General features: G+C 69.0%; 56 protein-coding genes (2 of these 56 only partly in view). 24 read left to right on the top strand and 32 right to left on the bottom strand.

All coding sequences use genetic code 11. The features are described 5' to 3' along the window. From ACTRO_RS46645 to ACTRO_RS01700, 3 genes are all read right to left on the bottom strand, one after another. On the bottom strand, positions 1-519 hold the 5' portion of the coding sequence (locus ACTRO_RS46645; protein WP_157435644.1) for an SMI1/KNR4 family protein. Its footprint begins 36 nt before the window's first position; the window shows 519 of its 555 coding nt (coding positions 1-519); the start codon lies at positions 517-519; its stop codon lies beyond the left edge, outside the window. Between the two features lie 1747 nt (positions 520-2266). Continuing rightward, positions 2267-2494 (bottom strand): hypothetical protein, encoded by a 228-nt coding sequence (locus ACTRO_RS48510; protein WP_211244044.1) that lies wholly within the window; start codon positions 2492-2494, stop codon positions 2267-2269. Then, entirely contained in the window at positions 2470-3789 is a 1320-nt protein-coding gene (locus ACTRO_RS01700) for a glycosyltransferase family 39 protein (protein ID WP_211244043.1), read from the bottom strand. The genes ACTRO_RS48510 and ACTRO_RS01700 overlap by 25 nt, the downstream gene beginning before the upstream one ends. Before the next feature lie 132 nt (positions 3790-3921). Between ACTRO_RS01700 and ACTRO_RS01695 the strand changes: the two genes are divergently transcribed. The 3 genes from ACTRO_RS01695 to ACTRO_RS48505 are packed head-to-tail and all read left to right on the top strand — an operon-like array spanning position 3922 to position 9949. After that, positions 3922-4692: a WXG100-like domain-containing protein gene (locus ACTRO_RS01695; RefSeq protein WP_051450138.1), complete on the top strand. Its 771-nt coding sequence runs from the start codon at positions 3922-3924 to the stop codon at positions 4690-4692. Between the two features lie 5 nt (positions 4693-4697). Further along, positions 4698-8798: an RHS repeat-associated core domain-containing protein gene (locus ACTRO_RS01690; RefSeq protein WP_051450137.1), complete on the top strand. Its 4101-nt coding sequence runs from the start codon at positions 4698-4700 to the stop codon at positions 8796-8798. 11 nt (positions 8799-8809) lie between these two features. Next, positions 8810-9949 (top strand): hypothetical protein, encoded by a 1140-nt coding sequence (locus ACTRO_RS48505; protein WP_211244042.1) that lies wholly within the window; start codon positions 8810-8812, stop codon positions 9947-9949. A gap of 229 nt (positions 9950-10178) precedes the next feature. Here ACTRO_RS48505 and ACTRO_RS01675 read toward each other — a convergent pair whose 3' ends face one another. After that, on the bottom strand, positions 10179-10808 hold the full coding sequence (locus ACTRO_RS01675; protein WP_034260695.1) for a TetR/AcrR family transcriptional regulator: 630 nt from the start codon (positions 10806-10808) through the stop codon (positions 10179-10181). Between the two features lie 157 nt (positions 10809-10965). On the opposite strand from ACTRO_RS01675, the gene ACTRO_RS01670 reads away from it, so the two are divergent. After that, complete coding sequence (locus tag ACTRO_RS01670) at positions 10966-13320, top strand: FUSC family protein (RefSeq protein ID WP_034260693.1); 2355 nt, start codon at positions 10966-10968, stop codon at positions 13318-13320. A gap of 32 nt (positions 13321-13352) precedes the next feature. Here the strand turns inward: ACTRO_RS01670 and ACTRO_RS01665 are convergent, their stop codons facing one another. Then, a complete protein-coding gene (locus tag ACTRO_RS01665) occupies positions 13353-14033 on the bottom strand; it encodes a TetR/AcrR family transcriptional regulator (RefSeq protein WP_034260691.1) in 681 nt (226 codons plus the stop codon). Between the two features lie 201 nt (positions 14034-14234). Between ACTRO_RS01665 and ACTRO_RS01660 the strand changes: the two genes are divergently transcribed. From ACTRO_RS01660 to ACTRO_RS01650, 3 genes are read left to right on the top strand one after another with little or no spacing between them, the layout of a single operon-like run. Next, complete coding sequence (locus tag ACTRO_RS01660) at positions 14235-15833, top strand: carboxyl transferase domain-containing protein (RefSeq protein WP_034272551.1); 1599 nt, start codon at positions 14235-14237, stop codon at positions 15831-15833. A gap of 30 nt (positions 15834-15863) precedes the next feature. Beyond that, a complete protein-coding gene (locus ACTRO_RS01655; RefSeq protein WP_034260689.1) occupies positions 15864-16082 on the top strand; it encodes an acyl-CoA carboxylase subunit epsilon in 219 nt (72 codons plus the stop codon). A 44-nt stretch (positions 16083-16126) separates the two neighbouring features. After that, positions 16127-17893, top strand: coding sequence for an ATP-binding protein (locus tag ACTRO_RS01650; RefSeq protein WP_034272548.1), 1767 nt, complete (start codon positions 16127-16129; stop codon positions 17891-17893). Positions 17894-17966: 73 nt separating this feature from the next. Here ACTRO_RS01650 and ACTRO_RS01645 read toward each other — a convergent pair whose 3' ends face one another. The 6 genes from ACTRO_RS01645 to ACTRO_RS01620 form a co-directional block, all read right to left on the bottom strand. Further along, positions 17967-18512 (bottom strand): hypothetical protein, encoded by a 546-nt coding sequence (locus ACTRO_RS01645; RefSeq protein ID WP_034260687.1) that lies wholly within the window; start codon positions 18510-18512, stop codon positions 17967-17969. Positions 18513-18579: 67 nt separating this feature from the next. Further along, entirely contained in the window at positions 18580-19296 is a 717-nt protein-coding gene (locus ACTRO_RS01640; protein ID WP_034260686.1) for an ABC transporter ATP-binding protein, read from the bottom strand. Further along, entirely contained in the window at positions 19296-20051 is a 756-nt protein-coding gene (locus tag ACTRO_RS01635) for an ABC transporter ATP-binding protein (RefSeq protein WP_084315880.1), read from the bottom strand. Before ACTRO_RS01635 ends, ACTRO_RS01640 begins: the two co-directional genes overlap by 1 nt. Beyond that, positions 20041-21039, bottom strand: a complete 999-nt coding sequence (locus ACTRO_RS01630; protein WP_169739790.1) for a branched-chain amino acid ABC transporter permease — start codon at positions 21037-21039, stop codon at positions 20041-20043. Before ACTRO_RS01630 ends, ACTRO_RS01635 begins: the two co-directional genes overlap by 11 nt. A 29-nt stretch (positions 21040-21068) precedes the next feature. Next, positions 21069-21935: a branched-chain amino acid ABC transporter permease gene (locus tag ACTRO_RS01625; protein ID WP_034260682.1), complete on the bottom strand. Its 867-nt coding sequence runs from the start codon at positions 21933-21935 to the stop codon at positions 21069-21071. 73 nt (positions 21936-22008) lie between these two features. Continuing rightward, on the bottom strand, positions 22009-23274 hold the full coding sequence (locus ACTRO_RS01620) for an ABC transporter substrate-binding protein (protein WP_034260680.1): 1266 nt from the start codon (positions 23272-23274) through the stop codon (positions 22009-22011). Between the two features lie 234 nt (positions 23275-23508). On the opposite strand from ACTRO_RS01620, the gene ACTRO_RS01615 reads away from it, so the two are divergent. Then, complete coding sequence (locus tag ACTRO_RS01615; RefSeq protein WP_034260678.1) at positions 23509-23805, top strand: hypothetical protein; 297 nt, start codon at positions 23509-23511, stop codon at positions 23803-23805. Positions 23806-23966: 161 nt separating this feature from the next. On the opposite strand, the gene ACTRO_RS01610 is transcribed toward ACTRO_RS01615, so the two are convergent. Next, on the bottom strand, positions 23967-24485 hold the full coding sequence (locus tag ACTRO_RS01610; RefSeq protein WP_157435641.1) for a hypothetical protein: 519 nt from the start codon (positions 24483-24485) through the stop codon (positions 23967-23969). A 200-nt stretch (positions 24486-24685) separates the two neighbouring features. Here ACTRO_RS01610 and ACTRO_RS46640 point away from each other — a divergent pair, with 200 nt between their 5' ends. Beyond that, positions 24686-25369 carry a hypothetical protein gene (locus ACTRO_RS46640; protein WP_157435640.1) on the top strand — a complete coding sequence of 228 codons (684 nt, stop codon included), beginning with the start codon at positions 24686-24688 and terminating at the stop codon, positions 25367-25369. 7 nt (positions 25370-25376) lie between these two features. Here ACTRO_RS46640 and ACTRO_RS01595 read toward each other — a convergent pair whose 3' ends face one another. Beyond that, positions 25377-26186: an inositol monophosphatase family protein gene (locus ACTRO_RS01595; protein ID WP_034272542.1), complete on the bottom strand. Its 810-nt coding sequence runs from the start codon at positions 26184-26186 to the stop codon at positions 25377-25379. A gap of 113 nt (positions 26187-26299) precedes the next feature. Here ACTRO_RS01595 and ACTRO_RS01590 point away from each other — a divergent pair, with 113 nt between their 5' ends. Beyond that, positions 26300-27217, top strand: coding sequence for a LysR family transcriptional regulator (locus ACTRO_RS01590; protein WP_034260670.1), 918 nt, complete (start codon positions 26300-26302; stop codon positions 27215-27217). A 27-nt stretch (positions 27218-27244) separates the two neighbouring features. On the opposite strand, the gene ACTRO_RS50185 is transcribed toward ACTRO_RS01590, so the two are convergent. From ACTRO_RS50185 to ACTRO_RS01575, 3 genes are all read right to left on the bottom strand, one after another. Next, on the bottom strand, positions 27245-27583 hold the full coding sequence (locus ACTRO_RS50185; protein WP_034260668.1) for a UBP-type zinc finger domain-containing protein: 339 nt from the start codon (positions 27581-27583) through the stop codon (positions 27245-27247). Between the two features lie 53 nt (positions 27584-27636). Continuing rightward, positions 27637-28116: a VOC family protein gene (locus tag ACTRO_RS01580; RefSeq protein ID WP_034260666.1), complete on the bottom strand. Its 480-nt coding sequence runs from the start codon at positions 28114-28116 to the stop codon at positions 27637-27639. Positions 28117-28233: 117 nt separating this feature from the next. Next, on the bottom strand, positions 28234-28800 hold the full coding sequence (locus tag ACTRO_RS01575; RefSeq protein WP_034260664.1) for a hypothetical protein: 567 nt from the start codon (positions 28798-28800) through the stop codon (positions 28234-28236). Between the two features lie 352 nt (positions 28801-29152). Here ACTRO_RS01575 and ACTRO_RS01570 point away from each other — a divergent pair, with 352 nt between their 5' ends. Then, complete coding sequence (locus tag ACTRO_RS01570) at positions 29153-32206, top strand: beta-L-arabinofuranosidase domain-containing protein (RefSeq protein ID WP_034272539.1); 3054 nt, start codon at positions 29153-29155, stop codon at positions 32204-32206. A gap of 60 nt (positions 32207-32266) precedes the next feature. Here the strand turns inward: ACTRO_RS01570 and ACTRO_RS01565 are convergent, their stop codons facing one another. Both ACTRO_RS01565 and ACTRO_RS01560 read right to left on the bottom strand, forming a co-directional pair. Next, on the bottom strand, positions 32267-32998 hold the full coding sequence (locus ACTRO_RS01565; RefSeq protein ID WP_051450133.1) for a G1 family glutamic endopeptidase: 732 nt from the start codon (positions 32996-32998) through the stop codon (positions 32267-32269). Positions 32999-33149: 151 nt separating this feature from the next. After that, the gene (locus tag ACTRO_RS01560) at positions 33150-34112 is read right to left on the bottom strand and encodes a helix-turn-helix transcriptional regulator (protein WP_034260661.1); all 963 of its coding nucleotides are present in this window, start codon (positions 34110-34112) and stop codon (positions 33150-33152) included. Between the two features lie 240 nt (positions 34113-34352). Here ACTRO_RS01560 and ACTRO_RS01555 point away from each other — a divergent pair, with 240 nt between their 5' ends. Further along, the gene (locus tag ACTRO_RS01555; RefSeq protein ID WP_034260659.1) at positions 34353-35087 is read left to right on the top strand and encodes an alpha/beta fold hydrolase; all 735 of its coding nucleotides are present in this window, start codon (positions 34353-34355) and stop codon (positions 35085-35087) included. 38 nt (positions 35088-35125) lie between these two features. Here ACTRO_RS01555 and ACTRO_RS01550 read toward each other — a convergent pair whose 3' ends face one another. Together ACTRO_RS01550 and ACTRO_RS01545 are read right to left on the bottom strand one after the other, a co-directional pair. Then, positions 35126-36037 carry a helix-turn-helix domain-containing protein gene (locus ACTRO_RS01550; protein ID WP_169739789.1) on the bottom strand — a complete coding sequence of 304 codons (912 nt, stop codon included), beginning with the start codon at positions 36035-36037 and terminating at the stop codon, positions 35126-35128. A 198-nt stretch (positions 36038-36235) separates the two neighbouring features. Then, entirely contained in the window at positions 36236-36799 is a 564-nt protein-coding gene (locus ACTRO_RS01545; RefSeq protein WP_034260658.1) for a dihydrofolate reductase family protein, read from the bottom strand. Positions 36800-37147: 348 nt separating this feature from the next. Here ACTRO_RS01545 and ACTRO_RS01540 point away from each other — a divergent pair, with 348 nt between their 5' ends. The 3 genes from ACTRO_RS01540 to ACTRO_RS01530 all read left to right on the top strand — a co-directional run bounded on the left by ACTRO_RS01540 (position 37148) and on the right by ACTRO_RS01530 (position 40213). After that, positions 37148-38812 (top strand): FAD-binding oxidoreductase, encoded by a 1665-nt coding sequence (locus ACTRO_RS01540; RefSeq protein WP_051450131.1) that lies wholly within the window; start codon positions 37148-37150, stop codon positions 38810-38812. A gap of 79 nt (positions 38813-38891) precedes the next feature. After that, entirely contained in the window at positions 38892-39539 is a 648-nt protein-coding gene (locus ACTRO_RS01535; RefSeq protein ID WP_034260656.1) for a VOC family protein, read from the top strand. Between the two features lie 38 nt (positions 39540-39577). Then, positions 39578-40213, top strand: coding sequence for a hypothetical protein (locus tag ACTRO_RS01530; protein ID WP_157435638.1), 636 nt, complete (start codon positions 39578-39580; stop codon positions 40211-40213). Here ACTRO_RS01530 and ACTRO_RS01525 read toward each other — a convergent pair. Further along, positions 40210-41118 (bottom strand): NAD-dependent epimerase/dehydratase family protein, encoded by a 909-nt coding sequence (locus tag ACTRO_RS01525; RefSeq protein WP_034260651.1) that lies wholly within the window; start codon positions 41116-41118, stop codon positions 40210-40212. The two genes, ACTRO_RS01530 and ACTRO_RS01525, sit on opposite strands and share 4 nt — an antisense overlap. Positions 41119-41253: 135 nt before the next feature. Here ACTRO_RS01525 and ACTRO_RS01520 point away from each other — a divergent pair, with 135 nt between their 5' ends. Beyond that, on the top strand, positions 41254-42114 hold the full coding sequence (locus ACTRO_RS01520) for a helix-turn-helix transcriptional regulator (protein ID WP_157435637.1): 861 nt from the start codon (positions 41254-41256) through the stop codon (positions 42112-42114). Positions 42115-42211: 97 nt separating this feature from the next. Next, positions 42212-42916 (top strand): hypothetical protein, encoded by a 705-nt coding sequence (locus ACTRO_RS42535; RefSeq protein WP_051450130.1) that lies wholly within the window; start codon positions 42212-42214, stop codon positions 42914-42916. Between the two features lie 63 nt (positions 42917-42979). On the opposite strand, the gene ACTRO_RS01510 is transcribed toward ACTRO_RS42535, so the two are convergent. The 8 genes from ACTRO_RS01510 to ACTRO_RS01475 form a co-directional block, all read right to left on the bottom strand. Further along, a complete protein-coding gene (locus ACTRO_RS01510) occupies positions 42980-43411 on the bottom strand; it encodes a VOC family protein (RefSeq protein ID WP_034260647.1) in 432 nt (143 codons plus the stop codon). An 80-nt stretch (positions 43412-43491) separates the two neighbouring features. Beyond that, positions 43492-44487 (bottom strand): serine hydrolase domain-containing protein, encoded by a 996-nt coding sequence (locus ACTRO_RS01505; RefSeq protein ID WP_034260645.1) that lies wholly within the window; start codon positions 44485-44487, stop codon positions 43492-43494. Further along, a complete protein-coding gene (locus ACTRO_RS01500) occupies positions 44474-45043 on the bottom strand; it encodes a GNAT family N-acetyltransferase (RefSeq protein WP_051450129.1) in 570 nt (189 codons plus the stop codon). Before ACTRO_RS01500 ends, ACTRO_RS01505 begins: the two co-directional genes overlap by 14 nt. Before the next feature lie 74 nt (positions 45044-45117). After that, positions 45118-45327 (bottom strand): hypothetical protein, encoded by a 210-nt coding sequence (locus tag ACTRO_RS01495; RefSeq protein WP_034260643.1) that lies wholly within the window; start codon positions 45325-45327, stop codon positions 45118-45120. Between the two features lie 98 nt (positions 45328-45425). After that, positions 45426-45749, bottom strand: a complete 324-nt coding sequence (locus ACTRO_RS01490) for a hypothetical protein (protein ID WP_034260641.1) — start codon at positions 45747-45749, stop codon at positions 45426-45428. Positions 45750-45753: 4 nt separating this feature from the next. Next, positions 45754-46932 (bottom strand): glycosyltransferase, encoded by a 1179-nt coding sequence (locus tag ACTRO_RS01485; RefSeq protein WP_084316975.1) that lies wholly within the window; start codon positions 46930-46932, stop codon positions 45754-45756. Positions 46933-47238: 306 nt separating this feature from the next. After that, positions 47239-47574: an RNA polymerase-binding protein RbpA gene (locus ACTRO_RS01480; protein WP_034260639.1), complete on the bottom strand. Its 336-nt coding sequence runs from the start codon at positions 47572-47574 to the stop codon at positions 47239-47241. Between the two features lie 224 nt (positions 47575-47798). Continuing rightward, a complete protein-coding gene (locus tag ACTRO_RS01475) occupies positions 47799-48344 on the bottom strand; it encodes a dihydrofolate reductase family protein (RefSeq protein ID WP_034260638.1) in 546 nt (181 codons plus the stop codon). A 442-nt stretch (positions 48345-48786) separates the two neighbouring features. Here ACTRO_RS01475 and ACTRO_RS01470 point away from each other — a divergent pair, with 442 nt between their 5' ends. The 3 genes from ACTRO_RS01470 to ACTRO_RS48495 all read left to right on the top strand — a co-directional run bounded on the left by ACTRO_RS01470 (position 48787) and on the right by ACTRO_RS48495 (position 50215). After that, positions 48787-49302: a hypothetical protein gene (locus ACTRO_RS01470; protein WP_157435636.1), complete on the top strand. Its 516-nt coding sequence runs from the start codon at positions 48787-48789 to the stop codon at positions 49300-49302. Between the two features lie 327 nt (positions 49303-49629). Beyond that, positions 49630-49767 carry a hypothetical protein gene (locus tag ACTRO_RS48500; RefSeq protein ID WP_211244038.1) on the top strand — a complete coding sequence of 46 codons (138 nt, stop codon included), beginning with the start codon at positions 49630-49632 and terminating at the stop codon, positions 49765-49767. Positions 49768-49891: 124 nt separating this feature from the next. Beyond that, on the top strand, positions 49892-50215 hold the full coding sequence (locus ACTRO_RS48495; RefSeq protein WP_211244037.1) for a hypothetical protein: 324 nt from the start codon (positions 49892-49894) through the stop codon (positions 50213-50215). 25 nt (positions 50216-50240) lie between these two features. On the opposite strand, the gene ACTRO_RS01460 is transcribed toward ACTRO_RS48495, so the two are convergent. The 3 genes from ACTRO_RS01460 to ACTRO_RS01450 all read right to left on the bottom strand — a co-directional run bounded on the left by ACTRO_RS01460 (position 50241) and on the right by ACTRO_RS01450 (position 53118). After that, positions 50241-51275, bottom strand: a complete 1035-nt coding sequence (locus tag ACTRO_RS01460; protein WP_034260634.1) for an NAD-dependent epimerase/dehydratase family protein — start codon at positions 51273-51275, stop codon at positions 50241-50243. Positions 51276-51418: 143 nt separating this feature from the next. Continuing rightward, on the bottom strand, positions 51419-52483 hold the full coding sequence (locus ACTRO_RS01455; protein ID WP_169739788.1) for a DUF4253 domain-containing protein: 1065 nt from the start codon (positions 52481-52483) through the stop codon (positions 51419-51421). A 335-nt stretch (positions 52484-52818) separates the two neighbouring features. Further along, a complete protein-coding gene (locus ACTRO_RS01450; protein WP_034260630.1) occupies positions 52819-53118 on the bottom strand; it encodes a hypothetical protein in 300 nt (99 codons plus the stop codon). Positions 53119-53185: 67 nt separating this feature from the next. Here ACTRO_RS01450 and ACTRO_RS01445 point away from each other — a divergent pair, with 67 nt between their 5' ends. The 4 genes from ACTRO_RS01445 to ACTRO_RS01435 all read left to right on the top strand — a co-directional run. Further along, positions 53186-53464 (top strand): hypothetical protein, encoded by a 279-nt coding sequence (locus ACTRO_RS01445; protein ID WP_157435635.1) that lies wholly within the window; start codon positions 53186-53188, stop codon positions 53462-53464. 142 nt (positions 53465-53606) lie between these two features. Beyond that, positions 53607-54107: a MerR family transcriptional regulator gene (locus ACTRO_RS01440; RefSeq protein ID WP_245594650.1), complete on the top strand. Its 501-nt coding sequence runs from the start codon at positions 53607-53609 to the stop codon at positions 54105-54107. A 51-nt stretch (positions 54108-54158) separates the two neighbouring features. Beyond that, on the top strand, positions 54159-54326 hold the full coding sequence (locus tag ACTRO_RS48490; RefSeq protein WP_211244035.1) for a hypothetical protein: 168 nt from the start codon (positions 54159-54161) through the stop codon (positions 54324-54326). 133 nt (positions 54327-54459) lie between these two features. Continuing rightward, positions 54460-55003, top strand: partial view of an NAD(P)H-binding protein gene (locus ACTRO_RS01435; RefSeq protein ID WP_034260626.1) — the 5' portion only. 152 nt of this gene lie beyond the right edge of the window; the window shows 544 of its 696 coding nt (coding positions 1-544); the start codon lies at positions 54460-54462; its stop codon lies beyond the right edge, outside the window.

Genomic DNA, 55003 nt, shown 5'->3' with positions numbered 1-55003 from the left:
GTTGACGATCTGTTCGTTGACGAACCGCACCGGGCGACCCGGCGCCGAGCCGATCATGGACATCGCCTGGTCGTCGACGGGGGCCGTCAGGACCTGGAGTAGGAGCTCGGTCATGCCGGGCGGACGTGTGATCCACTCGGTCATCCCGCGGTCCCAGATCACGATCGGCCATGCGTCGGGATCGGCCACGTCAACAAGCCAGAATGCGTCATCCCCGGCGATGCTCGTGCCCCATCGGATAAGGCCAGGCCGTGCGGGATATGCGGGATAGGGCGGCGTGCCACTGCCTCCCCGACTGTGCTCGCGAAGCCACGCGAGTCCACCAGCCAGGCCCTCGGTCGCAGCGGCCACCGCGGCCCGATCCGGGCCCGCTGGCGCGAAGACATGCAGCGAGTCATTGAACGACCCCACGCCATAGTGCCTGAGGAACCGCTTGTAATCGCGGGGAAAGCCGACACCCCACGCGGCCTCCACGCTCGGCCAGTCGATCAACTCATCACGCCCGAACTCCGGAGACACGAGTCGAAGTAGCTCGTCAAAAGCGCCGCCCTGCATTCTGCCGCCCTCCCAGCGCCAGCTGACCAGCGCGCATCAAGCCTTTCAAGCCACTCACAGATCTGTGCCTGACATCCTCGGCCGCGAGCGCGTTCAGCGCAATAAGATCACCGCCGGAACCACATCAGCGGGCCCCTCAGTGGTTGTGGCGCCCGTGCATCCGCTGGGAGTCCGTGCCGTATCCGCGGAGCCATCGTCAGCTTCGGCTGCGCCGTGAAGACCTCATTCTGATTCCAGTCCTTACTGCGAGCTGATGATCGGCTAAGTGCTCGTGGGGTGTGGTGGCCTGTCGGGTCGGGGTGGTCGTCGTGGTGGGCGCGGCCGCTTCGCGTCGCCTGGTTCGTCTGTCCACGCCCACCCTTTGCGTTGACGGGGCGGGCTGCAGTTTCAAGACGAAAATCGCCGCTGGCAGGCCCTTCCTCGGAGAGATGCCGGGGCCTGTGGGGTGCTGGCGTTGGCGGGGCGGGCTGGGGTTCGGGGTGGTCGGGTACCGGGGGTGGGTTCTCTCCTCGGCCGGTCCCCGGAGGCAATCAGGAACCTGCCGGGAGGTCAAGCGGCGGAGATTTGCGCTCATGCTAGATCTTGCATCGCGCCGCTTGACCTCCCGGCAGAACCCTGACCGGGCTTCGCCTGCCCGACCGAGGAGAGAACCCACCCCCTGAGGGATCGGTGCGAGCTGCGCTCGGGCCGAGTCCCGACCGTGGCCCGGCCGCGCCCGATCCGGAAGAATCCTGCATCACCGTTCTGGGCCGCTGCCTTCTCCTCTACTCCTTCAACGCCGGGGAGCTCGCCCGAGTGCCCGGAAATCTATAGAATTTTTGCTTATCGAGTGAAAGCCTGATTCACAGCTTTTGTCGGTAGTGGCGGCTAGCATGGAAGAGTACGAGGGTCGGAGCTTGTGACGGGAGGGTGGTGGACGGGATGGCTGGGCAGATGACGTCAGGGGTGTGGCCGAAAGCGGTGCAGGATTTCCCCTCGACGTGCGACCGAGCCACACGACCCGAGCACCGACGCCTTCACACGGATCAAGGTTCCGGATGCCCGGATCAGACCGATGCAGGATCCTTCCGCATTGAACGTGGCCGGCCCGCGGGATTCTGCAGCGAGGTACGGGACCGGGGTCGACAGCATGACGGCGATGCACGATCCAGCATCAAGCGCGACCCGAGCACCGACCCCATCGCACGGATCAAGCATCGGGATGATCGGATCAGGTGATGCAGAATCCTTCCGCATCGAACGCGACCGGGCCACCGGCCGGGACCCGGCCCGAGCGCAGCTCGCACCGATCCCCCAGGGGGTGGGTTCTCTCCTCGGTCGGGCAGGCGAAGCCCGATCAGGGACCTGCCGGGAGGTCAAGCGGCGCCATGCATGATTCATCAGCGCAAACCACCGCCGCTTGACCTCCCGGCAGGTCCCTGATTGCCTCCGGGGACCGACCGAGGAGAGAACCCACACCCGACACCCGACCACCCCGAACCCCAACCCGCCCCACCAACGCCAGCACCCACACGACCCCGGCAATCTCTCCGAGGGAAGGCCTGCCAGCGGCGCTTTTCGATCTTGAAACCCCAGCCCGCCCCGCCAACGCAACGGGTGGGTGGGTGGTCAGACGAACCGGGCGACGCGAAGCGGCCGCCCGCACTCCGACGACCACCCGACTCGACACACCACCACGCCCCACCAACACCCAGCCGATCACCAATTCGCGCTAGTAGTAGTGCCGCAGCGTCGGCCACAGCACCGACCAGGGCTTGGCCGGGGCCGCGCAGAGCCAGATCTGCGTTGCCGCCTCCTCGTTGTCGAGCCCGTAGCCGTTGTCTTGGTGCGCGAGGACGGTGCAGCCGGTGAAGTCGTCGAGAAGGTAGGTGTTCGCAGGGTCCGTCTTCTCGCGGATGAGGACGACCGGGCCGGTCATCGCGTCGGACGGGGGCCCCACGAGTAGTACGACATGTGCCCAGAGTACGGCTGGGGCAGACCGTAGCGGTCGCCGTAGAACTCGACGGCGCCGGCTTCCCCGTAGTTCTCAGCCAGGATCACGGCCTTGGCTCGCTCCCCCGGCGGTATCTGCTGCCACACCTGCGCGACCGTCGCAGTGAGGTTCGGCCACCCGACTTGCTCGCCCTGCTCCTTGTTCAGCGCGAGGATCGGACCGTTGAGCGCGCTCGCGGGCACGATCGGCAGCCCCGCGAGCAGCGAGATCACCGCGCCGATGGCGAATGCCGCGTACACGGCGGTGCGCGTTGCCGCACCCGCCCGCTGCACCGTCCGCAGCGTGGCCGGCGCACCCGCGGCCACGAACACGAGCAGCATCGGGATTGGATAGTAGGGCTTTCCGCCTGAGGCCAGCAGTTCTACGCACAGCATCAGATAGGCCAGCGGGAACGCACGCGCCCAGCGCACGTCCGGGTCCCGCCACAGGCGCAGACCGCCGGCGATCATCGTGGGGACCAGCACAGGCGAGATGTACAGGAGCTGATCGGGGACGAACTGGACGCGGTTGCTCGCGCCGTCCTTGGCGCTGATCCCGCCGGCCACAGTCAGCAGCGGCCAGCCGTTGCGCGCCTGCCACACCAGCATGGGCAGCGCCATCACGACCGCGAGCCCCACGCCGAGTACCGGCCACCAGCCCGCCAGCATGCGCCGCGGCCCCACCGCGAGCACTGCGGCCACGAGCGCGACCGCCAGCAGGGGCACCAGCCACTTGTTGTACATGCCGAGCGCGAACACGGCGCCGATCGCGATCCACCAGCGTCTCTCGCCGGTGCGCAGCATGCGCAGCACCAGCCACGCCAGGACCAGCCAGGCCACCAGGTCGAGCGTGGGGGTGGCGAACATGTGCGTCACCCCGAGGATGAACCCTGACAACGCGGTGCAGGCCCCGGTGAACGTCTGCGCCGCACCGTTCCCGCCCAGTTCACGAGCGATCAGCGCCGCGACGAGCACGGCTACCGCACCGCACACGGTGGCGGCCACCCGCAGCCCGGCAGGGCTCTGACCGAACACGGCTGTCGAGGCCCGCGCGATCAGCGGCGTCAACGGGGGCTGATCCACATAGCCCCACGCGAGCCGCTTCCCGGCGGCCAGAAAGTACAGTTCGTCGCGATGGAACCCGTAGCGGCCCGACAAGGCGCTCAGCACCGCCGCCTGCACGAGAACCACCACGGCCACCGGCTTCGCCGCGAACCGCTCGAGCACCGGCCTGCCCGGCTCCGGTAGATCCTGCGCCGTCATCACACACCCTCCCCCAGCGGCCGTTCCCCCCGGCCGCGCAGTAAATCAGTTCACGGTGATGTCGCCTCTAGCCATACGCTCCGCTACGCTCGGAAACAGACTACATACTTACCTGCATCGGGGGCGGGGTAGATGTCGATCGTGCTTCCGTCGGAGTTGGCCTGGGTGCTCAACATGCTCGGGTTCAACTGGCCGAACATCGACGAGGACCAGATGCGGGACGGGGCGTCCAAGCTGCGGACGCTGGCCGGGGAGCTCAACGACAAGCACGGCGGGACGGCCTCGCAGATCTCGTCGATGCTGGAGAACAACTCCTCGGAGGCGATGCGGGAGTTCGGGGTGTTCTGGAAGATGCTCTCGGGCAAGCACCTGCCCGACGTGATCAAGGGGCTCGACCTGCTGGCCGAGGCGCTCGAGGTGGGCGCGGACGTGATCGTCGGGATGAAGACGGCCTGCATCGTGCAGATCGGCGTGCTGGCCGCGGAACTGCTGGCCGACCAGGCCGCGGCGGCGGTGACCTTCGGGGCGGCGGAGGCGGCGATCCCGGAAGAGGTCGCGGCCACCGACGGGATCCTGGACGAGATCGTGCAGCAGGCCAAGAACCAGGTCGTGGGATACGTCGAGCAGGTGCTGCTCGGGCCGCTGTTCGACGCGGCCAAGGGCGCGGCCGAGAACATCGCGACCCAGCTGGTCGGGGACGCCATGGGGGTCCAGTCCGGATTCTCGCTCTCCGCGGTCGGCTCGGCCGCGACGTCGGGGGCGGAGACCGGGCTTCAGGGCATCAAGAACATGGCCACCGACCCCGGCGGGGCGCTCAACCAGGCCTTCAGCATGCCGCCGATGGGCCAGGGCGGGCACGGGAGCGGCTCGGACGAGGGCGGCACGTCCGGCGGGGAGGAGTAGCACCCATGTCAGAGGGCGATATCAGCGCCAGCCCCGACGATATCCGCGCGGTGGTGCCCGGGTTGATGGATCTCGCGCAGACCCTGCAGCAAGCCGGGAGCACGCTCAAGGAGATCAGCAGCTCGGTCAAGGCGTCGATGTCCGGCGACTCCTCCGGCGCGACCAAGGCGATCAGCGAAGGGGCCGAAGACGTCACCGGCGCGGTGGGCGACGGCCTGTCGGAAGGCGCCCGGGTGATGGAGGGCGCCGGCAATCGACTGCACAACTACGCCGGCAGCCTCGACGCCACCGAAGCGGACATCGCCGATCACTTCAACGGCATCCACGCGGGGTCGGAGGACGACTTCGGCCACGGCGGCTCCGGCGGCTCCGGCGGGGGCCGCGAACGGCCTGGCGGCGACGACGATCCAGGGCTGGATCCGGAGAAGAACAAGGAGGCCACGCCCACCTCGCTGTGCACCAAGGCCGGCGAGCCGGTCGACGTGGTCTCCGGTCAGCTCATCATGCCGGTGATCGATCTGGAGTTGGATGCGCTGTTGCCGCTCCGGCTCTACCGCGTGTACTGCTCCCAATACCGCGACGGGAGCTGGTTCGGCACGTCGTACTCCTCGACGCTCGACCAGCACGTCGCGTTGACGGGCGACGGCCTGAGGTACTGCGACGAGGACGGCGCGGTCCTCTCCTACCCGGTCCCGATGACGTCCGGGGAGGCCGTGTTGCCCGATGCGGGCGCACAGTGGCCGCTGGTGTGGGATCGGAGGGCCGAGGAGATCCTGATCCGGGACCCGGACGCGGGGCTGGTCCGGCGGTTCCCGACGGTCGGCGCGGGCTCCGTCTTCCCGATCGGCTCCATATCGGACCGCAACGGCCACACCGTCACCTATCAGCGCTCGGCTTCAGGGGCGCCGAGCGCCGTCGCGCACTCCTGCGGCTACCGCGTCGTCATCGACCTGGTCGAGACGCCGGCTGGCACCCGAGTGGGCGCCCTCCGAGTCCCTGCGGACGACATCGCAGCGGCCGCGCGCGGTGAAACGATCGCCGTCAGCATCTTCGAGTACGACGACGCCGGCCGGCTGGTCGGTCTGCGCGACGAATCCGGCCGGCCGCAGGTCTTCGAGTACGACGATCACGACCGTCTGATCGCCTGGACCGATCGGCTCGGCTTCCGGTACGGCTACGTGTACGACGAACAAGGGCGCGTCACTGCCGGGCTGGGCGATGGCGGTGTGCTCGACTCGATGTTCGAGTACGACGAGGCCGCGCGGCGCACGACCGTCACCGACTCGCTCGGCCAACCCATGGAGTACCACTACGACGCCCACTACCGCGTCGTTCGCACCGTGGACGCCATCGGCGGCACCACCACCTGCGAGTTCGACGCGCGGGGCCGGATGACGGCGAATACCGACGAGATCGGGCGCACCACCCGCACGCAGTACGACGAGCACGGGCAGCCGCTCGTCGTTGCCCGGCCGGACGGCAGCATCCTGAGCTTCAGCTATACCGCGCAGCGTCAGGTGGAGAAGATCACCGACCGCGGCCTGACCGCCTGCCGCTTCGAGTACGACGAGCGCGGGAACATCGTGGCGATCACCGACCTCTTCGGCTTCGTGGAGCGGCGCACCTACAACGAGGAAGGCCGGCTCACTTCGGTCACCGACCCGGCCGGGCACACGCGCGCCTATATCTGCAATTCGGCAGGACTCGTCACCGCCGTCACGGACCAACTCGGGCGCACCAGCCACACCGCGTACGACGCCTACGGCCGGATCGTGGCGATCACCGACGTGCAGGGCGTCACCGAGTTCTACCGGCTGTCGCTGGACGGCAACCTGCTCGAGTGGGTCCACGGCGACGGTTCGCGCGAAACCTTCGGGTACGACGCGGAGGGCAATCTCGTCGAGCACGTGGACCCGATCGGCGCTTCCACCCGCTTCACGATCGGGCCGTTCGCCACGATGACCGAGCGGGTCAATCCCGACGGCGACGTCCACCGCTTCCGCTACGACACCGAGTTGCAGCTGATCGCGCACTCGCACGGCGATCTCGAATGGACCTACCGGTATGACACGGCCGGTCACCTGATCGGCGAGACGGACTACAACGGCCGCTCGCTGACGTACCGACGTGACCAGGCCGATCAGCTCCTGGAGATCGACGATGGGCGCGGGCACGTCACCGGATTCGGCTACGGCCTGCTCGGCGAACTGATCCGGCGTCAGGACGCCGACGGCGCAGCGACCGAGTTCGAGTACGACGATCTCGGCCGAGCGATCCGGGTGCGGTCGGCGTGGGCGCCTGGATCCACGCTGGGTGCCCTATCGAGCAGCACCATCGAGTACGGATACGACCGGGCCGGGCGCCTGGTGCGCGAGACCGTGGACGGATTCACCACCGGCCGAGGCTACGACGAGCTGGGCCGTCGCGTCACCCGCACGCTGCCCAGCGGCATCATCTCAACGGTCGGGTTCGACCAGCTCGAACAGCCCGCCGAGGTGTCCGTCGGCGACCACCGGATCCGCTTCGGGTACGACGTCCTGGGCAGGGAGGTCACCCGCTTCCTCGACGCGGGCGCCGTGCTCAGCCAGAGCTGGGACGCCTCGGGGCGGCTGAACCGGCAGCGGCTTTGGTCGGAGCGCTCCGGCGGCCCGGCGACCCCCATGCAGGAGCGCACGTTCCACTATCGCGCCGACAACATGCCAGAGGCCGTCGACGATCTCCTGCGCGGCCGCCGCGAGTTCGAGTTGAGCCCGGCCGGCCGGGTCCTGACCGTGCGTGCGGCGCAAGACGGGGCGCCGCAGGAGGAGCACTACAGCTACGACGCCTTGGGCAACATCCTCTCCGCCCGCGACTCCCGACTGGCCGCGACCGATGCCGATCCGGCAGGCGAGCGCGTGCACGAGGGCACACTGCTGACCCGTGCGGGCCGCAACACGTATACGTATGACGAACACGACCGGCTCGTTTCCCGCACGCTGCGCACGCTCTCGGGCACGCGGCTGGAGTGGCACTACACCTGGAACGACCAGGACCAGTTGACGCGTGTGGACACTCCAAGACGCGGCAGCTGGTCGTACGGCTACGACCCGTACGGCCGACGCGTCGTCAAACAACGGGTAGGTGCCGGCAACGAGGACCACGCCGACGAGGTCGTCGAGCACTACCGGTTCATCTGGGACGACGACCGGATCGCCGAGCAGATCCACACCGACGCCTCAGGCCAGGTCCGCAGCACCACCTGGGACTACCTCCCCGGAAGCTTCGAACCGGTATCCCAGACCGAACGGATCTGGCACGGCGAGGCCGGACAGAGCGAGTACGACGAACTGTTCTTCGGCATCGTCACCGACCAGGTCGGTGCCCTGGCCGAGCTCGTGACGCCCGACGGGCGGATCGCCTGGGCCGCGAGGACCACGCTGTGGGGCCGACGTGTCGCGCCCGCGGTCGCCCCGCACGGCTACAGCCCGCTCGGCATGCCGGGCCAGTACCACGACGAGGAGAGCGGCCTCGCCTACAACCTGTTCCGATACTACGATCCGGCGACTGGACGCTTCCTGAGCGCCGACCCGCTCGGCCAGGCGGCCGGCGCCAACCCGCACGGCTATGTACCCAACCCGATGGCGTGGCTCGACCCCTACGGCCTCATCGGCACGCGGCCCAAGACCCGCGTGCCGGTCGGGGAAGGCGGCTACTACAAGGGTCTGCAGCCCGCCAACTTCCCCCCGACCCATCCGCGTACGAGCACCGACTACGAGATCAACCACGTCCCCCCGCAAGCCGCGTACAAGGGAATCCTGGATCTCGGGTCCGGCAAGCGCGTGCCGTACGGCCCGGCCATCCGCATGGAGTACGACGACCACCGCAAACTCAAGAGCACCGACCCCAGCCTGGCCGGCGACGCGTACCGGGCCAAGCTGCGCAGCCTGGTCCAGCAGGGCAAGTTCGACGAGGCGATGAAGATGGACCTCGACGACATCCGCGCGAAGTACCCTGGCAAATACGACGCGGCCATCGACGAGATGATCAAATCGATGAAGACGAACACGAAGTTGACGGACGCGCTGAAGGCCAAGAACTGGAAGATCCGTTACTGCAAGCTCAAGTAGAGATGCCGGGGATGAACAGCGTGAGCATGGAGATCGAGCTCGACCCGCCGCACGGCGCCACCGGATACCCCCTCGGCATGCCGGCCGGGGAACTGGTGCCGGACGCGGTCGCACGCGGTCGAGTGGTGATCTCGGGGCCGGGGCTCGCCGGCGTGCTCGAGCACATGAAGGTGGATCTGACGGTCTATCTGGAACGCTCCTCCTTCGCCACGGTCTTCGCGCTCGAGGACGGGCGGACGCTCACCTGGCTGGACATCCACGCGCCGCGGCCCCTGCCGGGCGCGGATGCTGACGCGGAGTCAGCCGAGCCAGAGGAACTGCGGGTGACCTGGCGCGGAATCGACGTGTTCCGGACCCCGGCCTTGGAGCTGCTCCGGCAGATCGAGGCCCAGGGCTATGCTGTGGACCGGTCCGACGAGCCGGAGCGCTACACCGTTGCGGCCCTGCCGTTGCGCTTCACCCGCACCTCCGGCCGAGACCAGGTCCCGCGCGACCGCGACGGCGAGCCGCTCTACATGCAGGCGGTGCTGCTGGCCGGGGCAGGGTACTTCGATGAACTGCCGGACATCGACTTCGACGCGCTCGAGCCCAAGCCGCTCGAGTACAGCTTCGTGATCAACCCGGGAGACGGAGCGGAGGACTTCCCCCTCGGGGCCGGGATCGACGAGCTGATCGCCGCCGCGACGCCGCTCGGCCACGTGCGTATCGACGACCCCGGGCAGCGGCGCCCGGACCTGTACACGAAGGTGTTCCTGACGCGCCAGAGCTTCAGCACGATCCTCGCCTGCGAGGACGGGGAGACGCTCACCGCCGCGGAGTTCTGGATCCCCGAGGAGCGCGGCGGAGACCGGATCACCGTCGAACTGCTGGGCGTCGACGTCTTCCGCACGCCCGCTGTGGAGGTGCTCGACCGGCTCACCGGCCTCGGCCACCGACTCGATGACACGGACCCCGACTACCCGCGCTTCCCTGGGCTGGGCATCGGCTTCACGCGTACCCGCGGCCATGCGGTACCCATGGCCGCCGACGGCCGCACCGCGTACATGCAGGCGATCCTCACCGCGCCCGCGGACTACTACGACGCCCCGCTCCCCGCCTCCGATCTCGAAGGCGGGGAGCCCTGGTGCTCCCGCCTGACCCGCCCGGCGTAGGACGCCCCGGCCGCTTCGCATGCTCGGAGTATTCCTGTGTGCCCGGCGGCTGGAGATCGACCCGGCGACCAAGACGCTGCCGCCGAGCCGGTGCTCTCGGCATGGCGGTATCACCGAATCCATCCGTGTCACAGAACTGAATCAGAACCCAGTTCGACGCGGCCGGGAAACCGTATACAGAGCCGATTAACGGTGGTACCGGAAGCACCAGTCGGCGGGACGAGCGCGGTCAGACGTGCAGGTTGAAGCCAGAGGCAGCGATGGCGAACGACTCGTCGAGGATGTCGAGCAGCTCGTCGCCGGAGTCCTCGGGGTTCCAGCGCGCCAGGGCGGCCTGGGCGACTGCGTGGGCGGCGCTGGCGACGACGCGGGGGTAGAGGTCGTCGGGCTGCCGGCCGGTGCGGCGGGCGATGCCTTCGGCCATCAGGTCGCGGGTGCGGCGCGTGCTGGCGAAGGCGACCTGGACGAGCTGGGGGTGGCGGCGCACCAGCTGCTGGCGCTCGCGCCAGGTGGGGTGGCCCAGCGAGTTCACGATGCCCGCGCGTACGGCCTGGTGGATCACCTCGAGCGGGTGCTCCCCCTCGGGGCGGGCGGCGATGCGCTCCGGCAGCGAACGGCCGGAGCCCTCCTCGTCCCGGTCCAGGACGGCGTCGTCCTTGGAGTCGAAGTAGTTGAAGAACGTGCGCCGGGAGACGTTGGCCGCCTCGCAGATGTCGCTGATCGTCACCGCGTCCGGGCCGCGCTCCACGTAAAGGCGCAGGGCAGCGCGGTGCAGGGCGTCCCGGGTCTCCTGCTTCTTGCGCTCCCGGATGCCGCCGGGGGCCGCCGGGTGCGCGGGCGCCGCGTTCTCGCTGCTCATGGGCTGAATGCTACACCGAGGGCATCTTTTCACCAAGGCAATTTTGCACTGATGCAAAAAATCTTCTACCCTGGAGGTACGCGAGGCGTGGGGGCGCCGAGCGGCGCGGCTCCGCCCCGGCTCACGCGCAGCGGACGATCGACGGGAGAACAGCAGCGTGGTGTCGAAATTGCTGAGCAGTGGCGGCCGGTGTCCCACCTGCCGGCCGTCCCGGCTCGTCGGCGTGCGCGACCGCGTTCAGGCCGGGGATCCGGCCCTGGCCCGGCTCCGGTCGGGCTGGCGGATGCTGATGGTCTTCCCCGCCACGCTGGCGGCCGGCTACGCGATGGCCCGGGCGATGGGCCAGCCGGGCCTGATCGGGCTGACCTTCGGCGGCATGCTCGGCCTGATCTGCGGTTTGAGCATCGCCGGGCCCAAGCCTGGCAAGGTCGCGCTGCGCTGCGTCTGGGGCGTGCCCGCGATGCTGCTCGCGATGTTCTGCGCGATCGAGATCCACCCCTACCGAGTCCCCGGCCTGATCGCCGGAGCCCTGGCTCTGGGCGTGCAGCTCGCGCTCACAAGCCCCAGACTCGCCGAGTTCTGGCGCGACAGCGGCACCCTGTTCTTCTCCGGATTCCTCGGCGGCCTGCTGGCCCCGATGCCGGTGGAGCAGCTCAAGTACATAGCCCCGATCACCGGGGTGGCCGGTGTCGCGGCCGGAGGCATACAGGCGATCGCTTGCCGCACCCGCCCGGCGAGCGGATTCGAGAACATCGAGCGCGGCTATCTCTTCCGCGTACGCACCGTCGTCCAGCTTGCCAGGCAGCTCGTCGCCGACAGCGGCACTAAGAACCTCGCACGCAAGACCCTCAAGCTGAACGCTGCGATGGTCCGGCTCAACGAGTCCGCCATGCTGGTCGACGGCTACCTGCCCGCCTCCGGGCTGCAAGGCTCCGCAGTCACCCACCGCCACAACGTGGTCTTCGACACCGAGCGCGCCGCGCACGGCCTCGGCCGCGTCGTCGCACAGCTGTCCAGCGCCCCGATCCCGCCCGACGTCCGTCCGCTGCTGATTGCGGCCCTCTCAGGCCTCGACCACGCCGGCACCGGGTACGGCGCGATCAATCACGCCGTCGCGGTCCCGAGCGGGGCGGGCGAACTGCTCGCCTGGCTGATGCGGCACGAGGACGACTCGCAGGACACCGCATACCAGCTGCTCGTCACCCGGCTCTACCGGTTCACCGCGACCCTCGGCGACCTGCATCGCGCCGCGAGCGCATGGACCACCGAGACCGCGGACGAGCCGGAGCAGAACGCCGCGACGTCCACGGACTCCTTCACCCCGTCGATCAGCCTCGTCCGCGGCCGCCTCCCCGGCACCCACCTGCTCACCGGCCGCGCTCTGGCCGCGAGCGACGTGCGCGATTCATGGGGCTTCCTGGGCAAGATCGGCTCGCAGACGCGCATCGTCATCCAGGCTCTGATATCCCTGGCCATCGCCGTCCCGCTCGGGGACCTGATCAGCGGCCAGCGCTACTACTGGGCGATGATCGGCGTGATGATCATGCTGACGGGCACCAACTCCCCGCACGAGCGCGTCCGCAAGACCATCGCGCGCGTCCTGGGCACCGCCGTCGGCTGCACCCTCGGCGTCGTCGTCTGCCACCTGCTCAAGGACAACCACCCCTGGGTCAGCCTCACTCTGATCTGCGCAGCCCTGACCGTCGGGGCCTACGCCGTCAGCACCTACTACTACATCTGGGGCGGCGCCCTCGGCTTCACCCTCATCCAGCTCTACGGCTGGAGCACCGGCTTCAAGGACTCCGTGATCCTGATCCGCGCGGGCGAGAACGGACTCGGCGGCGTCATCGCCACCCTCGTCGCGCTCATCGTCCTGCCCGTCGCCACGCGAACCCTGCTGCGGCGAGCGCAGGCGTCCCACCTGCGCGCCCTGTCGGGATTCGTCCGCGCGTCCGGCACCGTCTGGAGCGGCGACGCCGAGACCGCCGGCACCCGCGCCGAGGCGAGGGCCATCGACCAGGCCAACCACGAACTCCACGCCTTCACCCGCTCGCTTCTGCCCGTAGGCTCCGCCACCGATCGCGACCACGCGCGCGACGTCCGCGCCACCATGCAGCAGGCCGCCCACTTCGCCCGCGAGATGTCGGTCACCGGCGCCACGGCCGATCTGACGCCCGACCAGCGCGACCGGCTCTCGCACGTCACCAGCACCATGGCCGACTCACTCGAGGCCCTGGCGAACACCGTCTCCGAAGGGACGCGAAGCGCACAGGAGACTTGGGTGCGCAGCGGCGACGAACTCAGGAGTCTGCAAGCAGAACTGTCCGCAGCGGCGAGCGACTCAGAACTCCGATACGCCCTGTACTACCTCGGACACCTCGACGACCTGCTCGGCGACCTCGCCGGCCGCCTGGGCATGTCCGCGCACGGCACCGACCATCGCTCCGAGGCGCAACTGCTGGGCCGCGAGCTGTTCGCGCAGCACGCGCTGCGCGCCTCCGCCGCTCACTGAGTGGATCCGCGGCCGCGGTCAGTTGAGCCTCGTCACCGAGGGCCGCTCTCGATGAGGCGCCGCAGCGCGGGCAGCAAGACATCGAGGTCTTGTTCACCGCGGAAGGCGACAACGGTGGTGCCGGTGCCGCTCGCGGACTGTTCCTGTGCATTGGGGAAAAGCGTCAGCACTTCGCGCATGGCCTGATCGAGCTCGGCCACGGCGTCGGCGGTCTCGCCGCGCAGCCATCGGCGCAGCACGTGGTTGTGGGCCGCGACTACGGCCGCGGCCATCAGTTCGGCCCGCAGCGACGCCGACTGGGTCGGGTCGCCCATCCACTCCGCGATGAATTCGCGGAACAAGCGCTGATAGCGCGCGACGCTCGCGATCTCGCGGTCCCTCAGGGCGGCGACCGTGCTGGTCAACGTGTACCGCCGGCGGGCGAGGTCGCCCTCCTCGATGTAGTGCAGCAGCACCAGGCGCACCGCGTCCGACACGGCCACGAGAGCCGTGCTGTGGCTGGAGGTCGCCAGCCTGTCGCGGATCTGTTCGAGCAGCCGGTCGTGGTCGGGGAAGACGACCGCCTCCTTGGACCGGTAGTGCCGGAAGAACGTCGCGCGCCCCACCCCGGCCCGCGCGGCGATCTCGTCGACGGTCGTCTGCTCGTACCCGTGCTCGTCGAACAGGGCGAAGGCGGCCTCCATGAGGCGGATCCGTGCGGCTGGCTTGCTCATGACCAGACATCCTTCCCTGTTCCGGACCGGCGGAGGTGCTTGCCGCGCGCATTGAGACTCAGTATCGTTCACTCTAGACTCAGTCTCAAAGGAAGTCTCGCGCCGCCACGCGACGTCCGGGCGGGTACGTCCCACGACGCGTTCTGCTCCAAGCCCCTGTACGACATCTGCGTTACCACGGAGAACGGACGGGCAGTGAATATCGAAACGTCGCGGTCGGACCACGCCGGCCTGCACACCACGGCGGGCAAGCTCGAAGAGCTGCGGCGCCGCATCGACGAGGCTGCGCACGCCGGTTCACTCGCCGCCGTCGAGAAGCAGCACGCCAAGGGGAAACTCACTGCCCGAGAGCGGGTCGGACTGCTGCTGGACGAGGGGTCGTTCGTCGAGTTCGACGAGTTCGCCCGGCACCGCTCCACCAACTTCGGGCTGGAGGCGAGCCGCCCCTACGGCGACGGCGTCGTCACCGGCTACGGAACCGTGGACGATCGCCCGGTGGCCGTCTTCTCCCAGGACTTCACCGTCTTCGGCGGCGCTCTCGGCGAGGTCTACGGCCAGAAGATCCTCAAGGTCATGGACTTCGCCTTGAAGACCGGCTGCCCGGTCATCGGCATCAACGACTCCGGCGGCGCCCGCATCCAGGAGGGCGTCGCCTCGCTCGCGGCCTACGGCGAGATCTTCCGCCGCAACACCTATGCCTCCGGCGTCATCCCGCAGATAAGCCTGATCGTCGGGCCCTGCGCAGGCGGCGCCGTCTACTCCCCCGCGATCACCGACTTCACCGTCATGGTGGATCAGACCTCGCACATGTTCATCACCGGGCCGGACGTCATCAAGACCGTCACCGGGGAGGACGTGGGCTTCGAAGAGCTCGGCGGCGCGCGCACGCACAATACGGCCTCGGGCGTCGCCCACCACATGGCCGGCGACGAGCACGAGGCCATCGAGTACGTCAAGGGGCTGCTGTCCTACTTGCCGTCCAACAACCTGAGCGAGCCGCCGGCGTTCCCCGAGGAGGCGGATCCGACCGTCACCGACGAGGACCGCGAGCTGGACGCCCTCGTCCCCGACAGCGCGAACCAGCCGTACGACATGCATACGGTTATCGAGCACGTCCTGGACGAGGCCGAGTTCCTCGAGACGCAGCCGCTGTTCGCCCCCAACATCATCACCGGTTTCGGGCGGGTCGAGGGCCATCCCGTCGGCATCGTCGCGAACCAGCCGATGCAGTTCGCCGGCTGCCTCGACATCGACGCGAGCGAGAAGGCGGCCCGCTTCGTGCGCACCTGCGACGCCTTCAACCTCCCGGTCATCACGTTCGTCGACGTGCCGGGTTTCCTGCCCGGCGTCGGCCAGGAGCACACCGGCATCATCCGCCGCGGCGCGAAGTTGATATTCGCCTACGCCGAGGCCACCGTCCCGCTCATCACCGTGATCACCCGTAAGGCCTACGGCGGCGCCTACGACGTGATGGGCTCCAAGCATCTGGGCGCCGATCTCAACCTCGCTTGGCCCAGTGCGCAGATCGCAGTCATGGGCGCTCAAGGCGCGGTCAACGTCCTGCACCGCAGGACGCTCGCGGAAGCCGACGCGAACGGCGAGGCCGAAGCCGTCCGGGCGCGACTGATCCAAGAATACGAAGACACCCTGCTGAACCCGTACGTCGCAGCGGAACGCGGCTACGTCGACTCCGTGATCATGCCCTCCGACACCCGCTTCCACATCGTGCGGGGCCTACGCCATCTGCGCAATAAGCGGGAGTCTCTGCCCCCGAAGAAGCACGGCAACATCCCCCTGTGACCCGGCATCCACTGCGCAGGAGAGCGGACGATGATCATCAAGGTTCTGCGAGGCAACCCCACCGACGAAGAGCTTGCCGCGGCGCTCGTGGTGCTCCACACCCGTGCCGTATCGGCTTCCGTGAGCCCGGTAGCACCGGAGGCGGCCGAGTCGCTCGACGCGTGGGCGGACCGGCAGCGCGCCATGGCGCGTTTCAGCACGGCACGTCCGGGCCCCGGCGCGTGGCGCGCGACCTATTGGCCGCGCTGACCGGCCTTGCACGATAACTGCGAACGTTTTTGGGAGAGGGCATGCTGAGGAAAGTCCTGATCGCGAACCGGGGCGAGATCGCCGTGCGGGTCGCTCGGGCCTGTAAGGACGCCGGTATCGGCAGCGTCGCGGTGTACGCGGACCCGGACCGCGACGCGCTGCACGTACGGGTCGCGGACGAGGCCTACGCGCTCGGCGGGGCGACCTCGGGCGAGACCTACCTCGCCGTGGACAAGCTCCTGGACGTCGCCGCACGCGCGGGCGCCGACGCCGTGCACCCCGGCTACGGGTTCTTGTCCGAGAACGCCGAGTTCGCCCAAGCCGTCCTCGACGCCGGCCTGACCTGGATCGGCCCGCCCCCCGCCGCGATCCGCGCCCTCGGCGACAAGGTCGCGGCCCGCCACATCGCCCAACGCGCCGGCGCCCCCCTGGTCGCCGGCACCCCCGACCCGGTCGCCGACAGCCACGAGGTCACCGCGTTCGCCCAGCAGCACGGACTACCCGTCGCGATCAAAGCCGCGTTCGGCGGCGGCGGACGCGGCCTGAAAGTCGCCCGCACCCTCGAGGAGATCCCCGAACTGTTCGACTCCGCCGTACGCGAAGCCGTCGCCGCGTTCGGCCGCGGCGAATGCTTCGTCGAGCGCTACCTCGACCGCCCCCGCCACGTCGAGACCCAATGCCTCGCCGATACCCACGGCAACGTCGTCGTCATCTCCACCCGCGACTGCTCCCTGCAACGCCGCCACCAGAAACTCGTCGAAGAAGCCCCCGCCCCCTACCTCAGCCAAGCCCAGACCGACGAGCTCTACCGCGCCTCCAAAGCCATCCTCCAAGAAGCCGGCTACGTCGGCGCCGGCACCTGCGAATTCCTCGTCGGCCAGGACGGGACCATCTCCTTCCTCGAAGTCAACACCCGCCTACAGGTCGAACACCCCGTCAGCGAAGAAGTCGCCGGCATCGACCTGGTGCGCGAGATGTTCCGCATCGCCGACGGCGAACCCCTCGGCTACCACGACCCCGTCCTGCGCGGACACGCCATCGAGTTCCGCATCAACGGCGAAGACCCCGGCCGCGGCTTCCTACCCGCCCCCGGCACCGTCACCACCTACCGGCCCCCCACCGGACCCGGCGTCCGCCTGGACTCCGGCATCGAACAAGGCGCACAGATCGGCCAGAACTTCGACTCCCTGCTCGCCAAACTCATCATCACCGGCCGCACCCGCACCGAAGCACTCGAACGCTCCCGCCGCGCCCTGGCCGAATTCGAACTCGAGGGCATGGCCACCGCCCTCACCTTCCACCGCGCCGTCGTGCACGACCCCGCCTTCGCCCCCACCGACCCCGCCCAGCCCTTCACCGTCCACACCCGCTGGATCGAAACCGAGTTCGACAACACCATCCCCCCCTACCCAGGCCCCCTGGGCGAGCCCGCTGAGGAGACCGGACGCGAGACGGTCACCGTGGAGGTCGGCGGCAAACGCATCGAGGTCGTCCTGCCCGCAGGCCTCGGCCTAAATGCCGGCACCCCGACCGCCACCGGCGCGAAGAAAGCCGCCAAACGCGCCGGCACCGGCGCGAAGAAAACCGCCGCCACCGGCGACGCCCTGACCTCCCCCATGCAGGGCACCATCGTGAAAGTCGCCGTCGAAGAAGGCCGACAAGTCGAAGCCGGCGAACTGATCGTCGTCCTCGAGGCCATGAAGATGGAACAACCCCTCAACGCCCACAAAACAGGCACCATCGTCGGCCTGACCGCCGAAGTCGGCGCCACCGTCACCGCAGGCGCCACACTCTGCGAGATCAAAGACTGACCGATGAGACGCCATCAACCCGGCCCATCAGGGCCGGGTTGATCACCGGACGGTGCAGGCGCTCCGTGTCACGTCAGAGCGTCGGCAGCTCAACGCCGTCATCCGGGTACCGGCCGTGCTCCAGGCGGTAGACATACGCCCGCAGGTCGGCTTCCAGATCGCCGGACAGGTACGCGAGGAAGTCGCGGGCACCTTCGGCAGCTTCAACCTCATACCTATCCGCGCCCCAGCGGGTCCACTCCGCAAGCAGGGCCGTGACATGCTCCACGACCCGTCCTCGGTCATTCCACCAGGCCCGTACGGCCTCGGGTGTCCACCGCGAGTCCCCATCACAGTCGTAGCCGTCGAAGGGGTCATCCTGGGCCGCGGACAGCAGGCACTTGACCTCGGCCCGCGTCTTCGGCTGTCGGTAGACGAACTCCTGGTAGTGCTCACCGCCGTAAAGAACATGGCGCGGGGCGGCCAACCTGCCGGTCCAGCACGTGTCGGTCTCGCCTGTATAGAAGGGGCCAGGCACGTTCATCCAGTGCTTCACCGCCCACTTCCTGCCGTCGTTCGGCGCGAAGAAGTCCGGCGCGACACAGGCGATCGGGTCCCACGGTTCCGGTTCGTCAGTCACATCATGAAGGATCCCCTACGAGCATCAATGAGTGCGACCCATCTCCACCGCCGCCGGGACGGAGCGATCAGCCCACGCCGAGAGCCGCGCGCACCTCCGGGCTTTCGCGCAGGTCCGCGGCGACGGCCTCGTGGGTGATGCGGCCCTTGAGCATGACGTAGCCTCGGTCGACGTGAGAGAGCGCGAACAGCGCGTTCTGCTCGGTCAGCAAGATGCTCATTCCCCGCTCGCGCAACCGGTCGAGCCAGCGGCCGAGGTCGGCTACTACGGCCGGGGACAGGCCCTCGGTGGGCTCGTCGAGCAGGAGCAGCCGCGGGTTGCCGAGCAGGGCGCGCCCGAGCTTGAGCATCTGCTGCTCACCGCCGGAGAGGAAGCCGGCACGACGGTCGCTCAGCTCGGCCAGCTTGGGGAAGACCTCGATGACGTCCGGGATGGTCCAACGCTCGCCCCCGCCTTCCGGCACTCGCTGCCCGAGGGTGCGGGAGGCGAGTTCCAGGTTCTGGCCCACCGTCAGGGACCCGAAGACGCGGCGGCCGCTGGCGACGAACGCCACGCCGCCGCGGGCGATCCGGTGGGTCTTGGTACGGGTGATGTCGCGGCCGGCCAGGGTGATCCGGCCGCGGCGGGCCGGGGTGAGGCCGAGGACGGAACGCATAGTCGTGGTCTTGCCCGCGCCGTTGCGGCCGAGCAGCGCGACGGCTTCGCCCTCACCGACGGTCAGCCGCAGCCCTTGCAGGATGTGGCTCGCGCCGTAGTACGTGTCGATCGCGTCGATGTCCAGCATCACGGTTCGCTTCCCAGGTAGACGGCCATCACTTCGTCGTTGGCACGGACCTCGGCCGCCGGGCCGTGGGCGAGGACGCGGCCTTGGTGCATCACGGTGACCTCGTCGGAGATGGCGAAGACAGTGTCCATGTCGTGCTCGGAGAACAGCACGGTCAGTCCGCGCTCGCGGGCGAGGGCGGTGATCTGCGTGACGACGCGCTTGGTCTCGAACGGCGACATCCCCGCGGTCGGCTCGTCGAGCAGCAGCAGCCGGGGGCCGGTAGCCAGGGCTAGGGCGATCTCCAGGGCGCGCTGGTCGCCGTGCGAGAGTACGGCGCCCGGCCGGTCGAGGTGCGTCTCCAGGCCGAGGGCGGTGCAGATCTCAGTGGCCTCATTCCGTATGCGGGCCCTGACCCGTGCGCCGAGCAGCCGCGGTTGCCCGTCGCGCGCGAGCAGGGCGGCGCAGACCGACTCCGCCACGGTCAGGCGCGGGAAGATGCTCGTGGTCTGGAACGCCTTGGCCAGTCCGGCGCGGGTGACCGCGTGCGGCGGCCGTCCGGTCAGCGCGCGGCCCGCGAAGACCACGCTGCCCGCGGTCGGCTTGCGTTCCCCGGTGATCAGGGAGAACAGGGTGCTCTTGCCCGCTCCGTTCGGCCCGATCACCGAGTGGATCGCACCGGACGCGACGTCCAGGTCGACCCCGTCCACGGCGCGGAACCCGCCGAAGTCGCGGGTCAGGCCTCGGATGCTCAGCAATGCCTTGCTACTCATCATCGTCCTCCGATCGGCGCAGCCGTATCGCGCCGGCCAGGCCGTCCGGGCGCAGCATCACCACGAGCAGCAGGACCGCGCCGAGCACGAGCTGCCAGTCCGAGAAGCCGCGAACGAGCCAGTCGTGGCCGAACTGGTAGACGAACGCGCCGACGACGGGCCCTGAGAAGGTGTACATGCCGCCGATCACGCTCATGATCACCGCCTGGCCGGAGGTGGTCCAGTCGAAGAGCTCTGCGTTCGAGCCCTGGTTGTAGACCACGAACATCGCGCCGGCCAGCGAGCAGAAGGCCCCTGAGATCGTGAAAGCGAGCAGGTGCAACCGGTAGACGCTCGTGCCCAGCGCCTGGACCCGGGCGCGGTTCTCCCGGGATGCACGCAGCAGCAGCCCGAAGTTCGAGGCGTAGATCCAGCGCAGCAGCGCCAGGGCCGCGACCGCGATACCGAGCAGGGTCAGGTACCCGTCGACCGGGCTCTCCATCCAGGCCGGCACCACAGGCGCGAACACGCCGTTGGCGCCGCCGGTGAAGCCGGTGTTCTGTTCCACCAGCTGGTAGAACAGCTGCGAGAACGCGAGTGTGATCAGCGCGAAGTAGAGCGTGCGGGCCCGCAGAGCGGCCAGTCCGATCAGCGCGGCGGCCGCGGCGCCGAGGACGGGGGCGAGCGCGAAGCCTTCCCAGAAGCCCAGGTGCGCGTGCTCCCATCCGAGCGTGACGGTGTAGGCGCCGAGGCCGAAGAACACGCCCTGGCCGAAGGAGACGAGTCCGGCCTGCCCGATCAGCAGGTTCGCCGCGACCGCGAAGACCGCGAACGCGCTGATCTCCTCGAGGGTGAGGATCGTGGTGAGGTTCGCTATGTAGGGGGCGGCCGCCAGCAGCCCCAGGATGACGACGAGGGCCGCCGAGAGGATCAGGGTACGTGGTCGCATGCGCCGGGAGGCCCCGGGATGTTCCGCCGCGGCCGTGGGCGACGTCTCTTCGAGTGCTGTCATGCGCGGTTCCAGCGCTCCTGTCGGTCGGTTCATCGGTCCGGGGTGCCGAACAGCCCCCAGGGGCGCACGGCGAGGACGAGGATCATCACGAGGTAGGGTGCGCTCGAGGCGTAAGAGGGGGTCCACAGCGTGCCGAGGCCCTCCACCGTCGCAATCGCCAGTGCGCCGAGGGCCGCGCCGAGCACCGAGCCGAGGCCGCCGACCACCGTGACGATGAACGCGGCGACGATGATCTCGGTGTCGAGCCCGGGGCCGACCGATTCGAGCGGCGCGATGGCCGCTCCGGCGAGGCCGGCCAGGCCCGCGCCGAGCGCGAACACGCCGGTGCGCAGCAGCGGCAGGTTCGTGCCGCCCACGGCGAGGGACTCGGGGTCCTCCACGGCCGCGCGCACGCGCCAGCCGGTCGGCGTGCGCGAGAGCAGCAGCCATAGGCCCAGCGCGACGAGCGCGGCGATGCCCACGACGATGAGGTCGTATACGGGTACTGTCGCGCCCGCCACGTGGAAGCCGCCGGAGACCGGTGCGGTCACGGTGCGGTCGGAGCTGCCCCACACCCGCTGGCCGAGGTCGGCGAAGACCAGCACGAGGGCGAAGGTCGCGAGCAGCTGCGCGAGCGGTTCACGCTGGTGCAGTCGCCGCAGGATGCCGATCTCGACACCGGCGCCGAGCACGGCTGCGACGGCGACCGCGGCGACGAGCGCGAGCGTGAAGCCCGCAGCGCCGTCGAACTTCGCAGCAAGCGAGGCGGTGACCAGCGCCCCGATCATGAAGAGGCTGCCGTGGGCCATGTTGATCAGCCGCAAGGCCCCGAAGACGAGGGTCAGGCCGGCCGAGACGACGAACAGCATGGCGGCGTTCGTCAGGATACTGACGGCTTCAGTGACGAAGGTGTCCATGTCTGGATATGTGACTCCAACGGGATGCGGCCCCCGGCCCCGCGGCGGCGCGCCGGGCCGGGGGCGGGGCGGGCTACGACTTCTGCAGGGCCTGCATCTGAGCGCAGGTGTAGTCGATCTGGTCGAAGGGCGCCGCAAACGCCGAGCTGTCCCACAGGTGCGTCGGGTCGCTCGAGGAGCCCGACTGCCCCGCGACGGTCCCGACGTACTCGGGCAGTTCCGTCTGGTGGTCGCAGGCGCGGATCTGCTGGTCGCCGAGGATCGTGGGCACCGAGGCGCCCGAGAGCGCTGCGGAGACCGCATCACCGGAGAACGAGCCGGACTTCTGCACCGCCCAAGCCCACTGCTGGACCGCGGCGTAACCGAGGATCGCCCACTCGCTCGGCGCGGACCCGTACTTGGCGCGGAACTCGGACACGAAGCTCTGCATCGCAGAATCCGTGTACGTCCAGTACGGTGCGCGGTCGAAGCCGATCGCGCCGGTCGGGGCGGCCGAGCCGAGGGACTGCAGGACCGAGTAGTCGTACATCGCGATCACCTTCGTCTTGGCGAACAGCCCGTACGACCGGGCCTGCTTGGTGAAGGCGACCAGATCGCCGCCGAACTGCGCGTTGAACACGTACTGCGGGGACGCGGACTCGATCGCGGCGAGGTAGGAGTTGATGTCGGTGGCCCCGAGCGGCGGGAACTCCTGCTTCACGAGCGTGTAGTTGACCTTCTCGGCCTTCAGGGCCTGAATGAAGGCGGAGACGGTGTCCTGGCCGAAGCTGTAGTTCGGCGCGAAGGTCGCGATGGTGATCGTCTTGCCCGACACCTGCTGCGCGAGGTACGCGGCGGCGGCCCGCGGCTCCATCACCGTGTTCGGCACGTCCTGGAAGACGTACTTGCTGTACGTGGTCGTGGTCAGGCCGATGTCGTTGGAGGTGTGGAAGAACATCGGGATCTTCTGCGCGTTGGTCACCTGCTCCTCCGCGGCCGCCACGGAGCTTGCGACCGGGCCGAAGACCGCCACGGCGTGGTCGGCGCCGAGCATGGTGCGCACGTTGGAGACGCCGGTGGCGGGCGTCGCCGCGTCGTCCGCGCTGACCACCTTGATCTGCTTGCCCAGCAGGCCGCCCTTGGCGTCGAGGTCGGCCGCGGCGAGTTGCACGCCCTGCAGGCCGGTCTGGCCGAGCGAGGCGATCGAGCCGCTGAGCGTCGTCGACTCCCCGATCGTGACCGTGCCGCCGGATCCCCCGCCGCCCGTCCCGGCGCTCGCCGCGGAACTCGCGCACGCCCCGGCCGAACAGCACAGCACCAGCGCCGCCGCCGTCCCGACCCATCTGCCGATCTTCGCCATCGAAGCCTCGTCTCCTCGTCTCCTCGTCGGTCCCCGCAGTTCTCGGGATAGCGCGAAACGCTATGACCTGCTGAAGGATCCGGGCATGGAGGCATCACCCACAATGCGGGGCACGACGATGGCGAGATCACCAACATCCACGCGCGCGGCCTGCATCTTCGAGCCGCGGACGGTCACTCGCGGAGGCCGGGTGTGGCATCCTTGGGCGCACCGTCGATCAGCAAGGGATCCGTGATGGCTCAGCTCTCTGACTCACCCTCCGCGTTCCGGCGCTCCGCACTCAGCGCGGACGAGAAGGTCCGGGCCGAGGCGAACTTCACCCCGTACGTCGCCCAGGCGCTCGTGGCCGAGGGACGGTTCGAGGTGACAGCCGACAGCCTCGAGTTGGTGGAGCTGTTCCAGAACGTCGCCCGCAGGGTGGGCGAACTGCTTCGGCGGCCCGTGGTCGCCTATGCGAACGGCGAGGTGGTCGTGATCACTTTCGACCCGGACCGGCAGGATCCGGCCGCTCTGGAGCGGCTGAGCCTATAGCCAGCGAAATGCCCCGGATTCGTCGTCTTGCGCGCCCTCCGTGTCTTCCTGGACGGGCTTCGGGTTCGTCGAGTCGCTAGGCTGCGCGAAAGCCGATTTCCGCGGCATCATCAGGAAAAGGCTGGCAAGCCCACCGACGGCCCAGCCCGCGATGCCGAGGGTCATGGACCCAGGGCTGTGAACACGCCGAAGGAGACCGCCCCGGCGCTCGCGATGATCGCGGCGGTGCGCTTCCAGCTGCCCTGCCGCGCCGCTTGGCGGAAGTACCCGCGAGGCCGCCAGCACTGGGCCATACCGAGCACCGAGACGGCGATGAACGCGAGAGCGAACGGCAGCGGAAGCTCGGGCCCGCGCGGCACGGAGAAATGCCCGCGCAAGATCTGCACCACACCCACGACCGTCACGATCGGACCGGCGACTGCGAAAGGGATGCCGATCAGTCGGTTCAGCCTCGCCCGCCTGGCAAGCTCATCCGGGCGCTGCCGTATCCACTTCCACGGCGGAATACGCCGCAACCAAGCTGACGACTCGTACGCGTCCCGAGTGAACCCGTCGAGGAACCCCCGGAAGTTGGTGACCAGCCCCAACCCGATGACGGACGCGAAAAGCCCCCAGACCAGCAGGAACAGGCCCGGCGCCGCCTCATGGGCGGCCGTGCCGGACGCCACCATCGTCTTCACTGGACTCCCCACCCGAAATGTGACACATGCAAAGCAAAGCAATGACAGTGAACAGCCGTTGAGAACCACTGCGCAAGTGGTCGCACCCGACCGGCCGGCGGCCGCGGATCCGGGTCGCGCCTAGCGATCGTCAAGGCGTATATTCGCCTCGACGCAAAGGGGAGACTGTGGCGGGGCGGGGGAATCAGGGTAAAGGCACCGTGGCGACGGTCGGCATGCTTGTGCTGTCGCTCACGGGGCTGGGGCTGATGATCATGATGGCGGCAAGCTTCTCCGGCGACCGTGCAACCGCCGAACGATTCTCCGCGGCCCCGCCCTGTGCCGCGTCCCGCGCACCTGCAACGGCGACGGCGACGGCGACGGCGACCGAAGACTGCCTGAGCTGGCGAACGATACGCGTGGTCAGTGTCTCCACCGGCAGCGGCGCGACACATGTCCAACTCCAGGACGTATCGGAGTTGGACTATACGGCCGAACCGGATGGAATCGCGCGGTTAGCAGCAGGCGAAGACGTGCAGGTGCTCTTCTGGCGCGGCAATGCGCAAGGCATCAAGGCGCCGGGCGGCCCGATCGCCTTCGCCGACGACACCGCCGCGACACGCCCCACCGAGGACGTCGGCTTTCTGCTGTTAGGGCTCTGCCTTCTCCTGTTCGGGGCGGTGTTGCCCGCCGGCGCATTGCTGGCCCGCCGCGGTGCGGATCACTCAAGGGTTGTTTCGACACAGTGCTCTGCGGCCGCGCTCGGCCTCGTCGCGCTCGCCGAGGCTGCCGGAGTTCTGTCCGACGGCGCTTCCGGAGCCGTGACCGCGTTCGAAGTGGTCGCAGGGTTCTCGCTCTTCATCGCCCTGCTCGTAGCCTACGGACGCCTGCGCCGGCGTCGTTGACTGGTGCCTACAGCGTCGAGAGCGTACTCATCGCCTGCTGGTGCACGCCCGGTGCGGCGGCCAGGAAGGTGTCGCTGCTCGTGGTCCACGGCGCTCCGTGCGCGTCGGTGACCAGGCCGCCGGCTTCGGCGATGAGCAGCGCGCCCGGCAGCAGGTCGGCGCGGGCGCCGGCGAACTGCCAGAACACGTCCATGCTTCCGGCCGCGACGTTGAGCATGTGCAGGGACGCGGGCACGCCGGCGCGCACCACCATCGCAGCGTGCAGCATTGCGGCGATCGAGTCTCCGACCGTGCCCACTGTCTCAGGGCCCGAGCCCGGCGAAGCCTGGCTGGTGCCGACGACGGCCAGTCCGAGCTCGGTCTTCTCCGACACCCGCAGCGCCTCGCCGTCGCGGAACGCTCCGCCACCCGCCAGCGCGGTGTACATCGCGGCGAACAACGGCAGGTGCACGGCCGCGAGCACCGGTTCGTTGTCCCGCACGAGCGTCACGGTCACGCCCCATTCGGGCATGCCGTGCACATGGTTCATGTTGCCCTCGGCCGGGTCCACGACCCACCACTCCCCTGCCGGCAACGCGCCGCTCTCCAGCTCCTCCTCCACCCATCCGGCGCCGGGACGGATCTCAGCGAGCGCGGGCCGGAGGACGTCGAGTACCGCTTCGTCGTTGGCGTGCAGCGCGGACATCAGCTCGTCGAGGGAACTCGGGCGCGACGCGGGCACGTAGCGCTCCCGCAGCCGCTCGGCCGCTTGGCGGACGGCGGTGGTGGTGCCGGTGAGGATCTCGGCGTCTTCGGGCCGGGCGACGGTCGCGGGCATGGCCATGTCTCCTGTCATCGCAGGTCAGTCGGGTGCTTCGGGGTGATGGTCCGACATTAGGACGGCCCGCGATTAACTACAAGTGCATGCCGATCAAGTCTAGAGTTACTGAGATGCAACTGGATCTGAATCTGCTCGCCGCGTTGGACGCGTTGCTGGAGGAAGGGAGCGTGGGCGCCGCCGCCGACCGGATGCGCGTCACCGCGCCCGCGATGAGCCGCACGCTAGGCCGGATCCGCAGGGCGACCGGAGACCAGATCCTGGTCCGCACCGGCCGCACCATGATCCCGACCCCGTACGCCGAATCGGTCCGCGAGCACGTCCACGCCCTGGTCCAGCAGGCGCACGCGGTGCTCTCTCCGCCCCGCGAACTCGACCTCGCCGCGCTCGAACGCACCTTCACCCTCCGCTGGCAGGACACGCTCGTCGAACTGTGCGGCCCCCGCCTGCTCGCCGCCGTGCACGCCGAAGCTCCCGGCGTACGCCTGCGTTTCCTCGCCGAGAACGCCACGGACTCCCCCGAACTGCGCCGGGGCGAAGTCGATCTGGAATGCAACGCGACCGAACCCACCGCCCCCGACGTCCGCCACGTGCGCGTCGCCGACGGACGCCTCGTTTTCGCGGTGCGCGCCGGACACCCGCTCACCCGCGGCGAACTCACCCCCGCGCGCTACGCCACCGAGACCGACCACATCGTCGTCTCCCGCCGCGGACGCATGCAGGACCCCGTCGACAGCCTGCTCGCCACGCTGAACCTCGGGCGACGCGTCGTGGCCAGCGTCCCCGCCGCAGCCACGGCACTGCTGTTCGTGCGCCACAGCGAAGACGACCTCGCCGTCACCGTCCCGGAGCCCACCGCGCACATCGCAGCATCCGAATACGGGCTGGCCGTCCTCCCGCTCCCGGTCGCCCTACCGGCGATCCCGCTCCACCTCTCCTGGCACCAGCGCCACGACGACGACCGCGCCCACGCCTGGCTGCGCGCCAAGGCCCGCGAGGTGCTGGGCGAACTCGACGCCACCCGAACCTGACGCGGCGCCAGAAGGGACGCTGACGGCCTACGCCCAGCCGGCCGGAACCCTGCCCGCAGGGCCGGGCACCGGCTGGTCGGCGGGGTGGCTGAGCGGCGGCGCGAGTTCGGGGCCGGACGCATAGAGCTTGGATGTGCGGTAATTCCAGAACCAATCCTCGCCCGGCTCGAAGCTCTGGATCATCGAGTGCCCCGTGGAATTCGCATGAGCGGTGGCGTGCTTGCTCGGCGAGTCGTCACAACACCCGATGTGCCCGCACTGCGCGCAGCGCCGGAGATGGAGCCACCACCCACTTGTGGCGTCGCACTCGACGCATCCGGTGCCACTCGGCGGTACGGTCGGGTCGATTCCCTGTTCTGCATCCATGAGCACATCCCGTCGATTCCGCGGTCAGACGACCGCTGCGTTCTTCGGCCAGGTCATCCGGGCAGGTCTTCGGGCCGCTTGTCGGCCAGCTGCCCAGTCAGTACCCCGGTTGCCTGCCCCACCTCGATCAGGTATCCGTCCGGATCACGCATGTAGCACCGCAACTCCGCGCCGCGGTCGATCGGCGGAGTGAGGAACTGCGCCCCACGCTCGCTCCAGAGCTTGTAGCACGCCTGTATGTCTGCCACGCGCAGGTTCAAGAAGATCGACGTGGTGTCGTCGGGCTCATAGTCGGTGACGGTGATCCCCGGCTTGTCGGGTGTCGGCGGGCCGCCCGGGTTCATCAAGATCCACGAGTTGGCGAGCTTGACGATGCAGGGATTCTCGTCCAGCACGACAGTCCCGCCGAGCACCTTCGAGTAGAAGTCCCGGGAGCGCGCGACCTTGCGGACGGTGATGAAGAGCGTGACCAGGAAACCTTCCTCCGGCGCCGGAAGCTGGTCGTAGTCGATGTGGTTCGCGATCTCGGCCATGGGCGGGCGCCTCCCTCTCGATTTCGCTCACCTCCCACTCTCTCCCCGCCGCCGCCGGCTCGCCACCGCTCCCGACGGAAGGTCGCTCGGCGCGCTGAATCAGCTGCTCGACTCCGGTTATCGGAATGTGGAGCACCACACGCTGCTGCTCTCAGCTTGCGAAGTCCTCAAGGACTTGGTGCACCTTTTCCCGGATAGCGAGCGCCCGAGGTTCGCGAGCTTCGCAAAGGCCTGCCAGCGCATCGCCGGGCTGGACAAGCTCCGCCCGCAATGCGCGATCGCTGCCTCAAGCCTGTCCACGGCACTTTCGGTAAGCAGATTGAGAAACCGGGCCAACAGCGTTCCGAGACGTTCGTCAACATTCTGCTGTACTTGCCTGGCGCCCTCGGGCGCGAGGAAGCGGGCCGGGCGGGCGATGGCCCAGCCGGCCAGCACGTCGTCGCAGATGAGGAGGTAGGTGTCGGGCGCCAGCCTCGACCGGTACCGCTCGCCTCCGGGATCCGGCTCGGCGTCGTAGAGGCCGAACAGCCACTGGTCACGCGGGTCACACCACCGTACACGCGTCGGATCTCGTTGAAAGTCGTGCGGGTCCAGAAGCTCGAGCGATCCGACGGCGACCGGCGTGTGCACCCAAGCCTGCGGGAGATCGGAGCGTTCGGCGTTGACCTCGGGCAGGTTAAGCACCAGGCTCCACAGCGCGCCGCTGCCGGGCTCGAACCTCCAGCTCTCCGCGTCCTCTGCGGTGCCGCCAGGAGCGCGCGTACGAGAACCGGCCGTGGCGAGCGTCTTTCACAGAATACGGGCATGCCCTTGCCCAGGGCTCCGACAGGCATTGCAGACGCAGGCATGCGTCACGATGGAAAAGCTTGACGCAGCACTCATACAGGACGATATTGAGGGAGCTGCGCAAGTCGCGACTCAATCCCGTAAAGACACCCACATCGGCCCGGAGTTAATTGTTAGCGCTAACAATCTATCGGAACGGCTCTGCGCTGCGGAAATACCCACGACGGGTCCGAAGGAAGGAATCGGCACTATGCGAGCCATAGGACGACGCGAACTCCTGCGCGCCACGGCTGCGGCGGCGGCCACCACGGCGTTCGGCGGCAGCGTGTTGGGCGCCGCGCCCGGGGCGCAGGCCGCGGGGACGGCCGCAGGCCTCAGCCTGCCGGTCTACGTCGGCGCGGGCAGTACGGCACCGGTGCGGCCCTTCGCCCTGCAGGCCGTGCAGCTCGGCGCGAGTGTGTTCCAGGAGAAGCGCGACCGGATGAAGGCCTTCATCGCGGCCTTCGACGAGCGCCGGTTCCTGGTGCCGTTCAACCAGAACTGCGGTCGGCCCAACCCGGCCGGCGTCGCGGTCGTCGGCGGCTGGGAGGGCGGCACGCAGCTCACCGGCCACTGGACCGGCTACTACCTGAGCGCCCTCGCCCAGGCCTACTCCGACGCGGGCGAGCAGGTCTACCTGGACAAGATCAATTGGATGGTCGGCGAGCTCGCCGCGGTCCAGACCGCCATCACCGCCATGGCCTCCGGCCAGACCGGAGGCTCCTCGTCGGTCGGCCGCGTGGCCGGGAAGTTCGGCCAGGCGCTGCAACTGGGCGGCACGAGCACGGCCGAGTACGTGCAGCTTCCCGCGGCCGTGCTCTCCGGGCTCACCTCCTTCACCGTCGCCACCTGGATCAACCGGACGACGACGACAGGCCAGAACTGGGCGAGGGTCTTCGACTTCGGGTCCGGCACCTCGTCCTACATGTTCCTGACCGTCAGCGCCGGCGGCGGCGGAGCGCGCTTCGCCATCTCCACCGGCGGCTCAGGGGCCGAACAGCAGATCACTGCCGCCAGCCCCCTGCCGACCGGTTGGACGCACGTCGCGGTCACCCTCTCGGGCGGCACCGGCACGCTCTACGTGAACGGCACGTCGGTGGCCGTGAACAAGGCCGTCAAGCTGACTCCCGCGAGCCTGACCGGCACGAACAACCTCTGGATCGGCCGCTCCCAGTTCGGCGACCCGATGCTGCAGGCCGACGTCGACGAGTTCCAGATCTACAATCGGGCCCTGAGCCAGACGGAGATCCAGTCCCTGCTGACCTCCGCCGGCGGGAGCCCGGGCGGCGGGAACGTCGCCTGGTACCGGTTCGAGGAGGCCGGCGGCACCAATGTGGTCGACTCCTCCTCCCACCAACGCCCGGCCACCGTGGTGGCCGCGGCCGGGACCGGGACCGGCGCAACGGCGGCGTGGACACCGACCTACCCGGGCTACCTCGGCGCGATCCCCGACGACGTGGTCCTGCGGCTGGGGCCGCCGCGCTTCGCCACCTACGGCGGGGACACCGGCACCTGGGCCCCCTGGTACACCCAGCATTTCATCATGCAGGGCCTGATGGACTGCTACCTCCTGGCCGGCAACACGCAGGCGCTGCAGGTGGTCACGACGATGGCCGACTGGGCCAATCTCGCGCTGACTCAGGGTGACATCCACCAGCCGGGGTATCCGGGCCCGATCACCCGTGACGACCTGAACCTGATGTGGGACACCTACATCGCCGGCGAGTTCAACGCCGCGGCCGAGCCGATCGCCGAAGTCTACGCGATCACCGGCAACACGAAGTACCTGGACACGGCCAAGCTGCTGGAGAACCGGGAGTCGCTGTTCGGCGCCTGCGCCGCCAACGAGGACATCCTGACCGTCTCGACCGCGAACAACCCGGGGCCGCGCCGGCCGAACCGCCTGCACGCCAACCAGCACATCCCGAACAACCTCGGCTATCTGCGGATCTACGAGCAGACCGGTGAGGCGGAGTACCTGCAGGTGGCCCAGAACTTCTTCGGCATGGTCGTCCCGCACCGGATGTACGCAATTGGCGGCACCGGCGGCAGCTACCCGGGCTCGAACAGCAACAACGAGCAGTTTCAGAACCGGGACGACGTCGCCAACGCGATCACCCAGAGCGGTTCGGAGACGGAAGCCACCCACAGCCTGGTCCAGCTGGCCCGCAACCTGTTCTTCCACGTGCAGGACCCGGCGTACATCGACTACTACGAGCGCGCGGTGGTCAATCAGCTGCTCGGCTCCCGGATGGACTCCGACAGCACGAGCGACCCGCTGATCACCTACTTCCAGTCGCTCGCCCCGGGCGCGGCGAGGAGCTTCGGCAATCTCGGCACCGGCGACGGCGGCGCGGGCCTGGAAGACCAGACCAAGTATCAGGAACTCATCTACGCCCAGTCCGCCGACGCCTCGACCCTCTGGGTCAACCTGTACATCGCCTCGACCCTGGAGTGGTCGGCTCTCGGGCTCACGATCGTCCAGGCGACGGACTTCCCCCGCGGGGACACCTCGAGCCTGACCATCCAGGGGCAAGGCACCCTCGCGATCAACCTGCGCGTGCCGGCGTGGGCGAAGTCGGGATTCACCGTGCAGGTCAACGGAGTCAACCAGCAGGTCACTGCGACGCCGGGCAGCTACGTGACGCTGAACAGGACCTGGCACAACGGCGATCGGATCGACATCGCCATGCCGTTCAGCATCCGGATGGAGCGCGCGATCGACCAGCCCGAGATCCAGAGCGTCTTCTGGGGCCCGCTCCTGCTCGCGATTCTCGGCGACCCGGGCAACGGCCAGTACCGCCAGCTCACGCTGTATCAGAACCTGAAGCTGGACGGCGACTACACCCGCGCGGCGATCACCCCGGCCGCGGCCACCGCGGCGGGCGACCCGACGTTCGCCGCCGGCGGTCTCACCCTGCGCCCCTGGTACATCGGAGACACCCAGCCGCAGTCCGCCTACTTCCAGCGCGTCGAGCCGGAGATCGTCTTCGGCTCCATCGACTCGGGCGTCGCCAACAAGCGCCGCAACGATCATCTGCCGAATTACGACCTGCCCGTGACCGGGGTCACCTCGCCCGGCACCGACGGCCTCACCTTCCTCGACATCGTGTGGGACCAGGCGCCGTTCGCCAATCAGGCGGCCTTCGTCGCGGCCGTGACCCAGACCGCGACCAACTTCGTCACGCTGGGACTGTTCACCGCGCAGGAAAAGAGCAACGTGGTGTCGGCCGCAGGGCGTGCAAGCAGCCAGCTCGCGCCCTAGCGCGCACCGCACGAGGACGTTCGCCCCGCATCCGGCTCTCGGCCGGATGCGGGGCGACGGTCAGGAGTGCAGCCAGCTGAGGGTGTAGGAGCCGCCGGACAGGGTGGAGTTCTTCGTCAGCGGAGTGCTGCCGCGCTCGATGACGGTCGAGTTGACCGTGCCCGCGCTTGCCAGGGCCTTGCCGTTGGCGGTGAGGCCGGTGAAGGGAATCGCGCTGAACGAGGCCACCGGCTGGATGCCGTCCCCTAGGTCCTCGACGATCGCCTCGGCCGAGGAGAGCTGGTCGCTGCCGGTCTCGTGGTACGTCTTCGACCAGCCCCGAGTCGTGTCCTTCTCGGTCAGGGTGAAAGCGGTGCCGCTGACCGACACCGAGGCGGTGATCTGGTCGCCGGCTTTGACGGTCTCGGTGAAGTAGATCGAGTCCGCGGGGTACATCTCCGCCCACGGGTAGTATCCGGCCACGCCGTTCACGCAGTCCTGGTCGAAGCCGATCTGCTCGACGGTGTCCGAGTTCCAGCCGTCGATGCCGATCCACGGGGAGACGTAGCTGTTCGGCGTGGACGAGCAGTTGAGGGTCGGCACCGTCCACGTGCCGCTGACCGAGGTGAACTTGGTGCCGGTGACCGCGTAACCGCCCCAGATCTGATCCGAGTGCCGAGCGTGGTCGAAGTGCGGGATGCTCGCGGGGGCCGCAGTGGCGGCGGCCGCGGGGCCGGCCAGACCCGTGGCGAGCAGCGCCGAAGCGCCCACGGCCAGGCCGGCCAGGCGTATGCTGTATCCGGATATCGCCATGTTGCTCCCTTTCCGGGGCTAGTTGGCAGTGTTCGATACGTTTAACTACCGTTCGATGTCCCGAAGCTAGTTACGTATTCGAACACTGGCAAACATGCCTCATGCGAGGGAGCGGTGCGGCCAGGTGGGTACTGCGACCGCACCGAAACTTTCAGGACCGCACAGGCCTGCTCACTTCCTGGCGGTAGTGGGTGGGCGAACTGCCGTAGGCGCGTTGGAAGCGGCGGGTGAAGTGCGATGCGTGGAGGAAGCCGCACCGGTGGGCGACGACGTTGACCGGTAGGTGCGGCTGCTGCGTGAGCAGCGTGCGTGCGGCGGCGAGGCGGATGTCCAGGAGTGCTTCGGCCAGGGTCTGCGGGTGCGTGGACCACTGCTGGAACAGATATCTGACCGAGACGCCGTGTTCGTGGGCTATCTCCTCGGCCGTGAGCTCGTGGCGCGGGTAGTTGCTCTGCATATAGAGGATGGTCCTATCAACGAGATATCCGTCAGCAGCCTGCCGGGCGCCGGGTACGTCCTGGAGGGCGGTGGTGCCCAGCAGTGCCGCGGCAAGGCGGGTGGTGACGGGCGCCAGGTTCGCACGGTCGACGGGGGTCAAAGTGGGCGCTGCGGCGCAGAGGTGGGCGATGTGACTGCGCAGGAGGTTGTAGAGCGGGCTCGCCTGGAGATCTACCGCAGCGCTCTGCACCTGTTCCACGCTCAAGCCGAGCGCGGCGCGTTCGATCTGGATGATCCGCGCGCTCCCCTCGCCGGGCCTGGCGTAGGAATAGCAGGAGTTGAGGTCGGTGACGTACAGGGCTCCGCGGTACAGGGGGTAGGCGCGCTCCTCGTGGATGTAGCGGCCCGGCCCGCCGTCGTGCAGGACGAACACGACGCGCTCCGGCCCGTCTTTGCGCGCGTGCCTGTCGGTTCGCGTGTGGCTGACGCCGGAGCTGCGTTGGTGGAGCAGCGCGACGGCGGGGTCGAGCTGCCAATGCTCCAGACGGGCGTGGATGTTCTCCGGAGCGTCGAGTAGGCGAAGGTCGTGCGGCGCCGTCGCTCCGGTGAGCACCGCCTGCAAGGCCTCGGCGCGGTCGGCGGCCGGCAGCCGGCTCGTGTCGAGCAGAACGGACATGAAGGGCACTGCCTTTCACTCGGCATCCGCCAACTGAGTCCCTGGGCCGCAGGTCAATCTTTCCACGGCGACCTGGCCCTTTCCGGAAATCGTGCACGCACGGCAAAGAAGTCGTGCGTGTTCAATCCAGGTCCGCGGGTCTTCCGGGTCGATTCTTGGACGGTGGCCGGGCCGATCACCCCCGGCCTGCGGCGGCGTCAGACGGCCGCACCGTACCCACCCCACGTGAGGAGAACCGAGATGCCTGATTCCGCCCCTTCCTCAGGCCCCACCGTCGTCCTGGTCCATGGCGCGTTCGCTGACGCGGCCAGCTGGGCGTTCGTGACCGAGCGCCTGGTCGAGGCCGGAGTCCCGGTGCGCGCGATCGTCAATCCGCTGCGCGGCATCAGCCACGACGCCGCGTACGTGGCGAGCTTCATCAACCAGATCCCCGGCCCGGTCCTCGCCGTCGGGCACTCCTACGGCGGCGCGGTCATCACCAACGCCGTCCCGAAGACCAAGAACGTGGTCGGCCTGGTCTATGTCGCCGCGTTCGCTCCGGACGAGGGCGAGCTCCTCGGCGACATCGTCGCCCGGTCCAAGGACAGCGTCCTGACCAGCGCGCTGGAGGAGTACCAGTTCCCGACCGGCGAGGGATCCGAGACGGCCGTCGAGGTCCTGATCGACGCTTCGCGGTTCCGCGCGGTCTTCACCGCCGACCTGCCCCAGCTGCAGTCCGACGTCTACGCGCTGTCTCAGCGGCCGATCGCCGCCGGCGCGTTCGCGGAGAAGAGCGGCCCCCCTGCCTGGAAGAACCTCCCGGCCTGGGCCGCCGTCGGCACCGCGGACACCGCGGCCGGCAGCGACGTCGTGCGGGAGATGGCGCAGCGTGCGGGCGCCGACATCACCGAGATCGAAGGCTCCCACGTCATCATGATCTCCCAGCCCGACGCCGTGACCCAGGTCATTCTCAAGGCGCTCCGAGCCGTCAGCTGACTTTGGGCCAGTGAGAAAACGCACCTCGGTGGCGGGCCTCAGCCGCCCCCGCTGACGCCCGTCACCGACTGGTGCGTGTCCAGATGCTGTTCCTGCGCCCTCGCGGTGCGCCATTCCCGCGGGCTGAGGCCGAACTCCTGCCCGAACCGCCGGGTGAAATGGCTGATATTGCGGAAGCCCCAGCCTCGGGCGATCGATTCGATCGATCGGAACCGTGCCGCCGGTAGCGCCAACTCGGCACGCACTCCCTCCAGCCGGCGTCGGATGATCATCTGTTCGAGGCTCGTGTCGGCCGCCGCGCACACGTTGTACAGCTTCCGCAGGGAGATGTTGTGCGCCGCCGCGACCGAGGCGGCGTCCAGGCCGGGATCGCGCAGGTTCTGGCGCACGTACTCCCTGATGCGCGCCCAAAGCGTCTGGGCGGCGGCGTCGCGCCGGACCGCCGCATCGGGAGAGAGCGAGGCGAGCAGCGCCCGGGCGAGATCGATGCCGGCGTCGGCGATCCGAGCGGCCGCGGCGTTCGCGCTCAAGGCGTCCGCCGCGCCGAAGAGCTCCACGATATGGCTGGTCATCAGATCATAGAGCGGGCTGCGGGCCAGGTGCGGCAGCGCTTGCCGCAGCCGCCTGGACGGCACGTCGAGCTGTTCGAGCGGCATCATGAACGCCCGGGACGCACCCTGACCGGACCAGGAGAACTCGAACGGCTCAGTCATGTCCATGGCCATCAGCACGCCGGGATGCACCCGGTTCAGGGGCGTGAACTGCCGGTGCAGCCCGTCGCCGCGCTCCTGCACCGCGAGCGCGAGCAGCGGCACCGGATCCCGCCGCGCCTGCTGCTCACTGCGCGACATCCGCACCGACGACGTCTCGGCGCGAAACAGATAGCTGCCACCCAGCTGCCATACGTCCAGCCGGGCGTTGACCGGGCGCCCGTCCCCCGGCAGCGCCACCGTCGAGGCGCTCGTCTCGGCCATCGTCACCCGCACCCGCTCGAATCGCTCCTGATCCGGGATCACGGACGTATCGAGGACGACGGCCATGACGACCCTGGCTCCAAAGTAAGAGGTCTGCGAGCGTGACAAGCGACATGGTGCCGTGATCTTCGGCGTTGCGCAATGGCCTGTCATGTGCCGATCCGCGTCGGATATTCAGCGCCTGGTCTCGTACCGGGCCAGGAGCACGCCGTCCGGGAACGACCTGGTCTCCACCAGGTTCAGATGCACCCAGTCGTCCAGCGCGGTGAAGAACGGCGTGCCGCCGCCCACCAGGACCGGGTGGGTGACGATCGCGTACTCGTCGATCAGCCCGGCCCGCATGGCCGCCGCGGCGAGGGTGGCGCCGCCGATGTCCATGGGACCGCCGTCCTCGGCTTTGAGTCGGGCGATCTCGGCGACGGCGTCGCCGGTGACCAGGCGGGTGTTCCAGTCGACCGCGCGGGCCGTCGAGGAGAACACCACCTTCGACATGTCCCGCCAGCGCCGGGCGTACTCGATCTGCGCCGTCGTGGCGCCCGGCTGCTGATCGGCGGTCGGCCAGTGGGAGCTCATCGTCTCCCACAGCCTGCGCCCGTACAGCGCCAGGCCCGTCGCCCCCACCCGGTCCGACCACCACTGGAACAGCTCGTCGCTCGGGACGCTCCAGCCGAGGTCGTCCCCGGGCGCGGTGATGTAGCCGTCCAGGCTCAGATTCATGCCAAAGGTCAGTCTGCGCATGGCGTCAGTCTTCCGCGCGTCGGTATTCCGCGCGCAGACCGACACGGCGAGCAGGGCTCAGGGCTCAGGGGTATCCCGCTGCTGCCTTCGCCGTGTTCGCGACCGCGGGGAATTGAGCCAAGGCCACTCCGGGCGCTCACTCCGGAGTGAAGCAGTACTTCGGATGCTGCCTTATTCAACACGGACCCACCGACACCGGAGCGCGGGTGCGGGTGCGGGCGCGGGGTCCTGCACCTCACGGTGCGGGAGTGCCGACACAAGTCATACCACTGTGATCCGCTTCTTCAGCAGGAGGTTCATCTATGGTCGCACTGTAATCGCCCGAACATACATCAGGGAAGAGTTCATATGAGCGGCATGATGAGCAGGCGGACGGCGCTGCGGCGCGGCGCCACCGTCGCCACCGCCGGGCTGGCCACGAGCGCCGTGCCCGCTCTGCTGGCGATTCCCGAGGCCCGGGCGGACGCGGTCGACGAGGCCGCACCGCCTTGGGACAAGCTGGCCGAGCTGCTCGACCGGGCCGGCGCGGGCCGGCTCTACCAGCCGCGGGAGCGCCTGTTCGGGGCGCTGGGGGTGCCGAAGAACCACGTCTACATCGACAACCGTCCGCTACGGATCCTCTCGCCCAGGGACATCGACGGGGACCGCGGCGCGACCGGGGTCGAGATCGCGGTCGCGTGGGCCGACGCCAACACCGTGCGCGTCATCCCCTACTCCAACGGGCACAACTACGCCGGCTACTCCGCCACGGACCCGCACGACCAGCGCCCGACCCTGCTGATCGACCTCAGCGACAACCAGCTCAAGCGGCCCGCGCTCGCGAGCGGGGCAGACGGCACGGTCGTGCTGACGGCGGGCTCGGGCACCACCAACGGGGACGTCTACCCCTGGCTGCGCACCAACCCGTACCGCGGCGGGCAGTGGGCGGTGGCGACCGGTCGCTGCCCGACCGTCGCGCTCGGCGGGCTGACGCTGGGCGGCGGGATCGGCTTCAGCGACCGCAAGTACGGCCTGACCTGCGATGCTCTGGTGGCGACGACGGTGGTGACCGCCGCATACGGGAAGGTCACCGCCACCGCCGACCACTACAGCGACCTCTTCTGGGCCTGTCGCGGCGGCGCGGGCAACAACTTCGGCATCAACATCGACTTCACCTACGAGGCCCACCCGGTGCCCGAACGGTTCTGCGTCTTCGACCTGAAGTGGCAGGCTGCTGATCTCGCCGCGAAGTCGTGGCAGGTGTACCACGCGTTCCAGCAGCTGCTCTTCGGCCCCGGCGATCCGTCGGATCCGCGGCTGGCCGACTTCCACCTGCGGTTCGGCATCGGCACCTCCGGCCGGGACCGGGCGCAGGCCGAGGCCAACGCCCGGTGCAACGCCCTCGGCGAGTTCTACGGCTCGAAGCAGGAGCTCCTCGTCTTCCTCGAGGAGCGCGGCTTCCCCGCGGACCTGGTCGCAGACTTCGAAGCCGGGACTCAGGACTTGAACTTCTGGGACGCCACCGACTACACCTTCGCCACCACCCCGATCTACCAGTGGGCCAGCAAGTCGGCCATCGTCGATGAGCACGACGCGCTCGACGAGCGGAAGATCGGGACCTGCGTCAGGTTCGTGGAGAGCTGGCCGGGCAGCCACAACGGCGACGGCGCCGGGATCGCCCTCTTCGCCCTGGGCGCGAAGATCAACGAGAAGGCTCCGGCCGACACCGCGTTCTGGCACCGCCGGGCGCAGTTCATCATGGCGCTCGAATCCAGCTGGGCCGACAACGACAGCACCGACCTGGCGGACCCCACCAGCACGGCGGCCCGATGCAAGGCATGGCTCGACGAGCTGTACGAGGCGGTGTGGGGAGCCGGGCCCGCCCACTGCTACCAGAACTTCCCCGATCCCGACCTGACCGACTGGCAGTCGCGCTATTACGGAGGCAACTACCCGAGGCTCCGGGACGTAAAGACGAAGTACGACCCCGGCAGTATGTTCTGCTATGAGCAGGGCGTACGTGCGCTGAGGTGAGCGGCGACCTCGAGCCTGAGCTTTTCAGCATGCACGCCGTGGTCCCGAAGGTGTCAGTGGCGCCGAGTAGGGTCGCGTCATGACTGATCGGATCTCAGCGAAGCAGTTCCGTGACGCGGAGGGCGTCGAGGATTGGCGGACGATCGTCGGCGGAGGATGGGCCTGCGCCTACTTCCGGACCGGATCGTTCGCCGTCGGCGTCGAGCTGGTCCGGGCGATCGGCGAGATCGCCGCGGCGGCGAACCATCACCCGGACGTCGACCTGCGGCCCAAGGGCGTGAGCGTGAAGCTGTTCACCTCCGACTTCGGCGGCCTGAGCCAACGGGACGTCGCGGTGGCTCAGCAGATCTCCGTGGCCGCCGCCGAACTCGGCGCGCCCGCCGACCCGAGCGGCGTCCAGCACGTGCAGGTCGCGATCGACGCGATGGCCGGCGCCGAGGTGCTGCCGTTCTGGGCGGCCGTGCTGGGTTATGAGGTGTTCGGCGAGGAGGACGTGCTCGACCCGCTGCGCCGCGGGCCGACGTTCTGGTTCCAGCAGATGGACGCGCCGCGGCCGCAGCGCAATCGATTCCACATCGACGTCTACCTCCCGCACGACCATGTCGAGGCGCGAATCGCCGCGGCGCTGGCCGCCGGCGGGAGGATCGTGAACGACGCGAACGCGCCGGGATGGTGGACCCTCGCCGACCCCGAGGGCAACGAGGTCGACCTCGCCATCTGGGAGTGATTCAGGCGCGTGGCTGACCATAACTTCAAAGTGGTGTCATGGCCTGCCGCTGGTGGAGACTGGACGGCATGCCGGGTGGGGTGCGCGACGGGCTGCCGATCGAGGATGCGACGCCGAAAAACCTGTGGGCGCGCCTGCTGGCGGGGCAGGTGACTGAGGTATACATGCTGTACTCGCCAAGCGGACCATACGAAGACCTGCCGAGGAAGCTTGGCCTCGACCTGATCTCGCCCGACGCTTACGTATACGGCAGATACGGCGTGCTCCGCACGCACAGGGAGCGTGCGGAGCTTGCGCGTGTCTTGGCGGGCGAACCCCGTTGGCTCGCCGTCGGCCGGCTGCCCTACTGGGCCGAGCCGTTCGCGCGCCGTGCCGAGGCGATCCTGATCCCAGTGAGCCGGTACAGCAAACCGACTCCGCGGTCCGTTGCGGCATTCTTCCGGAAAGTACCGAGAGAACTGTTCGAGCTCCACGACGAGCAGGAGTGGACGGCGCTGGAGGCCGACCCGGACTTCGCCGCGGCCTCGTACGTCTTCGACGCCCTGGCGAGCATTGAACTGTTCAGGGTGTACCACATGCTCATGGCGGAATTCCTGCTCAGGGAATTTCCAAGCAAGACCTTCATGGTGGGCGCCCAGCGGGCCGCGCAACTGAAAACGGTACGCCCGAACTAGAGAGCGCCGTCGCGCCATGCCGCCTTCGCGGTCGGATAGATCGGCCGGAAGCCCAGGTCCCGGTACGCGCGGGTGGTGTCCGGGACACCGGCCCACAGGTCTGCGACGCTCCGGCCGGCGGCGGCCGCGACATCGAACTCACGTCCGCCGAGCTCGAAGAACTCGTACATGGTCGACGGGGCGTCGCCCGCGATGTTGTACGCGACGTAGCCGGGCTGCTGCGGGCGCACCGTCCGCAGCGCGCGCTGAACGGCCTGGGCCACGTCCGCGTGGTGGGCCATCGGCATCACAGCATGCGTAGCCAGGGCGCCGAGGTTGAAGTGGGCCAGGGCATTGGCGATGTGCGGATCGCCTTCACCGTAGACGAAGGGCAGGCGCAGCGTGATCACGTCGAAGCCGCTCTCTTCACACAGAGCCCTGATCTGCTCCTCGGCCTCCCGCTTGCTGTGCGGGTACACCAGGTGGCGCTCGCCCTCCGCGGCGTCCGGGGCGCGCAGTGCGTCGTCCTCGCGCAGCGGCCGCCCGATACCCGGCCCATAGACGTGGATCGTGCTCACCTGCACGAACCGCCGCACGCCGGCCTTCGCGCTCTCCCGCGCCAGGGACACGGCGGCGTCCCGGTTGACCGCGTACATGCCGGACTCCTCGACGCTCGGATCGCGGAAGGTGGCCGCCGTGTTGACGACCGAGGTCGCGCCGTCCAGCGCCCGCTCGCGGTCGGCGGCGTCGGTGATGTCGCCGACCACGGCCTGCGCGCCCGCCGCTTCGAAGCCCGCGGCCGCCTCCGGGGTGCGCACCAGCACGCGCACCGCGTCGCCGGAGTCGCGCCAGGCCAGCAGGCGCGGCACCAAGCGCCTGCCCACCTGCCCGGTCGCGCCCGTCACCAGAATCGTCTCGTTCGTCATGGTCCCTCTCCGATCACGCCTTGTCCTTGTGCTCCCTCCACCCTGCCGGGCCCCGCGGCCGGGTTGTAGAGACCGGTTTAGCCGCGGACTACGGGTCCCTGGTTACGGGCGCGTCGGCTGAGCGAGAATGAAGGGGTGAACGGAACCGAGCGTGCGGAACTCGCCGACTTCCTGCGGCGCAGCCGGGAGCGGATCGAGCCGGCCTCGGTGGGCCTGCCGCCGCGCGGACGTCGGCGGACGCCGGGCCTGCGCCGGGAGGACGTCGCTCAGCTCGCCGGGATATCCGTGGACTATTACGCCCGTTTGGAGCAGCAGCGCGGCGCGCAACCCTCCGAACAGGTGATCAGCGCGTTGGCCGACGCGCTCCAGTTGACCGAGGACGAGAGCGACTACGTCCACCGCCTGTCCGGCTTCCGGACGCAGGGGCGGGCCGCGTCGGCCCGGCACGCCAGCCCGGGCCTTCTCCTCGTGCTCGACCGGCTCGTGGACGTCCCCGCTCAGGTGCTGAGCGACAGCGGCCAGGTCCTCGCGCGCAACCCGCTGGCCGAGGCGCTGTTCGGCGGCCCCGCGCTGCCGGGCCGGGCCGGCAACTCGTACTGGCGCATGTTCACCGACGAGCCCTCGCGGCGCCGCGTCCCGCCGGCCCTGCAGCCCGTCCTGATGGCCAACCACGTCGCCGACCTGCGTACCGTCCACGCACGCCGCCCTGCGGACGAGGAGGTCAACTCCCTCATCCACGATCTGCTGGAGGCCAGCGACGAGTTCCGCGAACTGTGGGAACGCCACGACGTCGCGGTCAGACGCCACTGCGCGAAGACGATCATGCACCCGGAGGTCGGCCCGCTCGCGCTCAACAGCGAGCTGCTCCTGGACTCCCACGGCGAGCAGTCCCTGGTCCTCTACACCGCCCAGCCCGGCACGGACGCCGCCGAAAAGCTTGAGCTGCTCCGGGTGCTCGGCCAGGAGAAGTTCACCGAGACGCGGCCGACGCGCTGACGCGCTGATGCGTTGAGGCGCTGACGCAGCAAGGTCTACTCGTACAACGTTCGTTCATCAGCGACACGAACAGCGCGGCCCGCGTACCGTCGGATCCATGCCGCAACGATGGAACGCACCGGGCGAGAGCGCGATCACGTGGATGTGGCCGGGCCAGAGCACTGAGGACCTCGGCCTGCTCGTCATCACCGGAGGCAAACTGCATCGTTGGCCGGTCCCGGGCGCGCATCGGTACGTCGTCGAGGCCTTCGACGTCGACGAGGACGCCGGGGTCGCCGTCGCTCTGATCGTGACGCTGCCTCGGCGGGGCGCGGGCACGAGCCGCCAGGAGACATACGAGTACGAGCCGTCACGCGGCTGGATCGCGCTGGGCGGTGGAGCCTTCAGTCCCGCGGACCGAGCTCTGGCGCGCACCCGGCCCAGTGCGGCTCGCTCCGGCCCCGCTGTCATGATCAGTACGAATGGCGCTTCCAGCACCCGCAGTTACGTCGAGCGGCTGCGACGCAGCGAAGCCGGGCGCCCGCTGAGCCTGGGTACCGTCAGCTGGGTCTCCACTGGCGTCATCGAAGTCTCAGTCGAAGTCGACCACCTTCTGTTCTCCGGACGACGCATCAGCGTTCCGGACCACGGCCGATGCGTGGTGACATGGAAGAGCCCGGCCCCCACGACCACCACGCGGCCCACCCTGCCTCGCATCGCTGCCGCAGACCGCGACGGCCGGATACTGACCGAGCTCGGACCAGACAACACTCTCGACACCTTCACCCAGGCGTTCCTCGACGAACTGACCGCGCCCGGCTGAAGTCGAACGCGGATATAAGTCGGCCCGTCATCTCGCGCGATCAGCTTCGGCTCGGGCCTCCTCTCAGTGGCTTGCCATGATCGCGGCGAGGTTCGCCTCGATCTCGCCATCCGCGACGTCACGCAGGTGCTGGTCGAAGGCCCACCGGTGCCCCGACGGGTCCAAGACCTCCGCGGTGCGGACACCCCAGAATTTGTCCTCGGCCGCGCTGACGAGGACGGCGCCGGCGTCGATGGCCCGGGTGAGGGCGGCGTCGGCATCCGGGACGGTCAGCCGGAACGCGGACACCGTGGTGGAGGTCTCGTCCGGAGTCGACATCGTGGTCCCTGGGATGGGGGCGGCCAGGGCGATGGGAAGTCCGTCGATGTCGAGGTCGGCGATCGCGATCGTTCCGTCCGGCATCCGCAGGACGCGGGTGAGGGTGGCGTTCAGCGCCTGCTGGTACCAGTCCATGCTGGCGGGCACGTCGCGAACGAGAAGGTGGAGAGCGAACATGTCGGGTTTCCTTCGTGCGGAGGTGTGCGTCACTGATCCGACAAGAAGACCCGTTGATTTGTGAGGTCTCGCCGATGGCGTCAGCGTCCGTCGCGGACGAGGCGGATCACCCGTTGATCCAGGACGCTCCCGGAGCCGCTGGTCGAACTGGCCAGCAGGACCATGCCGCGGCCTGACTGGGGATCGAGCGCCATCGACGAGCAGAAGCCGCCGGTCTTCCCGTTGTGCCAGAGTACTCGCGCGTCCCAGCGAATCCAGCCGAGCCCGATCTCCTTGCCCTTCGCGACCACCAGCCTCGGGCTTTGGGCCAGCCGGATCGCCTCGCCGGGGGCGTCATCGGCCGGGTGCGCACACGCGGCGAGGTAGCGTGCCATGTCGCCGATGGTGGATTCCACTCCGCCCGCCCCGGGCATCGGCTGATCCCAGTGCGGCACCGCTCGGCCGCCGGCGTGTCCGGGGATCTCGACCCCGCCGTCGCCGTCGCGAGGCACGCCGTCGCGCACGCCTGTGCTGGTCATGCCGAGCGGCCCGGTGATCCGCTCCTTCAGCATCTGCTGATAACTCTGTCCGCTCGCGCGCTCGAGGGCCAGACCGAGGAGCTGGTAGCCGAAGTTCGAGTACTGATGGGGAGCCGGATCGAGGGAGGCTGCGGCAGCAGGCACGGCGCGCAGACCCTTCTCAGCGCGCTTCGCCGAGTAGCCGACGTAGGGATTGCGCGGGTGGGCCAGAGCTTGCCACAGGTTGTTGGGGGCGAGCCTGGGAAGGCCGGACGTGTGCGTCGCCAGCGCCTGCAGTTTGAGTCCCTTGCCTGCCGCCGCAGGGACCCAGCGTTCGAGGTCGTCGTCGAGAGCGAGCACGTCGTCTGCGGCAAGCGAGGCGAGCAGAGTCGCAGTCATCGTCTTGGTGATCGAGCCGATCTCGAATCTCGCGTCCACCGGGCACTGCCCGCGCATCGCTGTCGTGATGCCAGGCCCATCCATGGCCGCAAGCGCGACCGCTGCCTTGCTCGGAGCGTCCGGAAAAAGCGCCGCGAACTCGTCGACGTGCGCCTCGGCCGTGAACTCAGGCTGCTGCATTTCTCGATTCTCCGCGTCGCCAAAGGATCTCGCCGTCGTGCGATTCGCCGGTCGCGGTGAGGCCGATCGCCGTGGCGACGGCGGCTGATGCCCGATGTTCGGGGTGGATGTGGGCGCTGATGGTGCCCACCTGCTGCTGAACGAGCCAATCGACGAGGGCGTGGGCTGCTTCGGTGGCGATGCCCCGGCCCTGCCACGGGGAACCCACCACCCAGGCGATCTCTGCGGCCAGGCCGTCGCCGGAAGGACTTACCGTCGCTTGGACCGTGCCGGTCAGACAGTCTTCGTCGCGGAGGCGGATCACCCAGTTGAGCCAGGACACGGCCGGATCGGGCGCACCCGCGGCCAAACGCTCGTAGCGTGAGCGCAGGGCTGCCGGAGTGTCGGGAGCGCCGCCGATGAAGGCGTGCAACGCAGGGTCGGCGAGCACGGCGGCCATCTCCTCGGCGTGCCCGACCCGCAACGGCAGCAGGTCGAGTCGCCGGGTGCCGAGGCTGCCGGAGGAAAGGGTGGTCGCGATGCGACCGGTCTTCTCTTGTGACGTGTCACGGCTCATGGGAACTGAATCTTAGGGGCCTGATCCCTACCGCGCCCGATCTTGCCTGTCCGGAGTGCTCGCGGGACGCTCGGTCAGTAGCGTCGGCGTCCCGGGGGCAGGGCCTCGACGTGATAAGCCCGGGTGTCGCCGGACGCTGTGAGTTGCGCGATGTGGGCGGCCGCAAGCTCGACGGAGTCGTACTTGTAGGCGTTCGACCTGACGAAGGTCACTCCGTCGGCCCCGAAGGAGCGGCCCCAGAACCCCCCTTGGTCGGTCGCGATGATGAAGCTCGTGGATTCCATATGACCATCCTGACGTCTCGTTGAGGATCCGGCTCCGCGGCGCCCCGTCCGGAACTCCGCTGAACACGTGTGCGTTTCAAGCAATTGTCAACCTGGCCTCACCCGGCGCTCTGCGGAAGCTCGCCGAGCACGCCCGCGATCCGCCTGGCCAGTTCGCGGCACTCGCTGATCTCGATGCCCGGTATGGCTCCGGTGTGCCGGGCGCACCGTGCGAGCAGGCCGCGCGCGAGGTCTTCGACGCGGGCGGAGAGCGTGTCGGGCGCCGGGTCGGGGTGCCGGTGCCTGAACGAGTTCCAGCGGCGGCGCGCCGCCCTGGCCAACTCCAGCCGGAGCGGCTCGCTGCCCGGGATGCGGCTGCCCTCGCCGTACGCCTTGTGGAGAAGCGCGACCAGCGGATCGGGCAGAGTCAGATCGATCGTCATGGGTCTATTCCACACGACCCGGGGCCGCGGATGCACGCACCCCTGCCATACGCCGCGTCCGGTCGCCGGCGAGGACGGCTCGCGCGAGGCCGCCGAAGGAGGCGGCGACGCCGGGCCAGGCGAGTTGTTCGGCGATCTGCCCGCACCTGGTCTGCAGGACTTTCGCGAGGCCGGGTTCGGTCAGCACCCTGCGCAGCGCCAGAGCCAGGGCGTCGGGGTCGCGCTGCGGAACGACGAGGCCGACACCGTTTCCGAGGAGCTCGCGCGCCTGCGGGAAATCAGTGGCGACGACGGGACGCCGTGCGGCGACGGCCTCGGTGAGCACGGCCGAGCTCGTCCTCTCCCGCTCCTCATAGGGCAACAGGACCACGTCTGCCCGCCTGATGAGCGAGGCGAGCGGCCCCGGCGCCCGGTAGGCCGGATCGAAGGCGACGAGGTCCGCGACGCCATGTTCGTCCGCGGTACGCAACAGCAGGTCGTGGTACGCGTCCGCCTGGCCGGCCTCGAGGCGGGGGTCGGGCTGACCGCAGATCAGGTAGCGGGGTGCCGGATCCAGATCGCGCAGAAGGCCGAGCGCGGCGATCGCGTGCTCGATTCCCTTGCCCGGGCCGATCAGACCCCACGTCAGGATCGTGGGCGCGGCCGGCTCGACGACGCGGCGCGAGGGGTGGGTGGGCGTGGCGGCGGTGGCGCCGCGTGGGATCACACTGACGCGGTCCCCGTCGACGCGGTAGTGCTCGCGCAAGGTCTCGGCGTCCGCCGCGCAGAGCACGACGAGGGCCGCAGCGGCATCGACGACGCGCTGGAGGACCTGATGTCGGTGCCCGCTTTCGATGGCGGGTACCGCGTGCAGGACCGCGATCACCGGCACGTCGAGGGCTTCGATCACGCCCAGCACCTCTTCGCCGTCCGGGCCGCCGTAGATCGCGAAGTCGTGCTGCACGATCGCCACGTCGTACCGGTTGAGCGCCTCGATCGTCCTGATCGCGCTCGCGGGGCGCCCGTGGACCAGGAAGACCGTCGGGTCCTGCCTCGGCACCGGGCGCGGCCGCTCCACGACGTGCACGATGCCGCAGCGTTCCCCGCTCGCCGGATCGTGCAGATGCTGGGCCAGGGCGAGGCTGTGGGTGGCCACGGCACAGCGGGTGGGCGGGAACGTGCTCAGAAACCCGTACGCGACCATCAGAACCCGCCTCACCGGGAACCGAGTCCGTCCGGCGCTCGCGGCGGCAGCCGGTGTCGGCTGCTTTCCCAGGGCTGCGGACAGGGCGGGCGGCAAGCGGAAGGCGAAGCCCATTCCTCGCTCGCCCATCGGCTCGGTGATCAGTCCGCTCCCTGCGATGAGGGAGATCCTCGGACCCGGCGCGAAGTGGGCGAGACCACCGCCGGTGGCGAGCACCACCGGAACAGGCGGATGGCGCAACCCTAACACGGCACGGTCGGCCCCGCCGCCGGATGCGCCGCTCGCGAAGCCCGGCGACCGGCCGGGTCAGGCGGTCGCGCGCAGTCGGGCCAGCGCCTCGGCCAGCAGGATCTCCGCGTCCGCGTCGCTGCGCCGTTCGCGCAGGTAGGCGAGGTGAGTCTTGTAGGGCTCGACGTTGAGAGCGGGCGGCGGGTCGTCCCGGTCCTGGCCGGCGGGCTGGCCGCAGCGGTGGCACTCCCACACGTCCGGAACGACCGCCGAGGCGGCGAACAGCGGCCGGGTCTCATGGCCGGACGCGCACCAGAAGGCGACGGCGACGCGCTCGATGAGGTCACCACGCTCCGGCTCGCCCAGCGGGCCCGAACCGATCCTGCTCCCGCGCAGAGCGCTGCTGCGTGCCATGAAGGGAATCTCCTGAAGGAAGTGGCCGGTCCGATGACCGGACCCGCACTGAGTCGTCCCGCCATGGACAACCGGGATCGGCGCGAATCGCGGGCAACGCCTCGACTCTACTCCCCCGGCGGCCGCAGCCGATCACGAATGGCGGACGTCGTCGGTGAACCGTTCGGCGAAGCGTTCGGCGGGGGCTCGGATGGTGAGCCTCAGAGCGAAGACGGTCGCTTGGATCACTGCTGCGCCCTGAAGACGTGGGCGACGGTCCCGCGGCTGAAGGCGGTGGTGCTCACCGGCTCGATCTCCAGCGGCAAAGTGAAGAGCGGCTCACCCGCACCCAGGATGACCGGATGAACGACGAGGCGGTATTCGTCGATCAAGCCGGTCCGGACCAGCGAGCGGGCGAAGCGCACGCCGCCCTGGGCGAGCAGGTACCCGTCAGGGCTCTCCTTCTTGAGGCGCGCGATCGCTGAGGCCAGGTCATCCCCACGGCTGATCGTCGCCGGGCCCCAGTCGGCGCTGGTGAGCGAGTCGGAGAACACGACCTTGGGGATCTCGTTCATCGGCTGCGCGAACGGCCCCGCGGCGCCCGGCCAGAATCCGGCCCACATCGCATAGGTCTTCGCCCCGACGAGGTGCATCTTGGCGTTGCCCACGGTCTCGAGCACCCAGCGCGCGCCGTCGTCGGAGCGCCCGGCAGCCTCCCAGCCACCACTCCCGTCAGCCGACGCGATATAGCCGTCGAGCGAGACGGACATCTTCAGGACGAGCGAGGCCATGTGCTGATTCCTCTCCGAGGTGGATGACATGCCCACCCTAAACTCCGCCTCTGACACTCAGGCGTCACCCGCACGATCGCCCCGCCGCTGCCGGGGCCGGGGCCGGAGCCGGAGCCGGAGCCGGAGCCGGCTGTACAGAGCCGGCAGCTGTCCCCGGCATGGCCCTGCCCATCCGAATCGTATGGAAGGACTGATGCGGGAAAAGCCGTCAGACGAGAGTCTTGCACACCGCCGGACCTTATATGAAGCCTGGTGAACAGGCTCAGATCGTCGCCCTTGCGAAGGTATGCTCATTCCCAGTCAAAAAGAACATCGCAGCGGGAGCGGCTGCGGTGGCGATCAATACCCAACGACCGCCCAACTGCAGTCGCAGTTCACGACCGCGCCTGCGGCCGTGAATGAGGATATTGGCATGCGCGCCGTGTGTACCTATGCTGTCGTCATGGCCAAATCGACGGTGCTGGCGCTGGGGGTACGGCGCACCCTCGAACAGATTCTGGCCGACCCGGACGGCGATTGGACCACGTACCGCCTGCGCCATCTCCCCACCGGCTCCGCAAGGGCCGCGGAGAAGGCCATGGAGGTGCTGCTCGAGTCGGGCGCGGCAACCGCGGAACCGACAGGCAGAACGCTGCCGGAGCACGATTTCGAGAGAAATTCCCCGCGCATCCTGGAATATCGGTACCGCCTTACCGAAGACGGCCCGTCTGCGATCGAACAAATCCTGGAGGTGTCGAGATCATATAGAGGGGTGATCGCAATGTTCTTTCTCGAAGGCGGAACCGTCGCAGGGCAAGAGCTGCGGCTCCTGCGAGCCAGGAACCAAGGCGCCCCGCGCATCCAGAAGCGTCGACGCCATGGGCGCAAAGAGGCCACCCCTTCGAGCGCGACGAAAATGTACGACTCCAACCGCCTCCGGCTGCTCAGACTCGGCGACCGTCTCCGCAAGCGCCAGTGACCCCCCTCGACGGGCTCATCTGCGCGAGTATGCTCTCACGCTGGCGTGGTTGCGCGACCGGTGCGACGCCGAGTGGCTCGGGGCCGAGAGAACTGATTCTCGCTGGGATCACCTCAGTGTCGCCATGGTCGGAGGCCTGGTCATGGCGTTCACGCCGCGTGAGGCATACATGCTCCTCACCGACCGGCAGCTGCTGTTCCTCGAGGCCGAACCGGCAGACCGGTGGGCCCGGCAAGCTCCTATTCGGCATACCGCGTCGAATATTCCACCCGACCGTGCTCAAGAGCGGGGCACGGCAAGGCGCGGCCGCAGGCCGATAATCGTTCCGTGCACATCGTCGAGATCCTGAGCGCAGCTGCCGACCTTGCCACCGAGGGCTTCACGACCGATGCGGGAATGACCGTGGGCGACGTCTGGCGCGCTCGACACGGGCGAATGGGAATTCGCGCTGGGCATGCTCGTTGACGTCAGCGACGAGCACCCGCAGCCGGCTCGCTTCTGGGAGCTCCTGGCCGAGGGCGCCGGTCTGCTGTACCGCGAACGAAACGTCGCCTGGTGCCACTGGCGGAGATACGAGTCCATCCACGGCATGATCCGGGCGGATCTTGTGCTCGACTCGCCGGAAACCGGAGGTCGCCGGTCGGCCGTTCCCGGCGCCGGCGAGCTGCGGCCGATGTGGGACATCGGCCGGCGGACCAGCGCTGGTGCGCCTGACCTGGCCATCGCACGCGTCTGGGTGGAGTTCGCGCATTCCATCGAACCTGGGCAGCAGGGCACGATCCGTCTGGCGCCGCTGACGCCCAGTCGGTGGCGACATCTGACGCCGGGCGACATGATCACGATGCACGAGATCGCGCCGGCGATCGGCATCGCCGAGATCATCAGCGTCCTGCCGCCTTTCGGCAGCGAGTGACACGCCGGATGTCCGAAGCGCGCGATCAGCTTCGCTCAGCCAGGTAGGCGTCCTCGGCTGCGTAGTCGAGGAAGGGCAGGAAGAACGGATCCTGCGGATCGGGCAGGATGCCCTCGGGATCGCCCGTGCGGCCGGCGTTGACGAGCCAGTCGACCTCGTCCGCGACGGTGGCGGCGTAGTCGCCGACGGGCACGTAGCTCAGCGCGACGCTCGCGGACGTGTCGAGTACGACAGGATGCTTTGAATCCCAGGGGGTGCGGCCCAGATCCACCGGGGCTCTCCCGTCGAGCAGCACCTCGTCCCAGGTGTGGCCGAGCCGCTTGGCGATGATGCGGGAGATCTCGAGCGCGCTCGGAGCGTCGGGGTCGGCGCTGTTGAGAATGCGGCTGCCCGGTTTGGCTGCCACGGTCTCGATCAGCGCCGCGATGTTCACGGCGGCCGTCGGATGGACGACTCCCGCGCCGGCGTCGCCGAGAAGCAGCACGCTTCGGCGGTCGAGTGCCCGCTTGACGAACACCCACTCCCGCGGCCGCTCGGAACCGACCCCGTGCACGCGCGACGGCCGCAGGACGCTGATCGGCAGGCCGCTTTCGAGGGCCACGAGTTCCGCGGCGACCTTGTTGGGGCCGTAGCCCTCGCGCGACTGGTAGTCCATGTCGCCGGGCGGCAGCGTGGGCTGGTCCTCGGAGATGGCGCCGGCGTAGTCGGGCGGGGTGTCGGAGTTGGCGTGGTTGCCCTTCGCGTCGACGTAGACGGCCTTGCTGGAGATCAGGGCGGTGGACGTCGCGTGGGCGGCCAGCGGAAGCAGCGTCCGCGCGTCGGCGGCGGTAAAGCAGACGCAGTCCACGAGCAGATCCACGCCCTCGCCGAGCGCCCGCTGGAGCGCCGCCGCATCCGCCCGGTCGGCCGCGACGAACCGCGCCCCGGCGTCGGCCAGGTCCGACGGCATGTGCGCGGGATCGCGCCCGGTCACGTCCACCTGCCAGCCGGCCTTCACGAGGTGGCGCGCGGTCGCGCGGCCGATCATTCCGGTTCCGCCGAGAATCAGTGCACGACGCATGGCGTCAGTCTAGAGCAGTGGGCCCATACCGCCCGAAAGGTACGGATTCCTCAGGCCTCCGGCAGCGGCTGCGCGATGGCGCATAGGGCAGGGGCAGGTTCGCTCGCCGATTTTGCTTCGCGCAAGCCGAGCGATCAGGTGCCTCAGTCCCACCAGAAGGACCAGGTGTCGCTGTAGACCTGCTGCTCGGCCAGCGCCGTGACGCTCCCAGCGCCTTGGAACACTGCGTCCGGACAGTATGCGACCTGCTCCAGCGCAACGGACGCGACCTCGCCCGGATCGGTCGGCGGGTTCGGTACCCACAGCTCGACAGTGTCGAAGGTGAGCGCCATCAACTCGGCTCCGTACCGGCGGTGCCACGTCTCCAGGACGGCCGAGTGCTCGGCGCCGGAGATCGCGAAGTTGACCGCACCCTCCCACCCCATCAGCTCCGGTATATCCCACCCTCCCACCGCTGCCGGGCACAGCCCGATCTGCCGTGTTGCTCGCGCCCAAGGCACACGGCTCACTGGACGCGGACGCAGGACGAGCTGCTCGCAACGCAGAGCGTCGCGCAGCACTTTGCGCTCCTCTTCGTCGCGGTCGTCGTCGTCCGGGCCGATCGTCTTCGCGAGCAAGGAGACGAACAGGTCATCCCGATCTTCCGGCGGCCGCCCCTCGGTTCGCACGTCGTCGAGCAGGTGTGCCCAGACTTCGGGTCGGGCGCGCTCGGCGGGAGGGTCGGCCAGGAACGGCCACAGGCCGGTGCGGTCGTGCGCGGCGCGTAGCGCTTGCCAGGTGAGGACGGCCTGCGCCGGGCCTACCGGCACCGACCGGACCTCGCGCCCGTCGGGCAAAGCACCCCTCACGGTGGCCGATGCGAGCAGGCCGTCCACGTCCACGCTCTCGATACCGGCAGCTTCGCCGGACGCCGCATCGGCGAACATCGCTCCGATGTTCTTCCAAGAGAAAGCGTCCTGCCAGCCCTCAAGCGACTCGATCCAAGCCGCGAGGATCGTGCCGACGGCCTCAGCGGACAAAGAGCGCGTCTGAAAGTGCTGATCCGGACTTCCGACGCGGTACTCAACCTGGTAGACGCCTTGGAGGGTGAGCATGACCTGCGCATAGCAGTCCTCATCGGCGGCACACGGCAGGACCAGGCAGTCACCGCGACGAAGCCGCCACACCGCCTCCCGCACCTGCTTCGCCGAGCTTATGCGCCCTGCCACCTGGTGTCCCGGATGAGGCCCAGTCACCATCACCAACCCCTTTCGGTATCGGCGTGAGGATAGCGTCGATCGGATGGCGGCCGACACGTCGGCCCGCATCGACGAGGCCTCCGCCGCTGCTTCAGGGTCCGGATGCACGTGGCGCGCCGGGTCACCCCGCCGCGCGACACGGTCGCGGCCGGGCGAGCCAGAGATCGACTACCGCGCGGTGTTCCTGGCCCTGCCGGCGATGGTCGGGCAGCCCGACACCATGGCGCTGCAGCGCTACGACGTCGAGTCGCCCGAGCCGCCGCACCGGTGGCGGCACCGGTTCTGGAGCCCCGGTGAACGTGCACTCAGAACGCCGGGTTCGGGACCTGCTGCGTCTCGCCGCCCTTGCCCACCGAGTTGTAGACGCCGAGCATGTAGTAGTCGTACTGGTTCGCGCAGTTGAAGGGCATCGTCTTCGAGCCGTCGGGCGGCAGCGGGCCGGTGCCGCCGCTGGTGCGCGGGTCGGAGTAGAAGGCGACGGTGGACTCGCCGAGGTAGACCTCAGTCGCGTTTTGGGTGCTCCAGGTGATCACGACCGTGCTCGTGCCGGACTGCGAGGTGCAGCCCGGGGTGGTGTAGGTGATCGACAGGACTGCGGGCAGCACGGTCGGGGCCGGGCTCGGCGTCCGGGACGCGGAGGCCCTGGGGGACGAATGCGTCGTCGCCGGAGCGGTGGTCCGCGACCCTCCCGATCCGCCGCCCGAGCCAGAGCCAGAACCCGAACCAGAGCCCGAACGGCTCGCGGTGGAGGCGGCCGTCGCAGTGTTCGCATTCCCGACCGGCAGCGATCCGGATGGGCTGATCGATGTGGTCACCGTGGTCGTGTTCTGCCCACTCGAGCCCGAGGACGTGCAGCCCGCCGCAGCCATTATCAGAACCAGGGCAGGCGCGATCGATGCGCCGATCTTTAGCGGTCGTCGGAGATACACAGTGGTCTCCCTCGCCTCGTGACCGACGAGTGGCCGAGCGGAAATCTGGCCCCCCGGCGGGATAGTAGCGCTGGGGAGGGGGCACGGCCATGCTCTGTACCACAGCTGGTCAGTGCTTGACCTTCGAGTCGGGTCGAGGGTTTAGCGTCGACGGCGTGGACAAGATGCGGATCTCAGAGTTGGCCGAGCGCTCCGGCGTGCCGGCGACGACGCTGCGCTTCTATGAGACGGCAGGCCTCGTCCCGGCGGAGCGATCGGCCGCGGGCTATCGGCTCTACGGCCGTGAGTCGCTCGAACGCCTGGAGTTCATCGGCGCGGCCAAGCACCTCGGGCTCCCACTCGAGGAGATAGCGGAAACGCTCGACGTCTGGGAGAGGGGCGCCTGCGCGGAGGTGAAGGCGGATCTGCGCCCGCGGCTGGCACGATCGCTGGCCGAAGCGGAGCAGCGGCGGGCAGAAGTAGACAGGTTCATCAGTGAGCTGCGGCGGGCGTCGGCGCACCTCGACGCGCTGCCGGAGCGTTCAGAACGTTGCGATACCGCGTGCGGATTCCCCGCGGACCGTACTGCCTTGGCCGTCAGCGGCCTCGCTGCGGAGGACGCGCCTGAGGCGCCGGTGGCCTGCGCCCTCAACCGTGCGGAACTCGAGGAGCGGACCGCGCGCTAGAAGCAGCTGCTCGCGGACGGCCGCCGGCGGGAAATAGATCAGGGCCTTGAGGTGACCGTGCCGGCCGCTCGGGCCGGGGACCTGGCGGCGCTGTGCGTGGCCGAGCAGGAGTGCTGCCCGTTCTTCACCTTCGTTCTGCACTTGGACGGGCCGATGGTCCACCTCGAGGTGCGCGCCCCTCAACAGGCGCGCGAGCTGGTCGATCAGCTGACCGCGTAAGCGCCGAAGGATGTGACACACGACATAGCCCCCCGTGACCCGTGAGCTGTCACACCGCACCCCGCGAAATCCGACCTCTTGGTGAGACGGCGCGGGCAGCGTCGTACGGAGTGCAGCAGAGCGAGGGGCGACGTTGATGATCACAATATTCGGGGCGAACGGGGCTACCGGACGGCTGACGGTGCAGCGGGCGCTCGCGGCCGGCCACGAGGTGGTCGCGGTGACGCGGCGGCCGGAGCAGTTCCCGATCCGCGACAGCCGGCTGACGGTCTTCGCTGCCGACGTCGCCGACGAAGGCGCGACCGCGCGGGCGGTCGAGGGCGCTGACGCCGTGCTCTCCAGCATCGGCGTCCCGTTCGCCCGCGCTCCGATCACCGTGTACAGCACGGCCGCAGCGACGATCCTCGCCGGGATGCTGCGGCACGGGGTCAAGCGGCTGGCCGTGGTCAGCTCGACCGCGGTCGAGCCGCATCCGCACAGCGAGGGCGGGTTCCTACTCAACCGGGTGATGCAGCCGATGATCACTAAAACCATCGGCAAGAGCACCTACGCAGACATGCGGGCGATGGAGCGCATCGTGGCCGACAGCAACGTGGACTGGACGATCATCCGGTCCGCCGGGCTCTTCGACGCGGACGACGTCTCGGCGTACGAGGTGAGCGACGGGCCGCTCGAGG

The sequence above is a fragment of the Actinospica robiniae DSM 44927 genome (assembly GCF_000504285.1).
In the GTDB taxonomy this organism is placed as follows: Bacteria; Actinomycetota; Actinomycetes; order Streptomycetales; family Catenulisporaceae; genus Actinospica; species Actinospica robiniae.
Note: the sequence above shows the minus strand (reverse complement) of the source record. Positions and strands in the feature narration are given on the sequence as shown.

What these genes read in the sequence shown, in the direction of transcription:
- ACTRO_RS01590 (WP_034260670.1), top strand. Translation starts at nt 26,300, where the DNA reads ATGCAACTGGATCTGAATCTGCTCGCCGCGTTGGACGCGTTGCTGGAG.
- ACTRO_RS01620 (WP_034260680.1), bottom strand. Translation starts at nt 23,274, where the DNA reads ATGGCGAAGATCGGCAGATGGGTCGGGACGGCGGCGGCGCTGGTGCTG.
- ACTRO_RS01640 (WP_034260686.1), bottom strand. Translation starts at nt 19,296, where the DNA reads ATGCTGGACATCGACGCGATCGACACGTACTACGGCGCGAGCCACATC.
- ACTRO_RS01480 (WP_034260639.1), bottom strand. Translation starts at nt 47,574, where the DNA reads ATGGCACGCAGCAGCGCTCTGCGCGGGAGCAGGATCGGTTCGGGCCCG.
- ACTRO_RS01495 (WP_034260643.1), bottom strand. Translation starts at nt 45,327, where the DNA reads ATGGAATCCACGAGCTTCATCATCGCGACCGACCAAGGGGGGTTCTGG.
- ACTRO_RS01655 (WP_034260689.1), top strand. Translation starts at nt 15,864, where the DNA reads ATGATCATCAAGGTTCTGCGAGGCAACCCCACCGACGAAGAGCTTGCC.
- ACTRO_RS01470 (WP_157435636.1), top strand. Translation starts at nt 48,787, where the DNA reads ATGGCCAAATCGACGGTGCTGGCGCTGGGGGTACGGCGCACCCTCGAA.
- ACTRO_RS01545 (WP_034260658.1), bottom strand. Translation starts at nt 36,799, where the DNA reads ATGCGCAGACTGACCTTTGGCATGAATCTGAGCCTGGACGGCTACATC.
- ACTRO_RS42535 (WP_051450130.1), top strand. Translation starts at nt 42,212, where the DNA reads ATGCCGCAACGATGGAACGCACCGGGCGAGAGCGCGATCACGTGGATG.
- ACTRO_RS01535 (WP_034260656.1), top strand. Translation starts at nt 38,892, where the DNA reads ATGACTGATCGGATCTCAGCGAAGCAGTTCCGTGACGCGGAGGGCGTC.
- ACTRO_RS01490 (WP_034260641.1), bottom strand. Translation starts at nt 45,749, where the DNA reads ATGACGATCGATCTGACTCTGCCCGATCCGCTGGTCGCGCTTCTCCAC.
- ACTRO_RS01525 (WP_034260651.1), bottom strand. Translation starts at nt 41,118, where the DNA reads ATGACGAACGAGACGATTCTGGTGACGGGCGCGACCGGGCAGGTGGGC.
- ACTRO_RS01615 (WP_034260678.1), top strand. Translation starts at nt 23,509, where the DNA reads ATGGCTCAGCTCTCTGACTCACCCTCCGCGTTCCGGCGCTCCGCACTC.
- ACTRO_RS01475 (WP_034260638.1), bottom strand. Translation starts at nt 48,344, where the DNA reads ATGGCCTCGCTCGTCCTGAAGATGTCCGTCTCGCTCGACGGCTATATC.
- ACTRO_RS01700 (WP_211244043.1), bottom strand. Translation starts at nt 3,789, where the DNA reads ATGACGGCGCAGGATCTACCGGAGCCGGGCAGGCCGGTGCTCGAGCGG.
- ACTRO_RS50185 (WP_034260668.1), bottom strand. Translation starts at nt 27,583, where the DNA reads ATGGATGCAGAACAGGGAATCGACCCGACCGTACCGCCGAGTGGCACC.
- ACTRO_RS01565 (WP_051450133.1), bottom strand. Translation starts at nt 32,998, where the DNA reads ATGGCGATATCCGGATACAGCATACGCCTGGCCGGCCTGGCCGTGGGC.
- ACTRO_RS01530 (WP_157435638.1), top strand. Translation starts at nt 39,578, where the DNA reads ATGGCCTGCCGCTGGTGGAGACTGGACGGCATGCCGGGTGGGGTGCGC.
- ACTRO_RS01630 (WP_169739790.1), bottom strand. Translation starts at nt 21,039, where the DNA reads ATGACAGCACTCGAAGAGACGTCGCCCACGGCCGCGGCGGAACATCCC.
- ACTRO_RS01570 (WP_034272539.1), top strand. Translation starts at nt 29,153, where the DNA reads ATGCGAGCCATAGGACGACGCGAACTCCTGCGCGCCACGGCTGCGGCG.
- ACTRO_RS01635 (WP_084315880.1), bottom strand. Translation starts at nt 20,051, where the DNA reads ATGATGAGTAGCAAGGCATTGCTGAGCATCCGAGGCCTGACCCGCGAC.
- ACTRO_RS01460 (WP_034260634.1), bottom strand. Translation starts at nt 51,275, where the DNA reads ATGCGTCGTGCACTGATTCTCGGCGGAACCGGAATGATCGGCCGCGCG.
- ACTRO_RS01510 (WP_034260647.1), bottom strand. Translation starts at nt 43,411, where the DNA reads ATGTTCGCTCTCCACCTTCTCGTTCGCGACGTGCCCGCCAGCATGGAC.
- ACTRO_RS01675 (WP_034260695.1), bottom strand. Translation starts at nt 10,808, where the DNA reads ATGAGCAGCGAGAACGCGGCGCCCGCGCACCCGGCGGCCCCCGGCGGC.
- ACTRO_RS01505 (WP_034260645.1), bottom strand. Translation starts at nt 44,487, where the DNA reads ATGCAGCAGCCTGAGTTCACGGCCGAGGCGCACGTCGACGAGTTCGCG.
- ACTRO_RS01625 (WP_034260682.1), bottom strand. Translation starts at nt 21,935, where the DNA reads ATGGACACCTTCGTCACTGAAGCCGTCAGTATCCTGACGAACGCCGCC.
- ACTRO_RS01580 (WP_034260666.1), bottom strand. Translation starts at nt 28,116, where the DNA reads ATGGCCGAGATCGCGAACCACATCGACTACGACCAGCTTCCGGCGCCG.
- ACTRO_RS01440 (WP_245594650.1), top strand. Translation starts at nt 53,607, where the DNA reads ATGCGGATCTCAGAGTTGGCCGAGCGCTCCGGCGTGCCGGCGACGACG.
- ACTRO_RS01540 (WP_051450131.1), top strand. Translation starts at nt 37,148, where the DNA reads ATGAGCGGCATGATGAGCAGGCGGACGGCGCTGCGGCGCGGCGCCACC.
- ACTRO_RS01560 (WP_034260661.1), bottom strand. Translation starts at nt 34,112, where the DNA reads ATGTCCGTTCTGCTCGACACGAGCCGGCTGCCGGCCGCCGACCGCGCC.
- ACTRO_RS48505 (WP_211244042.1), top strand. Translation starts at nt 8,810, where the DNA reads ATGAACAGCGTGAGCATGGAGATCGAGCTCGACCCGCCGCACGGCGCC.
- ACTRO_RS01500 (WP_051450129.1), bottom strand. Translation starts at nt 45,043, where the DNA reads ATGAGCCGTGACACGTCACAAGAGAAGACCGGTCGCATCGCGACCACC.
- ACTRO_RS01595 (WP_034272542.1), bottom strand. Translation starts at nt 26,186, where the DNA reads ATGCCCGCGACCGTCGCCCGGCCCGAAGACGCCGAGATCCTCACCGGC.
- ACTRO_RS01485 (WP_084316975.1), bottom strand. Translation starts at nt 46,932, where the DNA reads ATGGTCGCGTACGGGTTTCTGAGCACGTTCCCGCCCACCCGCTGTGCC.
- ACTRO_RS01695 (WP_051450138.1), top strand. Translation starts at nt 3,922, where the DNA reads ATGTCGATCGTGCTTCCGTCGGAGTTGGCCTGGGTGCTCAACATGCTC.
- ACTRO_RS48495 (WP_211244037.1), top strand. Translation starts at nt 49,892, where the DNA reads ATGATCCGGGCGGATCTTGTGCTCGACTCGCCGGAAACCGGAGGTCGC.
- ACTRO_RS01555 (WP_034260659.1), top strand. Translation starts at nt 34,353, where the DNA reads ATGCCTGATTCCGCCCCTTCCTCAGGCCCCACCGTCGTCCTGGTCCAT.
- ACTRO_RS01665 (WP_034260691.1), bottom strand. Translation starts at nt 14,033, where the DNA reads ATGAGCAAGCCAGCCGCACGGATCCGCCTCATGGAGGCCGCCTTCGCC.
- ACTRO_RS01690 (WP_051450137.1), top strand. Translation starts at nt 4,698, where the DNA reads ATGTCAGAGGGCGATATCAGCGCCAGCCCCGACGATATCCGCGCGGTG.